This window comes from Stenotrophomonas sp. STEN023, assembly GCF_056760135.1.
The window spans coordinates 1-57,671 of the sequence record NZ_JBRREF010000023.1 but is presented as its reverse complement, the minus strand read 5'-3'; the positions used below and the strand labels follow the sequence as shown (position 1 = coordinate 57,671).

Here is a 57,671-nt window from a genome sequence, read left to right as displayed (position 1 = left end):
AGCTGCAGCGCCAGTGGCAGGCCGGTGACTTGGTCACGGTGCAGCTGCCGATGCAGCCGCAGCTGCACCGCGCCGCCAACATCAATGTGCAGGAATCGCGTGCACCCGACGGTTCACCGGTGGCGCAGGAAGTGCTGCGCTGGGAATACGTTGGCTTGAGCTACGGCCCGCTGGTCTATGCGACCACGCTGATCGATGGCTTCAAGACCGATGAAACCGTGAAGTTGCCGGAAGGTGATCCTTCGCGCTGGCTGCAGGTAGGCCAGGACAACGGTGAAGGCGCGCCGGTGACGATGCAGCTGCAAAGCCGCGCGCCGCTGGTGTTCGAGCCTTACTACCGCTGCGGTGGCCGCGAGCATGACGTCTGGCGCCTGAGCTGGCTGTCACTGGCCCCGCAATAAGCCAGTCGCCGCTGCCTGCCACCCATAAGTGTGAAGGCAGCGGCGGTTTTGCAGGCGATGACACCGCGATACCTGCTTTTTGTCCTCGCTGAAAATACCCGCACGATATGTTTCTTCCCATCCACCGGGAGGAAACTGCAATCAAGGATTCGAGTGCAGCCCATGTCAGCAAGCAACAACCCATCTCCGTTCGACATCGCCCAGCGCGATGGTGCCCGTGGCCCGCTCAGCGGCGTGCGCGTGCTGGACCTGAGCGCCTATATCGCCGGGCCGTACGGCTGCACCCTGCTGGCCGACCAGGGCGCGGAAGTGATCAAGGTGGAACCGCCGGTTGGCGACAACCTGCGCAAATACCCGTCCACGCTGGAAGCCGAGAGCCGCGCCTTCCTCGGCGTGAACCGCTCCAAGCGCGGCGTGGTACTGGACCTGAAGGAAGCCGACCAGCGCGCGGTGCTGATGCGCCTGGTGCGCGAGGCCGACGTACTGGTGCACAACTTCCGCCCCAGCGTGCCGGCCCGCCTGGGCATCGATTTCGACAGCCTGAACAAGATCAACCCGCGCCTGGTGTATTGCGCGGTCACCGGTTACGGCGAGGACGGTCCACTCAAGGACAAGGCCGGCTACGACCAGGTGCTGCAGACCATGACCGGCATGTGCGCGATGCAGGGCAAGCCCGGTGGCGCGCCGGAAATCCTGTACGGCTCGGTGGTCGACTACTACGCCGCCGCGCTGGTCGCTGCCGGTGTGTCCTCGGCATTGTTCGAACGTGAACGCAGTGGCGAAGGCCAGTACGTGGGCGTGTCGCTGCTGCGCAGCGCGCTGACCATGCAGTCGGCACGGATGATCTGGGCCGAAGGCGAGCCGGAAGGCGTGGGCCGCGACATGCGTTCGGGCGGTGTCACCGGCATCCATCCGACCGCGCACGGTCATCTGTACATCTCGGCCAATACGCCGCGCTTCTGGCAGGCGCTGTGCGACAAGATTGGCTTGCCGGCAATGGGCAGCGATCCGCGCTACGACACCGTGCGCAAGCGCGCCGAGCATTCCGACGAACTGCTGGCCAAGCTGCATGCCGCGCTGGCTGCACGCAGCGCGCTGGAGTGGGAAGCCCTGTTCGGCGAAGAAGTGCCGTGCGCCGCTGCGCGCAAGGTCGAGGACATGTTCGAGCACCCGCAGGTGCTGGCCGAGGAAATGATCACCACCCTGCAGCACCCCTTGCTGGGCAGCTACCGCGGCATCACCCGTCCCATTGTGTTTGGTCGCACCCCCGGCCCGCAGCCATTCGCCGCGCCGACCTTCAACCAGGACACCGCCGCTGTCATCGCCGCCGCCGATGCTGGCGACACCACCGCCTGATCCGGAGCACATCATGAGCACTGCATCCAAGCTCGCGCAGCTGCGCGAACTGTCCGTCGTCGTCGCCGATACCGGCGATTACGACGCCATCAAGCGCCTGCGCCCGGTCGACTGCACCACCAACCCGACGCTGGTGAAGAAAGCCCTCGACCTGCCGGTCTACGCCGGCCTGATCGAGCGCGAGCTGCAGTGGGGCCGTGCCCAAAGCGGTGACAAGCAGGCCATCGCCAATGCCGTGGTCGATCGTCTGACCGTCGGCGTCGGCACCATGCTGGCCGAGCTGGTGCCGGGCCGCGTCTCCACCGAGGTGGATGCCGACCAGGCACACAACACCGAGGCCACGATTGCCAAGGCGCGCGAGTTCATCGCCATGTACGAAGCGGCCGGCGTGCCGCGCAGCAAGGTGCTGATCAAGATCGCAGCCACCTGGGCCGGCGTGGAAGCCGCGCGCGTGCTGCAGGCCGAAGGCATCGACTGCAACCTGACCCTGATCTTCAACCCGACCCAGGCCCTGGCCTGCTCGGAAGCCGCCTCCTTCCTGATCTCGCCGTTCGTCGGCCGCATCCTGGACTGGTACGTGGCCAACGGCCAGACCCCGGCCAACATTGATGAAGACCCGGGCGTGGTGTTCGTGCGCGGCGTGTTCGCCGAGTTCAAGCGCCGCGGCTCCAGCACCGTGGTGATGGGCGCCTCGTTCCGTTCGACCGCGCAGATTGAAGCGCTGGCTGGCTGTGATCGTTTGACGATCTCGCCGGACCTGCTGGAGAAGCTGGATGCTGATTTCGGTGAGCTGCCGCGCAAGTTGATTGCTGGTGCTGCTGAAGCAGTGAGCGTCGCTGCGATCGACGAGGCCAAGTTCGATGCGGATATGGCGGCTGATCCGATGGCTACGGAGAAGCTGGCTACTGGTATTGAGGCGTTTGCGAAGGATCTGCAGACCTTGCGTCAGCGGATTGCGGATGAGTTGGGCGGCTGAGGCTGGCCCAGCAGACTGCATGACGCTTGATGTCTCCCTTCTCCCGCCTGCGGGAGAAGGTGGCCGAAGGCCGGATGAGGGGAGCTTTTAAAGCTTCAAAGCTTTTGCTCCACGTGCTTCAAGAGCGCCCTCACCCCAACCCCTCTCCCGCGCGCGGGAGAGGGGCTTTCAGATCGCATGCTTCTTGCGCGATTTATCAACCCCCCGCTTTTCGACACCCGGCTCCCTCTCCCTCGTGCCGGGGTCACCGCAGCCGGCCCCCTGTGCCTGGTTGCGGCTTTTCTAGCTCAGCGCGAAATCATCTCGATGAAACGCGCGACCCGTGTGTACGGCGGCCGCAGCAGATCACTGCCGGCCCGGCGGGTCTGCCACAGCACCGGCAGACGCTTGCTCATCGCATCGAAGCCGGCCTTGCCGTGGTACGCGCCCATGCCGCTTGCGCCAACGCCGCCAAACGGCAAACCGTTGATCGCGAAATGCAGCAAGGTGTCGTTGACGGTGACGCCACCGGCAATGGTCTGGCCAACGATCTTCTCCACCGTCGCCTTGTCATGGCTGAAGGGATACAGGGCCAACGGCCGATCACGGCCGTTGATGGTGGCGATGGCCTCATCCAGTGAGCGATAGCTGCGGATCGGCAGGATCGGCCCGAAGATCTCGTCCTGCATCACCGTCGCGTCATCGCCCGGTTGCAGGATCAAGGTCGGCGGAAACAAGCGCTCGCGACGCGAACGCTCGCCATCGATATCGGCCAGCGGCAATACCTGCAAGCCACGCGCACGCGCGTCATCCACATAGCCCTGCAGACGCTGGTACTGGCCTTCATTGATGATGCGGCTGTAATCGGATGCATCGCTGAAATCGCCGTAGCGCAGCCGCACCTGTGCACGCAGCGCGGCAACCAAGGCATCAATACGCGCTTCATCGATCAACACGTAGTCCGGTGCGATGCAGGTCTGGCCGGCGTTGAACCACTTGCCGGTCGCCAAGCGTGCCGCCGCACCTTCCACCGGATAGTCCGCTGCCACCAAGGCCGGCGATTTACCGCCCAACTCCAGGGTCAACGGGGTCAGATGCTGCGCGGCGGCCGCCATCACCTTGCGACCAATCGCAGTGGAGCCGGTGAACACCAGATGGTCGAACGGCAGCCCCGAGAACGCCGAAGCCACACTGGCATCGCCCTGCACCACCGCTACCCGATCAGCAGGAAACACCTCGGCCAACAAGCACTGGAGGAAGGCCGAACTGTTCGGCGTGTGCTCGGACGGCTTGAGCATCACATGGTTGCCAGCGGCGATCGCGGTCGCCAACGGCACCAGCGCCAGATTGACCGGGTAGTTCCATGGCGAGATCACCCCGACCACACCCACCGGCACCGGTCGCACCTGCGCCCGTGCCGGCCAGAAGCGCCAGCCAACACCAATCCGTTCCGGCTTCATCCAGCCACGCAGGTGCGAGAGCAGGTGATCGATCTCGCCAGTGACGGTCATGCCGTCGGCGATCACCGATTCGTGTTTCGAGCGATGGCCGAAGTCGGCAGCAATCGCTTCGGTCATTTCCGGAATGCGCGCCTTGAATGCGGCGCGCAGGCGGCGCAGGTCGTCACGGCGCTGCGTGTAGTCTGGCTTGTGCTGCTGCCAAGCGGCGCGCAGCTGCGTCAGCCGCTGCTGCAGATTATTTGAACCATCGGTCTGTGGATCCATGGTGCCTCCCCAAGATCAGCGGCCACTGTAAACCTGTGGGTGTTGAGGAGTGAAGGATTGTTTGCGAGGCGGGCGTGATGTGCTGCGCAAAGCCGGGAGCAAAGACGATGGAGCTCTACCCCTCCCCGGCCCTCCCCTGCGCGTTGCGCAAGGGAGGGAGCAGGGCGCGTGACCTGTAAGCCCCCCGTGCACGCCGCTTTTGCCCCCTCCCTTTCGCGCAGCGAAGCGGAGGGTTGGAGAGGGGTGCTCTTCGCGGGCAGTTGCTCAGCGGGCATCATCCGGAAGCCACACCTGCGCTTGCCTGCTCCGCGCCGTGGGTGCTAGAAGAGATCATGCAGGTTCGGCCGGTCATCGCGCCGCAGATGAGCGCTGCGATCCACCACGAGGGCATGCCGCACCATGCTGGGACGCGAACACGACATAGCAGTGAACCCCGATGCCTGTCCTGTGCAGGCCAAGCGTGGCCTGCTGCAGGCGCTGGATCTGCATTCGCTGTGGCGCGCCTGCGTGGACTTGATCAATCAGTACCTGCCCTGCCACTCATGCACCTTGATGTACGACATCAACGGCAGCTATCAACCACAGCGCAGCCTGCATTTCCTCGGCGCCAGCGCCGCCGGCGAGGAGCGACCATTGCGCAGCCTGGAGGTTGCCGCTCCTTATCTGCAGCGCAATCCCCGCATCGACTGGTACACGCTGTCGCAGATCGCCTCGACCGACGCGCATGCGCGGCAGCGGCTGCGTGCGCAGAATCCCGCGCCTGGATGGAACGAGTTCATCCACATGGCGTTCTGGCGCGAGCAAGGGCTGGATGCGGTGCTCAGCATCCGCATGCATGCCGGTCAGGAGCTGATCACCGCGGCCCACCAGCAGTTCCTCGACGAGCTCCACCAGCTTGTGGGTGCAGGCCTGCAGCGCTTGCGCTTGCTGCGGCACGAACGGCGCAGCATCTATCAGGCCCTGCTTGATCGGCAGAGCCAGGCCGACATCATCCTCGACCATGAGTTGCACCTGATCAGCCTGTCGCCTACGGCGCAACTGTTATGTGCGGACTGGCTGGGAGATTGCAGCAGGCATGCCGGCTTTCCCGACGCCATCAATTCGGTACTACGCGGCTGGTTGCGGCGCGCAGACCAGACCAGCGATAGCATTCTTGCAGAGCAGGCACTGCATCTGCCTGGCACGCAGCTACAGATCAACCTGCAAGGTCGGCTCCAGGCAGACGGCCTGTATCCCATGTATCTGCTGCGATTGACGCCACTGCTGCCGGCTGAGTCCACCGTGCCAGCTACTGTCCCGCCGATATGGTCAAGGCTCTCACCGACCGAGACCCGTGTCGCCGAACTGGTACTCAACGGCATGCGCAATGACGAGATCGCCAATCACCTGCGACGCTCGCGCAAGACCATCGAGAGCCAGATCAGCGCAATCTACCGCAAGCTCGACGTTGGCCACCGCGCGCAGTTGGTGCGCCTGCTCAGCGTCACCGGCTGAGCAGGCTGGATCCCTCAAGGCACGAACAGAAAGTAATCGTGCGCAGCGCGGGCCAGCTGTGCGATTGCCGCATCGCGTTCCTCGTTGCTGGCGCGTGACTGCACGAATACAGTGACGATGGCATGGCCACGTCCACCCGGCAGCGTGATCACGCCAACATCGTTGATCACGTCACCGACCGTGCCGGTCTTGTGCGCCACCGGGGTGTCCTTCGGCAACATGCCACGCAGACGTGCGGCACCGGTGCGGGTGTCCAGCATGATGTCCTGCAGCAGCTTGGTCGAGCTTGGCTGCAGGACCTCGCCACGCCAGACTTTCTGCAACAGGGTGGCCATCGCACGAGCGCTGCTGGTGTCGCGCGGATCTTCATTCCAGGCATTGGTGTGGCCGCGCCGCAGCTCCTCGCTGCGCTCGCTGCGCGACAGCTCGGCATAGGCCGCCGGCCCCATTGGTTTGGCCTGCGAGGCGTCATTGCCGCGGTAGTTGGCCAGCAGTTCCCATATGTAGCGATCCACGCGCATACCACTGATGCCCAGTGCCTGCATGCGTGCATTCACCGCCGTGGTGCCACCGCCAAGACGAATCAGGATGTCGGTGGCGTTGTTGTCGCTGACCGTGATCATCATGTGCAGCAGGTCACGCACGGTGATGGCTGAGCCGGCGCTCAGGTGCAGGTCCATCGGACCGCCCATTTCTGGATAGACATCGTCCGTGCCCAGCGTCACCTGCTGCTGCAGCGTGAGCTTGCCTTCGTCCACCAGTTTGAGGATGTGCACGGCCACTGGCACTTTCATCGTGCTGGCCATCGGGAAGGCGCGATCGGCATCGAGGTAGACGCTGCGGCCGCTTTCCAGATGGACGATGGCCGCGCCGAGCTGACCAGGTAACAGTGCCGCCAGGCGTTGCGCTTCGGTCTGCAGGCCCTGGCTGGGTGCAGGCTTGGTGGCAGCCATCGCTGGCAGCAACATGCAGGCCAGCAGTGGTGCCACGAACAGCGCGCGCAGGCGTGGACGCGATGGGGAGCGACGGCGATGGTGCTGGAGCTGGTACATATGGAGTCCTCTGCAAACGGAACACTGCCGCCCATCACTGGGCGGCAGTCATCATCCCTAGAAACGCATGCGCGCGCCAAGCGTGAAGTAACGGCCAACCACGTCGTAGTACGGCGAGCCGACCGCACCCAAGGGGGACTTCTTGTCGAACAGGTTGCTGATATCGGCGTAGACCTCGACTTCGTTGTCGCCCGCCAGCGCGAAGCGCGCCTTGCCACCTACATCCCAGTACACATAGGACGGGATGTTGCCGTTGGTCAGCACCAGCTGGTTGTTGTACACACCAGCCGAGATGTAGCGTGCCCGCGCCTGTGCACCATAGCGATCACCGCGCCAGCCGAAGGTCGCGTTGGCCCGCCAGCGTGGCACGCCGGAGCCGCCGGTCAGGCCCTGCGAGGTCACATACTCGAAGGTGTTCTTGCCGTCGTAGGTGGTGAGATTATCGGTCCAGGTCGCCAGCACGCGGGTGTGGAAATTGCCCGACATCGCCGGGAACAACTTCGCCGCCGGCAGGTTGTAGAGCAGGTCCAGGTCGACACCGTTGGTGCGGTATTCGGCCAGGTTGACGTAGTTGGAGTTGATCCGCTCGATCTCGCCGTTGCCATCGCGCTGGATGCGCCCGCACATGGCCTGGTTGCCGGCGATACAGCGCAGCACGGTTTCCTGCGCCGACACCTGGGTGATCACGTCCTTGATCTCGATGTCGAAGTAATCCACCGACATGATCAGCCCCGGCACGCTGGCCGGCGCCCAGGTGAAGCCGGCGGTCAGCGTGTCGGCCTTCTCCGGGTCCAGCAGCGGGTTGCCGCCGCCGATCACCAGCGCGCTGATCGAGGTGCCGGTCAGCGGATCGCTGATGGTCGACCAGCCGGTGGTGCTGGTGGTGTACATCTCCGACAGGTTGGCCGAACGGATATCGCGCGAGCGGGTGAAGCGGCCACGGAAACCATCGAAGAACTCATTGGTCATGCCGTACTTCCACGACCAGATCGCACCGGAGCTGTTGTAGTCGCTGAAACGCGCCGCTGCGTTGACCTGCAGATCACGCAGCACCGGCATGTCACGCAGCAGCGGTGCCGCCACTTCGGCGAAGGCTTCGCGCACCTGGAAGCTGCCGGCCATCGGCGAGGAGCTCCAGGTACTGAATGACTTGGTCAGATCCTGCGCGCCCACTTTCTGATCGATCTGCTCCTTGCGCGCCTCCAGCCCCATCGCCACCGACACCTCACCTGCCGGCAGCGAGAACGGCTCGCCACGCAGGTCCAGGCCGGCGGCATCGAGCTTGGTATTGGTCATGCGCCTGGGCGTGCCGGTGACATAGGCAGCCGCCTCCGCCGAGGGTGCGCCATTGCCGATCAGGTTGATCGGCACGCAACCGGAGTTGGGATTCGTCAGGGTCACCCTGCACACCGGTTTGCCGCTGACCGGATCGATCACCGCATCCACTGCGTCGCGGTAGTTGCTGGTCAGCAGGAAGCCCGGCGCGGCCAGATCGGACTGGTTGTCACCGTGGCTGTAATAGCCGCTCCAGCGCCAGTTGTCGCCGACCACGCCATCCAGCGCCACGGTGAACTGGGTGGTGCGACGGTCGTAATCAATATCGGGAAAGGCAAAGTCGCTGTTGAAGCGGCCAAGGCCAAAGCTGGTCTCGCCGGCCGCCACCAGCGCATCGCGCACGGCGGTCGGCAGGAAGGCGTTGTCCACGCCGATCTTCAGGCCGGTGCCACGGTTGTGGTCGCCGAACCACGGGAAGCGGTTCCAGCTGCGCGAGTGGCGCACGTCCATGGTCAGGCTGGTGTTGTCGGTGAGGTTCCACGACAACCTGCCCAGCACGTTGTAGCGGCGCTGCGGCGTCATCAGTGAACTGATGTCGTCATTGCTCGGGCTCTCGCCGCCCTGGATCAGCGACGCACCGGTATAGCCTGGGAACGCACGCAGGCTGCCATCCGGATTGAAGGCCTGCCCAGCCAGCACGCCGGTGGTGATCAAACCACCGATGGCGGCATTGCCGTAGCCAACATTGTCTTTCATCGTGAACGTGCCGTCGCCATTGGACAGCTGCGCGGTGCGGCCCAGCCAAGACCGCGATGATTTGGGCAGGATGCCGTCGTTGTTCAGCGCCTCGCCGCCGATGACGACATGGCCGCGGCCCTGTGCGATCTCGAAACCGGTAGCAGCCGAGACGTACTGCTTCTGGTTGTCCGAGCGCGAGGACATGCCGCCCTGCACGTCGATTTTGGTGCCGACCAGCTGGCTGTCCAGCTGCACGTTGACCACACCAGCAACCGCGCCCGAGCCCCAGGCGGCAGAGGCACCGCCGGTAACCACGTCCACGCCACTGATCAGGATCGACGGAATGCTGGCCAGATCGTTGTCGCTGGAGAAGCGTCGCCCATCCAGCAGCACCAGGGTACGGCTGACACCCAGGCCGCGCAGGTCGACCGGCGCCCGTGCCGCATCCACCCCGGTGGTATGGGTCTGTGGCGACACCGTGCCACGGAACTGCGGCAGGTCATTGAGTGCTGCGGCGATGTTGGTGTGGGTTGAAAGCTGCAGGTCCTCCGGCGTCACCTTCACCGTCGGCGTTGGCGCGTTGAAGCCCGGCCGGTCGATACGCGAGCCGGATGCGGTGACGTTGACGCTGCCGATATCCACCACCTTGTCGGTGGCTTGCTCAGTTTTGGCATCGGTCGATTGGGCAAAGGCGCTGGGCAGGCTGCCGGCGATGATCAGGGCGATGCCCGTGGACAACGTGGTTCTGGCGATACGGCACGGCATACGGCTCCTCGCAGAAAGCTGGAAGTGGAACTGCTGACCTGACAATGCGGATTTCCCCTCCTCGCATCTTAGGAAGCCAGCTTCCCGCCCCGCATCAGGGAAAACCCCGATACCGACCGCTCAAACGACAACGGCCAGCACAAGGCTGGCCGTTGTTTCAAACGTTACCAATGCTTAGTGCGACGAAGCCTTGCTCGCACCAATGCCGGTCTCGGCACGCACTTCCTGTGCCGGGTAGGCGGCACGCTCGGCCTGTGCGTTCTTGCTCTTGTCGGTGATCGAGAAGAACCAGATGCTGACGAAGGCAATCGTCATCGAGAACAGTGCCGGGCTGGTATACGGGAACGGCGCACTGCCGGCCGCATTGCCCAGCGTGTCCACCCATACCGACGGTGACAGCAGGGTCAGGATCAGCGACGAGGCCAAGCCCAACGAGCCACCAATCACCGCACCACGGGTGGTGCAGTCCTTCCACAGCAGCGACAGGATCAGCACCGGGAAGTTGGCCGAAGCGGCGATGGCGAAGGCCAGCGACACCATGAAGGCCACGTTCTGCTTCTCGAACACGATACCCAGCAGCACTGCGATCACGCCCAGTGCCAAGGTGGTGACGCGCGATACACGCAGCTCCGAGCCCGGCTCCGGGTTGCCCTTCTTGAACACGGTGGCGTACAGGTCATGCGACACCGCCGATGCACCGGACAGCGTCAGGCCAGCAACCACGGCCAGGATGGTGGCGAAGGCCACGGCCGAGATGAAGCCCATGAACAGGTTGCCGCCAACGGCCTTGCCGACCAGCACGGCTGCCATGTTCGGGCCGCCCTGGATGGTGCCGGTGACCGGATCCGCGTACTCCGGATTGGTCAGCACCAGTGCGATCGCACCGAAGCCGATGATGAAGATCAGGATGTAGAAGTAGCCGATCCAGGTGGTTGCCCACAGCACCGACTTGCGTGCCTGCTTTGCATCGGGAACGGTGAAGAAGCGCATCAGGATGTGCGGCAGGCCGGCGGTACCGAACATCAGTGCCATGCCGAACGAGATTGCCGAGATCGGATCCTTGACGAAGCCACCAGGCCCCATTATCGCCAGGCCGGTACTGGCCGCTTCCTCCGCACTCTTGCCGCCGTTGGCTGCGATCTGGGTCTTGACCCGCACCGCCTCGCTGAACAACGCCTCGAAGCTGAAGTTGAAGTGCCACATCACCATCACGGCCATGAAGGTCACGCCGGACAGCAACAGGCAGGCCTTGATGATCTGCACCCAGGTGGTTGCAGTCATGCCGCCGAACAGCACGTAGACCATCATCAACACGCCGACCAGCGCCACTGCGATCCAGTAGTCCAGGCCGAACAGCAGCTTGATCAGCGCACCGGCACCGACCATCTGCGCGATCAGGTAGAACAGCACCACCACCAGCGTGCCCGATGCCGCGAACATGCGAATGGGTTTGGCCTGGAAGCGGTAGCCAGCAACGTCGGCGAAGGTGAAGCGACCGAGGTTGCGCAGGCGTTCTGCCATCAGGAAGGTCAGGATCGGCCAACCGACCAGGAAGCCCAATGCGTAGATCAAACCGTCATAGCCGTTGGTCATCACCGCAGCGGTGATGCCGAGGAACGAGGCTGCCGACATGTAGTCACCGGCGATGGCCAGACCGTTCTGGAAACCGGTGATGCCGCCACCGGCGGTGTAGAAGTCGGACGCCGACTTGGTGCGGCCAGCGGCCCACTTGGTGATGCCAAGCGTGAACACCACGAAGGTGGCGAACATGATGATCGCGGTCCAGTTGGTCGGCTGGCGCACGGTCTGCCCGATGTCGCCACCGGCGGCCATGGCCGCACCGCTGGCGATCAGCAGACCGAGCAGCGCGCCGGTTCGCAGGAAGGAGTGGTTCATTGCGCTTCCTCCACGATCTCTTCGGTCAACTTGTCGAATTCCTTGTTGGCACGGCGCACGTAGAAGCCAGTGATGACGATGGTGAACACCATCAAGCCCAAGGCGATCGGAATGCCGACGGTGGTGATCTTGCCGGCACCGATCGGCGTGGCCAGGAAGGCCTTGTCGAAGGCGATCAGGCCGATATAGCCGTAATACCCCAGCAGCATCAGGATGGTCAGGAACCAACCCAGCTTGTTGCGCGTGCTGCGCAACCGTTGGTATTTCGGGTTGGAGGCGATCCGCTCTACACGGGGATCGACGGAAGCATTCATCGGAATTCTCCAGGCGTTGGGAATACGAACGCCACGGCATGCGGAGATGCCTTGACGGTCACATGAGTGCTCCCCGTGGGGGTAGGGAGATGGGGCGTACTACTTTTTCAGACGCGGTAGCGGCGCTACTGCAGCGCCGCTACCGGATGGGTCAGAAGCTGTACTTGGTGGTGAACTGCACGCGGCTGATATCGCCCTTCTTGCCGTTCTCGATCTCGCGCACGCCGTACATCAGCTCGGCACCGACATCGACCTTGGGCATCGGCGTGTAGAAGATGTTGCCGCGGATCGACTGCACGCTCTTGGTCACCAGGTCACCGGTGATGGAGGCATTGTTGTCGTAGTCGCTGCGTGCGTAGATCAGGTTGGTGCGCAGCTTCGGGGTGAAGGCATGGCGCCAGCCGACATAGCCGGCAACCACACCGGTCGGATCGATCTCGTCGCGGATCGCGTCATAGCCGCTGTCGGCGGTGATCCCCAGGCCGATGTAGCGCGAAATGCCTTCGCCACCGGTCAGCTGGTAATGCAGGGTGTCAGCGTCGCCCATCAGCCACTTGCCGCCAAGGGTGATGCCGCCGGCCACCTTGCTGGCATCGGCACCGGTGGCCTGGTTGTCGAGCTTGAGCTGGCGCACCAGGCCGGCCACGCCGAAGGTACCCCAGTCACCCTTCCAGCCGTAACGCACGGTCAGGTCGGGCAGCGCGCCACGGTCGGAGTTGGCAACCGCCGGCACGTTCCACTTGTTGGTGATCGGGTTGAAGGTGCCGGTGAGCGAGGTGGTTTCCGGGTTTTCCAGGGCAACGCTCAGGCCGCCGTTGGTGTAACGGATCTGCGCCTGGCGCACGAACACCACGCCATCGGTGGGGCCGACGAAGTCAGCCGCTTCGGGGATGGAGGCGGCGTCCATGAAGTTGGACCAGGTCTGGCCGGCCAACCACTTGTTCCAGTACATGTAGGCGTGGCGGACGGTGACACCGTAGGTGTTGGTCGCGGTCTGGTTGCCCAGCGAGTTGCCGAAGAAATCCATCTCCAGGAACGCACCAGCCTTGTCGCCGTTCTCGGCCACATTGTCCACGCCCAGGTTGAAGCGCGAGAACTTGGCATGAGCGTTGTAATCCACGTCCGAGGCCTTGCCCGAGCCACCAGCGCCATGCACCGGCGTCTGCCCCGGCAGGTACAGCGCGCGGCCGGTGGCGTCGTCGGCCAGCTGACCATCGCCGGTACGGGTGGCCAGGAAATCGGCCTTGATGAAGCCGCCCACCTTGAAGGTGGTGCCCGGTGCGGCGCCCGGGGTGATGGTGGTCAGCTGAATCGGCTGCTTGCCAGCCGGCACGGCGGGCGCGGCGGTGCGCTCGGCCTGTGCGCTGCGCACCTGCACCACTTCACTCTGGGTCTGGGCGATGGCGCCCTGCTGTTGCTGCTGGGTGGACAACAGCAACTGCACCTGCCGCTCAAGGTCGGCGACGCGTGCTTCCAGCGCCTTCTCTTTCGCGGTCTCGGCGAAGGCCATGCCCGGCGCGACCAGCGCGACGAACAGGGCTGCGGCGAGTGGCCGGCGGGCCGTTTTCAGGATGTTTCGATTCATTGGGACTGCCTCTCTCCAGGCTGATGAACGGTCCGCGCCGGTTGCACGGTCGCAGCCAGCGTGCGCGGGCATGGCGTCGGCCCGCTATTCGCCATTAGTCGTAAGCAAGCGTCTGTTCGACCATCGTCTAACAGAAGATCCAGCGCGAGGTGGGGTGGATGCGGCACACTTGGGGTGTCCGGCCCTGTCCCACGACATGGCTCATTCATTGGTTACAAGTGCAAAGGTGAGGGTTGCCATGACTGATGTATATCCCGTTGATTCCGCGTTCGCCGAGAAGGCACGGATCGACAAGAACACGTACCAGCAGCTGTACCGCGAATCGGTCGAAAACCCCGATGCGTTCTGGGCCAAGGCGGCCGAGCGACTGGACTGGTACAAGAAGCCGACCAAGATCAAGAACGTCAGCTATCAGCTCGACGATTTCCGCATCAAGTGGTTCGAGGACGGCGAACTCAACGTCAGCGTCAACTGCCTGGACCGGCAGCTGGCCACGCGCGGTGACAAGACCGCCATCCTGTTCGAGGCCGATGGCCCGGACAGCCCGGCACAGAAGGTCACCTACCGCGAGCTGCACCAGCGCGTCTGCCGCCTCGGCAATGCGCTGCGCAGCCTCGGCATCAAGAAGGGTGACCGCGTCACCATCTACCTGCCGATGATCGTCGACGCCGCGGTGGCGATGCTGGCCTGCGCCCGCGTCGGTGCCATCCACTCGGTGGTATTCGGCGGCTTTGCCGCCAACTCCATCGCCGACCGCGTCGGCGACTGCGCCAGCAAGCTGATCATCACCGCCGACGAAGGCCTGCGTGGTGGCAAGAAGGTGCCGCTGAAGGCCAACGTCGATGCCGCGCTAAAGCTGCCCGGCACCAACACCGTTGAAACCGTGCTGGTCGTGCGCCACACCGGTGGTGCGGTCGACATGCAGGCGCCGCGTGACCGCTGGTTCCACGATGTGGTGGACACCCAGCCGGCCGAGTGCGAACCCGAGCGCATGAACGCCGAAGATCCGCTGTTCATCCTCTACACCTCCGGTTCCACCGGCAAGCCCAAGGGCGTGCTGCACACCACCGGCGGTTACCTGCTGTACGCGGCCTATACCCACGAAGCGGTGTTCGACCTGCGCGAGGACGACATCTACTGGTGCACCGCCGACGTCGGCTGGGTCACCGGTCACAGCTACATCGTCTACGGCCCGTTGGCCAACGGCGCCACCTCGGTGATGTTCGAAGGCGTGCCGAATTACCCGAACACCTCGCGTTTCTGGGAAGTGATCGACAAGCACCAGGTCACCATCTTCTACACCGCGCCCACCGCCATCCGTGCGCTGATGCGCGACGGCGAGGAACCGGTCAAGCGCACCTCGCGCAAGAGCCTGCGCCTGCTCGGCAGCGTTGGCGAGCCGATCAATCCGGAAGCCTGGCGCTGGTATTACGACGTGGTTGGCGATGCCCGCTGCCCGATCGTCGACACCTGGTGGCAGACCGAAACCGGCGGCATCCTGATTTCGCCGCTGCCGGGTGCAACCGACCTCAAGCCGGGCTCGGCAACCCTGCCGTTCTTCGGCGTGCAGCCGGCCCTGGTCAGCGCCGACGGCGAGCCGCTGGAGGGCGCCACCGAAGGCAATCTGATCATCCGCGACTCCTGGCCGGGCCAGATGCGCACCGTCTACGGTGACCACCAGCGTTTCATCGACACCTACTTCCGTACCTACCCGGGCAGCTACTTCACCGGTGACGGCTGCCGTCGCGATGAAGACGGCTATTACTGGATCACCGGTCGCGTTGATGACGTGATGAACGTCTCCGGTCACCGCATCGGCACGGCCGAAGTGGAAAGCGCGCTGGTCTCGCACCCGAAGGTGGCCGAAGCGGCCGTGGTCGGCTTCCCGCATGAGATCAAGGGCCAGGGCATCTATGCCTACGTCACCCTGATTGCCGGCGAAGCGCAGACCGACGAGCTGCTCAAGGAACTGGTGGCATGGGTGCGCAAGGAAATCGGCCCGATCGCCGCACCGGATCACCTGCAGTGGGCACCGGGCCTGCCCAAGACCCGCTCGGGCAAGATCATGCGCCGCATCCTGCGCAAGATCGCCGAGAACGCGCCGGACCAGCTCGGTGATACCTCCACGCTGGCCGATCCATCGGTGGTCGCATCGCTGGTGGAAGAGCGCAAGGTTCGCTAAGCGTTACCAGCCCGGGGCACCACGGTGCCCCGGCTGTTGGTCCATGTGGAGGGCGTGGATCAGCATCGGTACCGGTATCCTGTTTCACCGGAAGGGCGTCACGCCCCTTACTTCAGCATTGGATCGCATATGCCTACCCTCCTCATTGCCGATGACCACCCGCTGTTCCGCGAAGCCCTCAAGGGCGCGGTGCAACGCGTCATCCCCGGCGTGCAGCTGATGGAGGCCGACAGCGTGGAAGCGCTGTACGCACTGGCCGAACAACACCCCGATGCCGACCTGGTGCTGATGGACCTCAACATGCCCGGCGCGCAGGGCTTCAACGCGCTGGTGCATCTGCGTTCGCTGCATCCGCAATTGCCCATCGTGGTGGTCTCCGCACGCGAAGAAGCCACGGTGATGCGGCGCGCACTGGACCATGGCGCATTTGGCTTCATTCCCAAATCCGCCGATTCGGACACCATCGGCCATGCGCTGGGCACCATCCTCGATGGCGAGCGCTGGGCCCCGGCCGAGGCGCACAACGTGCCGCCGACCCCAAACGAAGAACGCGAAGTCGGCCAGCGCCTGCGCGAGCTGACCCCGCAGCAGTTCCGCGTGCTGCAGATGCTCGGCGTAGGCCGCCTGAACAAGCAGATCGCCTATGACCTGGGCGTGTCCGAAGCCACCATCAAGGCCCACGTCACCGCCATCCTGCGCAAGCTCGGCGTCACCAACCGCACCCAGGCGGTGCTGATGGCCGGCAAGCTGGCCATCGACGACGACGCCATCGTGCTACCGCCGGAAGAAGACTGAGCGGTAGCGGAAAATCCTGCTTTTGTTTGTGGGCGTGGGGGCGGCCCCCCCAAATCACCGGCCGGCGCGGCGGAGGCCGCCCCAACAAACAGGCCAAGCAGCCGCTTTCGCCGCTTGCTGCTACAATCCGCGCTCCCTTGGGGAGTAGCCTGCTTCCGCTATTGGAAGCGCCCACATCAACATACTCGGCCGTTGCGCCGTGGTGTGGGCAGCCAGACCCGGTTGGCGAGACCAGCGGCATGCGTGCGCAACTACGGTTGGGCGCGACGCATGCCGTTTGTGTCCGCCCGACCCGGTAATCCTGATGTCCCCCATCTCCATTGTTCTGATTGGCTTCGCCATGTCCACCGACGCCTTCGCCGCAGCGGTTGGCAAGGGTGCGGCAATGCGCAAGCCGCGCCTGCTTGATGCACTACGCGCAGGTCTGATCTTCGGCGTCATCGAGGCCATCACCCCGATCATCGGCTGGCTGCTGGGCCGCGCCGCGTCGCAGTACGTGCAGGCCTTCGATCATTGGATCGCATTCGGCCTGCTTGGCGTGCTCGGTGCGCACATGATCATCGCCGGCCTGAAGCCTGATGATGAAACCGAAGCCGACAACGATGACGAAGCCGGCGAACAGCACAAGAGTTTCTGGACCCTCGCCGTCACCGGCTTCGCAACCAGCATCGATGCAATGGCGATTGGTGTCGGCCTGGCCTTCCTTGACGTGCATATCGGCGTGGTGGCGCTGGTGATCGGCCTGTGCACGATGATCATGGTGACCATCGGCATCATGCTCGGCCGCGCCTTGGGGGCGGTGGTTGGCAAGCGCGCGGAAATCGTTGGCGGCGTGATCCTGATCATCATCGGCTGCGCGATCCTGTACGAGCACCTGACGGCTGCAAACGTTGTTGTGGGAGCGGGGTAAGCTGCGAAGCCGGAGCTACCACCCGTAGAGCGCAGCCGTGCTGCGCTGGAGGCATTGCCGGTAAAGCCCCTGCCGAGCATGGCTCGGCACTACAGATCCCGCCCTTGCTCAAAGCCCCTCTCCCGCTTGCGGGAGAGGGGTTGGGGTGAGGGCAGCTTTTGCCGGTAAAGCCCCCGCCGAGCATGGCTCGGCACTACAGAAACCTGGCCCCTCTCCCGTCTACGGGAGAGGGGTTGGGGTGAGGGCAGCTTTTGCTGGTAAAGCCCCTGCCGAGCATGGCTCGGCACTACAGTTCTGGCTGCTAGCGTCGGCGCGGGTCGTGCAATGCAGTCAGGAAGGCGCGTAGCGATGCCGGCTTCACCGGCTTGGTCAGTACGCGGTAGCCGCGTTCGCGAGCCATGCGCTTCAATTCATCGCGACCATCAGCGGTCAGCAAGGCACCCGGCAAGGGACGGCGCGCAGCTTCACGCAGGGCGAGCAACGTATCAAGACCGTCGAGCCTGTCGTGCAGGTGGTAATCCACCAGCATCACATCGGGCTTCTCGCTCAACTTCTCCAGCGCCATGTCCACCGTGCTGGCGGCGATGACCTCCACCTTCCAACGACCCAGCAAGGCGCGCATGCCATCGAGGATTTCCTGGTCGTTGTCCACGCACAACACGCGCATGCCGGCCAGTGAATCATCACCACCAAAAGCCGTCTGCTGGCGCGGCGACGGCAACGGTGCTGCCGGTGTTTCAACCCGCGGCAAGCTGATCGAGAACATGCTGCCGTGGCCCGGCTGGCTGCGCGCATTCAAGCCATGATCAAGCAGGCGCGAGATGCGTTGGCAGATCGACAGGCCCAGACCCAAGCCCTGCTCACCCCAGTCGAATGGCTGCTGGTAGCGATGGAACTCATTGAAGATCTGCTGCATGTGGTGCTCGGGAATCCCCGGGCCGGTATCCCACACCTGCAGCTCGACCTGGTCACCACGCACCCGCAGCGCCAACACGATGCGGCCGCTGCGGGTGTAACGCAGCGCATTGGCCATGAAATTCTGCAGCACGCGGCGCAGCAGGCGCCGATCGCTGCGCACCCATGCATTGCGTGCGAACACATGCAGGCGCAGGCCACGACCGGCGGCTACCGGCGTGTACTGCGCAGCAAGCTCGCGCACCAGCACGCTGGCGTCGAACTCGCTGATGGTCGGGCGCAGTCCACCTGCATCCAGTCGCGACACGTCCAACAATCCATCCAGCAACTCTTCGGCGGCACGCAATGAGGCGTCAACACGCTCGGCCAGATGCCGCTGTTCATCGGTCTCATGCAGGCTGTCGCGCAGCGCAGACGCAAACAGCCGTGCCGCGTTCAAAGGCTGCAGCACGTCATGACTGATCGCGGCGAGAAAGCGCGTCTTGGACTGCTGCGCCGCTTCGGCAGCCTGCGAGCGCTCGGCCACGCGCTGTTCCAGGTTCTCGTTGGCTTCCAGCAGCGCCTGTTCGGCATTCTTGAAGTCGGTGATGTCGTTGTAACTGGTGACATAACCGCCACCCGGCAATGCCTGGCCACGCAGTTCGATCACCTTGCCGTCGGCACCGGTACGCTCGAACACGTGCGGTGAACCGGCACGCATATAACCGATACGACGGTTGATCTGCACTTCGGTATCGCCGGAACCCAGCTCGCCGCGTTCGGCGTTGTAACGGATCAGGTCAGCGACCGGGCGACCGACGTAGAGCATGCCGTCCGGATAGCCGAACATCAGCTGGTAACGCCTGTTCCAAGCAGTCAAGCGCATTTCTGGATCAACCACGCTGACCCCGGCGCTGATGTTCTCCAGCGTGGTGGAAAGGATCTCGCGGTTGAAGCGCAGCTCCTGCCCTGCTTCGTCCAGCACCGCCACCACTTCGCCCAGGTCCATGCCCGAGCCGCGCAGCAGGCTGGTCAACAGCAGACGCGCGGAAGCAGCACCGATGGAAGCAGCGAGCAGGCGTTCGGTGAACTGCACCCAGATGCGGTCGGCGGCGGCGGCGGGTTGGAATTCACGGTCCAGCAGCTGCGCCTGTTCCCCGAAGGAGCGGCGTGCGCGGTTGTCACCAATGACGCGTGTGGCCAGGGCCAGCAGGTCACGCACCTTGACGTGCGCCGGCCAGTCGCCGGTCACAACCGGCCGCTTGGCATAGGGATCCAGGAAAGGCGCGGCGCGCAGGCGCTCGGCAACATCGGGGCGCCAGCGCATCGACACCAGCATCATCGTCACCGTATTGATCAACAGCGACCAGAAAGTGCCGTGGGTAAGCGGATCCCAGCCGGTCAGGCCGAACAACTGCTGTGGTCGGAGCCAAGCGATACCGAACGGTCCCTGCGTGAGCAGGCTCTCGTCCAACCAGCCACCATGGCTCAATGCCGGCACCAGCAAGGTGTAGGCCCAGACCAGGAAGCCGACCAACATGCCGGTTTCCACGCCGCGGCGGCTGGCGCCACGCCAGTACAGGCCACCGAGCAGGCCGGGCGCGAACTGCGCCACCGCCGCGAACGCCATCAGGCCGTAGGCAGCGAGCATGGTGTCGTCGTTGCTGCCGCGGTAATAACCGTAGGCCACCAGGGCCAGCAGCACGATCGCCATGCGCCGTATCCACAGCACGCGCGAGGCGACGTTGGCAGCCTCACGGTGATCGCCACTACGGCGCAGCAGCAGCGGCATGACCAGGTCGTTGCTGATCATCGTCGCCAGCGCGATGGATGAAACGATGACCATGCCGGTGGCGGCGGAGAAGCCACCGATATAGGCGATCAGGGCCAGCGTGGTGCTGCCGGCAGACATCGGCAAGGCCAGGACCAGGGTGTCGTCCGAGGCCAGGCCGGTGCCGAACATCGCCGCACCGGCAGTAGCAATTGGCACGATCATCAGCGAGATCAGCACCAGATAGCCGCCGAACATCCAGCGTGCGCTGCGCACATCGCCGGCATTGCCGCATTCAACCACGGCCACATGGAACTGCCGTGGCAGGCAGATCAGCGCTAGGAAACTGAGCAGCGTCTGCGAGACGAAACCGACCGGCGGCATGCCTTCAAACAAGGCACGCGCGGACTGCACCACCGACTCGCCGCGGTCGGTCAGCCACACGTAGGCAAATACGCCAACCGCGACAATCGCCAACAGCTTGATCATCGATTCCACGGCGATGGCCAGCATCATGCCGTAATGGTGCTCGGTGGCATCCACCTGGCGGGTGCCGAACAGGATGGCGAACAAGGCCATCAGCAGTGCCACATACAGTGCCGGATCGGTCAGCAAGCCCTTGCCGGCGGCATCGCCGGTCAGCACCTGCAGGCTCATCGCCACGGCCTTGTACTGCAGGGCCAGGTACGGCACCACACCGATCAGCGCGATCAGCGCTACCAACGCCGCCAAGCGCCGCGAGCGGCCGAAGCGCGAGGAGATGAAGTCGGCGATGGACACGACATTCTCGCTGCGGGCAATCAGCGCCAGCCGCTCGATGATGCGCCAGCCGAACATCAGCATCAGCAGCGGGCCTAGATAAATAGGCAGGTAGCCGATGCCGTAGCGCACCGCCGAGCCGACCGCACCGTAGAAGGTCCAGGACGAGCAATAGACCGCCAGCGCCAGGCTGTAGACCACCGGCCGCAGCCAGGGGCGGTCCGGATACAGCGGGCGACGGTCACCCCACCACGCCACGCCGAACAGCAGGGCGGCATAGCAGAGTGAGACCAGGAGCAGGATCCAGCTGGAGACCAAGGGTAGTTCCCGTGTGACTTAGCCGGTCCAGTGTAGCCATTCCGCCGGGTTGGAGTTTTGGGATTGCGGGAGCTGCGGCTTGGCTCCCTCCCTTGTGCGCAGCACAGGGGAGGGTTGGGGAGGGGTGCTGTTGGCGATGAAAGTTGGTTGCGCCTTCCGCATGGCGTGCCCGTGCTGTCTGAAGAAAAAAGCGTCGAGCTGCGCTCGCCTACCCCTCCCCAGCCCTCCCCTGCACCTGCGGTGCAAGGGAGGGAGCAGATCGCCTGCGCACGGAGACTATGTGGAACCAGACTTGGCTCCCAAAACGAACAACGCCCCGGCATTGCCGGGGCGTTGTTGATCAACTCTTCGCGCTGAACTTACTGCGCCAGTTCAAACCGCACTTCAACCCGGCGGTTCGGCAACAGGCATTCCAGCAAGGCCGCACGCGGCTTGACGCCGTCGCACTGCTGCACCTGCTGGGTGTCACCGCGGTACTCGTAGCGGATCTTGTCCGCCGCCACGCCACGGCCGATCAGCAACTCGCGCACGGTCTTGGCACGACGCTCGGACAGGGCCTGGTTGTAGTCGAAGCCGTTACCCTGCATGCGGTCGGCATGGCCAACCAGGGTCACCCCGGCCAGTTCGCGCTTCTCGCTGCTGATGGTGGCCAGCGCTCGGTCCACACTCTCCAATGAGTAGGTGCGGATGTCCTTGTAGCCGTTACGGTCGAACTCGAACAACACATTGGCAATCAACGGGCCTGTCACGACCGGTGCGACCACCGGGCCAGCCGGGTCGACGCCGCACAGGCGCGCTGCGGTCTCGGCTTCGTTGACCAGGTCTTCGGCGATCTGGATGTAGGGCTTGGAGTGACGCCACTGCTGCTGGTTGAACTCGTTGCCGGCGTGCACCAGCTCCACCTCACCACAGGCCACCTTCTGCGAGGCGCAGGCGAAGCCCGGCGTGCCGTGGATGACCTTCAGGCGTTCCCACAGATCGGCACGCAGGTACTTGGCGCCGTTGACCAGGGCGGTGTCGGTGGGGATCGGCGAGACGCCGTTCTCCATGTCCACGATCAGCTTCTCCGACTCGGTCAGCGCTTCCTGCGGGAAGGCGCTGCGGTCGTTGCGGGTGTACTCGTGGAAGGAAACGTCCAGCCAGCACTGCGCCTTGGACAGGTGGTAGTCGCGGATCGGGCGACCACCATCGTTGAGCGCCTGGATGCGGCCCTGGGTCGCTTCGTACGACTGCAGGTCGGCGTGGATGGCTTCATCGCTGATGCGCTTGGCCTGCGGGTTGAGCTGGGTCTGCTGGGCGCCGGCGGTGCCGGCGACAGCGAAGACGGCAACAGCCAGCAAGCTGCGCAGCGGACGGTTCTTGGTTTGCATAACGGTCATGGTGTCGTCCTCAGCGGGCCGGGTCGCGGTAGCGGACCGGGTCCCGACGGAAAAGGTCTTCGTCGAACTTGAAGCGCAGGCGCAGGAAGAAGCCCTGCTGCGTGTACTCGTAGCCATTGAGATCACTGTCGCCTTCGAAGCCGGTCCAGTTGTAACCGGCCGACAGCCACAGGTTCTGCCGCAGCAGGCGGCCAACTTCCATGCCGTAGGCAAACTGGTTGGCGCCGTACTGGCCACGGAAGGTGGAGCCGAGCACGCCGATGTCCCAGTTCTCGGTGATGTCATACACGACACGACCGGAGACCAGTACGGCGTTGAAGCTGCTGTTTACACGGCTGCCATCGCCATAGGCGAACTGGTCACGCTGCCACTTGCCGGCAATACGGCCGGTCAGCCACCACGGCCGCGACGGATGCCAGTCGGCATGGGTGGAGACAATATGCGCACGGGTGCGCACATCCTGGCTGGTGCCACTCACCACGTCGCCGTTGAGCAGGGTCAGGCCGCTTTCGTCACGCTCGAGCTTGTACTCGTAGCGCATCAAGGCATTGATCCGGTTGCGGTCGGTGTCGCGGTAGGCCAGGCCGATCTGGAAGCGGTCCTGCAATACGTCGCCACGTTCTTCGTAGTTGGTGGCCAGCAGGTAGTTGCGGCCCAACAAGGTCCAATCGCGGCTCAGCTTGCGTGCAACCATGAACTGCAGCAGCGTGGTCTTGAAGGCCTCGTTGCTGTCGGTGGTGCCCGGCACGTCTTCGGAGATGCGGTGCTCGGCACGGATCGCGCCGCGCCACAACGGGTTGGCACTGTAATCCAGGGCCAGCGCCAGGCCGGTGCTGTCACCGGTATCGCCGGCGACCACGTTGACGCGTTCGATCGAGCTGCTCAGGCGCAGGCCCTTGGCGATATCCCAGTTGTTGCGGATACCCGAGGCAGCCTGCACATCACGGCCGCTGACCGCATCACGCAGGCGGTATTCGGAGAACGCCTGGGTGTCGCGGATGTAGCTGCTGTCGATACCGAACACCAGCGCATCGGCCTCGCGGTCGGTGGTGGTGATGCCGTAGGCACTGGTCAGGCCGGTCTGCTTCTCGTAGCGGCCATACAGGCGGCTGCGCTCGAAGACCTGGTAGTCCACGCCGGCGGCAACGCGGTTGCGGTCTTCACCGCTGACGCTCTGTTCGTATTCGGCACCGCCGCTGAACTTGTCGTTGAAGCGGTAACCGACGCCGACACGGGCGCTGTCCGATTCCAGCTTGGTGCCAACCGGCAGGTCGCTGGTCATGGTGTCGCCGTTGCTGCCGCTGTTGATCACCATCAGGCCGGTGGCCGGGTCCAGCGCCTGCTGGCCGTAGCCCAGTGCGCCGCCGCCCGAACCGGTGGCGAAGCCACCGGTCAGGCCGGACAACTGGCCGTAGCCGGTGCTAGACCACGGCGAGGTGATGCCGATGGTTTCGCGGATGCTGCGCAGGCCGAAGTCCAGGGTCAGGCGCTCGGTGGCAGCGACGCGCACACCGGCACCGCCGGCATCACGCTTGCCGCCATCCGGGTTGCGGTCTTCGCTGCGCAGGGCTTCAACGTACAGCTCCAGGCGCGGGCCAACGGCATAGGACATGCGGCCGCTGTATTCGCCACGGCCGCCGTACAGCGGCGAAGCCTGGTTGTTGAACTCCGGATCGGTGCGCGCACCGAACAGACGTGCGTCGAACTTGTCACCGTCGTGGGCGAATTCAACGCGCCAAGCGTCGCCTTCGACCTGACCGGTGACGTCCTTCAAGCCCTGCGAGGTCACCTGGTTCAACGAGTTGGTGTTGACCTCGCTCTGGGTGCGCGCGAACTCGGCCACCAGCATGGTGTTCTGGCCGAAGCGGTAGCCCGCGTTGACGCTGCCCATCTTGAACTCGGCATACGGGTTCTGGTCTTCGACCGCCGATGCACCGACTTCCAGCTTGTCGGTCAGCTTGTACTGGCCATCTGCACCCACCACCCAGAACTTCTCGGTCTGCTGATCGAGTTCATAGGTGATGCGCAGCGAGACCGGATTCAGGTCGCTGTCGAACGAGGGCAGGAACTGGTTGAGCAGGATGCGGCCGGAGAACGGCTCGAAGCTGTAATCCACCAGCCGTGCCAGCGGCTTGACCGTGACGATGCGCGAAGGCTGGTTGCGGTCACGCACGATCATCTCGACGCGCTCGCTGCCTTCCAGCACGGCGTTGTTGCGCAGTGCGTACGGGCCGCTGCCCTGGCTGCGGAACTCCTCGATGATCTGCCGCAGCGAATCCTCGATGGCGAACACATTGGTACGCACGCGCTCACTTTCAAAGTGCCAGCCCAGGCCGGTCGCGGTGCGGTTATAGGTACTCAGGCTGCGCTGCGGGATCGGACCACTGCCACCAACGCCACTGCTGGTTGCCAGGTTGTCGCCGGTCTGGAAATCACCGTACAGCAGGTAGCTGCGCTTGTTGTCCACGCGCACGTACAGGCGTTCGGCCGAGCGTGCATCGAAGCCACGCAGCGAGGAATCGCCGTACACCGGGTAGAACTCTTCCGGCTGGATGTCACGCAGCAGGCGGCCACGCACATCCTTGTCCGAGTCATAGGCGGCGGTGAGCAGGTACTCACCCTTGATGCGGCCCTTGACGAAGAACGCGGTGCGCGCCGAGGCGCTGGCCTTGCCGTTGTTGAACTGCTTCTCCCAACGACGGATGTCGCGGTCGAAGGCATCGTGGTGCTGCACCGGCGAGATCAGGCTGGCGTTGGACTTGTTGCGGAAGTTCAGCACGCCTTCGATCAAGCCGGTGGCGAGCAGCTCACGCATTTCCGGCAGGAAGCCGATCGTGCCTTCGGCAGTCTCACCGCCAGCGGTTATCCGCAGCAACACATCCTGCGGATCATGCGGGGCGATCAGGTCGAACTCGGCGACGCCGTTCTCCACTTCCACCTGCACGCCTGGCATCACCTTGTCAGCGTCGCTGGCACCCGGACCAAACTCATCGGTGCGCGAGCCCGGCAAGCGGATGCGACCGCCGCTGTTCTCGATGGTGACGAAGGACTTGCCGGCCAGCGGCTTGCCGTCGGCGCCGAGCAGATGCACGGTGATGTGCACCGGCGTCTGGCCATCGGCGGGCACGCCATCGCGGTCCACTTCCACCGAGACACGATCGACACCGGCATTGCGGCTGTAATCCGCCTCACCCGAACGTGCAGCCACCACTTCCGGCGGCGTATCGGTGGTGGTCAGCGAACGCGGATACAGCGTGCTGCTGTCGCCGATCACCGGGGTGAAGCGGGTGCTGCTGCCCACGTTCTGGGCCAGCACCGGCAGCGAGGCGGTTGCCAGCGCGCAGGCCAACAGGCTCACGCGCGGCATCTTGCGCAGGGCGGCGCGGCTCATGGCTGCACCTCCTGCTGGGCCGCCGCGGTGGGCGGGTTGGGTCGGGGTTGCACGATCGGTCCCTGGTTGGACGAGTCCGTGGCCTGCTGCGGCGCACGGACCGGCTTGCTGTCAAAGCGCAGCTGCGACTGCCCGGTCTCGGTTTCCGGTGCACGCACCTCACCCTGGGTACGACGTGCCTTCACCTGCTCCAGCAGCGGGTTGGAGCAGCTGCCCTCGACGAAGTCGGCGCGGTGCAGCTCACCGTTCTTCAGGTCCAGGAACAGGCTGTCGGCATCACCCAGGTTGCGGTTGCTGCTGGTGGTCAGGCGCGAGCCAACCGGCAGGGTGGACGGGTCCACCTTCAGGGTGTGGCTCTGCGGGGTCAGGCCGCAGTAGCTGTACTTGCCTTCGGAATCGGAAATCATCCAGGTGCCGTTGGAGAAGTACATGCGTACGCCCGGGATGCCCAGCTCTTCCTCGTCCTGCACGTGGTTGTTGTTGCAGTCCACGAAGATCTTGCCCAGTACACAGGCTTCCTCGGTGAACACGCCACCGGTGACACGCACGCGGTACTCGGCACGGTTGGACGGCACCGAACCCGGTACCGGCGTCAGCGTGCCCGGATCGATGCAGCCACCGGTGATCGAGCAGCCATGTGCCTGCGCACGGTTGATGCCATCGCCCTGCTGCGCACCGACGCCGACACGCACGCGGTAGGTCAGCACCAGCTGGCCACCGACGGTGATCGGGCCGAGGTTGAAGCCAAGGCGCGGGCCCGGCTTGCCGAACGGATCTTCGACGGCGCGCCCACCGACACGGCCAGTGCCGTCGATGTAGGTGAAGCCACGCGGCAGCGTATCGACGATGTTGACCGTCGCCATCGCGCTGCCGGCGGTCTGCCGCACGGTGATGGTGTACTGCACGGTGTCACCGATTTCAGCGGTCTGGCGATCACCGGTCTTGGTGATGACCAGGCCGGTGGCCTGCGCGGTGTCCAGCGGGATGTGGTTATGCACGATGCCGGCGGTAGCCGAACCTGCGAACAGGGTCAGCCAGTACTGGGTCGGCGTGCCCACTGCACCGGTCGGTGCACCGGTCTGCGGCTGCACAAGATGACTGCTGCCCGCTGCACCCAGCGGCGACAACGAACCCGTCTCCGCCGGGATCAGCGAGGACACGAACTGGTAACCACCCGGCGGCGTGACCGTCAGCTGGAACTCGCAACGTGCCGGCGCGGCCGGACCAAACATGAACTGGTAATAGCCATTGTTGCCAACCGTCATCGACACCGCATTGCCTTCCACGCGGTAACCGCCTGCGCCGGCATTGAGGATGGCCGTCTTCGGGTCATAGCCGGTGCACACGCCAACCGGTGCGATGGTGACGATGGAGCCCGGCACCGGATCACGCGTAACCGCGTCATACACCACACCGGACGGATCGACCGGCAGGCTCTGCTGCGGCAGATGCTGGCCGGCTTCGAGCACGACCTGCAGCTGGCTGGTGCCGTTCTCACTGACACGGCAGGCGCTGGCGCCGTCGTTGTTGATGGCGCGCGGTGCGTCGCACGCAATGCCCATGCCTCCGGTGGTTTCCTGGTTCACCGGCCACGCCCACAGCACACCGGAAGCCGGGTCGCGGAACTGGATGTTCCACTTCACGCCAGGGATCACGTCGGCGAAGCGATAGCTGCCATCCACCGCGGTAACGGTGGACTGCGACACAGCGCCGGTGACCGAATCCAGCAGTTCGACGATCCACGACTGCAGACGTTCATCGCCGCCGTCGAGGAACGTGTCCTCGCTGCCGACATCGAACCACACGGTGCCGCCGACCGAAGCCGACAGCTGCACCTGGTTGGGCACGCGGCAGACGTTCTGGGTGATCGCGGTATCGCACACGGGCAGCGTGCTGACGTCACCTTCGAAGTTGTTGCGCTCGGTGGTGGTCGGGGTACGGAACTCGTTTTCGCCGCCGCCTTCGATCAGCACCGCGTTGTTGACGGTGCCGGCCTTGGCCGCTTCGGCCGACACATTGGCCTTGACGGTAATGTCGGACAACGAGGTAGCACCAGCATTGATCACTTCCGAGCTGCGGCATTCAAAGCGCGCATCACCAACGGCACCGGAACAGGTCCAGCCGTTGCCGGCCGGAACCTCGGCCAGGCTCAGGCCCACCGGCAGGCGATCCTTGACGATGTACTCACCGAACGACGGCTTCTGTCCGCCATTGCGTACACGGATGGTGTAGCTGGCCACGTTGTTGACGGTGAACTTCACCGTGTTGGACGACTTGCTCACCAGCATGTCCGGCGAATCGCCGATCTCGCCGAAGTTGTTGTCGACCGACTGGGTACCCGGCGTCAGCACGATGTTGCTGATGAGCGAGGTCGTCGGCGTCGGATTGCTGCCCACGCCACCGCCCACCGTGCCAGCAGTGGTCTTGCCGTTGAGCGTTTCCGGCGGCGGCGGGCCTTCGGCCACCTCATAGGTGCCCGGACGCAGATCCGGGAAGCTGTAGCTGCCGTCCGGATTGGTGGTCACCGTCGTGGTAACCGGGTTACCCAGGTCATCGGTGCCGGTCAGGGTAATGGTGATGCCAGCGTAACCGCCCTCATCACTGTCCTTGATGCCGTCATCGTTGCCGTCGTTGTAGACGAAACCGGAAATAAGGCCCGCCGGGATTTCACCGAAATTGTTCTGCACGGAGAACTCGCCCACATCCACCTTGATGACATCGATGTTGGACGGATTCGAAGCAGTCGCCGTGCCATCGGGCTGACCCTGCATACCCATCGGCGTGCCGCCGACGTTGCCGATCCTGGTCTTGCCATCCAGCGTACCCACGGCCTGGTTCTTCTCCTCCACCTTGTAAGTACCCGGCGGCAGATTCAGGAACGCGTACTCACCATCGGCCAAGGTGGTGAAAGTCCTTGAGACGGGGTTGTTGTTTACATCGATGCCGGACAGCTCCAACACGACACCGGCAAGGCCGGTTTCGCCCGGATCGATGACGCCGTCATTGTTGGTGTCCAGCCAAACCTTGCCGGAGATTCCGCTATTGGTCGGAATCTCGCCGAACAGGTTCTCGTTTGAGGCATCGCCAGGCGTGAGCAGGTTGATGCCGGCGATCTTGCTCGATTCCGGCGACGCATTGTTGCTGGCGGTACCGCTGCTTGCACTGGTGCTGGCCAGCTTGCCGGGCGTGGTAATGCCCTGCGCGGTGCCGGCCGGCTGTTCCGGTTCCACCAACGTATAGGTGCCCGGACGCAGGCCTTCAAACTTGAATGCGCCGTTATCCGCAGCAACCGTGGTGTACGTCTGGTCGACCGGCTGGCCAAGGTCGTCAGTACCCACCAGCTTGATTTCGACGCCGGCGATACCGGGTTCACCCGAGCTTGCCTTCACGCCGTCGTTGTTGACGTCGTAGAACACGGTGCCACTCACCGAGACCCCAACGGTCTCACCGAAATTGAAGTTCGCACCATCACCAGTGAGCTGGATGCCTTCGATGCGGTCAGTGAACGCCGGGTCACCCGAGGTGCTGGCTGTCACCGGCCGGCAAACCGTCGTTGCACACGCAACACCTTCAATCGTCCCAGGCTTGACGGCCGATTCCAGATTGAAATAGGTCACCGTCGAAGTCGCTGCGGGCAGCGGCTGGCGCAGGGCATAGGTCTTGGTCGCACTCAGCCCAGTGAACGAGTAGCTGCCATTGGCCAGCGTGGTCGCCGGGGCACCGGTGGGCTTGTACGCCGAGGTCAACGGGTCCCATTCCAACAGTTCGACGGTGGCACCGGCGATCGGCATGTCTTTGCTTGCACCGCCAGCAACGTAGACGTCGTTGCGGGTGTAATCGGCAAAGACGAAGCCGCTGAGGACGTACTGCTTGATCTCCGGGAAATCGAATTCCACGCCAGCAGCGTCATGTGCCAACACCAGCCCTGCGATCACACTGGTAGTGCCACCTGTCGGGTTCTCCACCACGAAGCCCGCTGCATGGGTGACACCCGTGCTCAGGCCATTGCGATTTGCACGCGGCTCATTGGCGCGCGGCAGACCATTCTGGTAGCTCGAAGCGACCGTGGTCTGGTCCTGGGTCAGGGTGTAACCGGCAGGGCCCGACGGAGGCAGGTTCTCGAACTTGTAGTTGCCATTGCTGTCGGTGGTGGTCGTCACGCTGACGGCTGCACCCCATTGGTCATTGCCCGACAAGGTGATCTTTGACCCCGAGAGTCCGATATCGCCGGCACCGTCGACGTCGCCGTTGTCATTGCGGTCGAAGAAAACGCGCCCAGCCAGACTGGCGCCCGAGGCAACCTGCGTCTCCGAAGGATCGCTGTCGTTGCTCGGATCAGTGTCCAGTGCCACCGGCGTACTGCCATCGCTGCCCATGCCCGGCGTCACTGAGCCGGTGTTGGTGCGATCGCTGTTGAACGGGAAGTTCGCCGTACCGTTGTAAACACCCGGCTTGGCACGCGCCCACAACTTGACCGTCACCGAAGCGCCCAGGGCATAGCTGCCGTCCAGGTCACAGGTGACTTCCTGCCCGACCGACGTCGCATTGACTGTGGTTACACCGTTGGAGATGTAACAGACGTTGTATACGCCGTTCCCAGGCACGGTATTACTGACTGTCAGCGGCGTTCCGCCCGCTGTCGGCACGTAGGCACTGGTGTTCAGCCATTCAAAGCCCCTGGGCAGCAGGTCCTTGACGCGGATCTTGGTCACACTGGAAGGACCGTTGTTGGTCACCACCAGCGAGTACTCCACCGGCTGGCCAATCTTCACCGGGCCAGCGGTGATCGTGGTCTTGTCGATCGCCAGGTCCACCGGAGGGAATACGGTGGTTGGAATCGACACAAGGTTGTTACCGGCCTTGGCGATGTCGAACGACTTGTTCTCGAAGTTGGTCCTGTTGAAACCGGCCGCGTCGCACGCGCCCTGGAGTTCATAGGCATTTTCATTGGCACAGGCAAGTGCTGCGTCACCAAAGGTGAGCGGGCCATTTGCCGAAACCGGGCCAACCATTGCGAACTCAAGTACAAAGCTCACCGATTGCCCACGATCCAACCAGTTGTCAGCGGCACTGCCGCCAAGCTCGCACTCAACACGCTCGTTGGCGCCAGATTGAGTACATTGCACTACACGCGATACCGCACCGCCCGCAAACTCGGGGTTTGCGACCACGCCCGGCGACAGCAGCTGGATCGTGTAACCGGCCGGGATCGGCGAAAGCACGTCATACATCATGACTTCTTCCGCGCGCGACGTACCATCATTGCTGACGGTGAACTTGTACTTCAGGTTGTCGCCCAGTCGGAACCTGGTGCCACTTGGCCACGGCACCTTCTTCTGTACAAGGTCCACCACCGGTGCCTTGATGTCGAAGGTAGCGCTTGCGGTGTTGTTGGAGGTCGCTGCGGCGTCACCACAACTGCCGGAAACCTGGGGATTGGTGCTTGTCTCGGTCTTGAACTCACACAGCGAAGGATCCAGCGTCAGTACGGCACTGTTGCTGGCCTGCAGATAGACCGTTCCGTCCTTTGCGGGCAGACCAGAGGCAGGCTTTTTGATGCGTGCGGTAAGGGTGATGGTCCGCACCTCATACGCCGGGACCGGCGTGGTGTTGGTACAGGTGATCCTCTCCTTTTGGCCGGCGATCGCCACTGGAGCGGAGCAGCTCATGCCGGTTCCGGTACCGCTGATGTTTTCGTAGGCAACAGTGCCGTCGCCGGCTGTCGTGCCATTGCCGGCAATCGGGGTGCCGACGAAAAACTCGTCGGATATGCTGAACATGCCAGCGGGAATTGCGCCAGGGCCAAGGTTCTGCGCGCTGAGCGCAAAGGTGATCAAGCCACCCACTTTGGGCTCGGCGGTCTGGACCTTCTTCTCCTTCATCGCGACATCCAGTCGCGGCTCGACGTAGATCGCAGCGGTGTCGGTGATCTGTCCGGACAGAATCGCGTCCGGGGAGGTCATCGTTGCGGAGTTGGTGAGTACGGAATCACCATTGATGCCGGCAAGCGGCCGCCTGACAGTTGCCATCACCACGATTACATCGGTGGGCAATACGTTCAGGAATTCGCAGGTAAGTGAGCGTTCGCCCGCGACCAGCGTCGCTGGGCACTCCGTACTGCTGGAAACACCGTTGCGCGTCACCGTCACCGCGATCGCTGGCGTCTTGAAATCCTCGGCCGGGGCTCCCGGCGACGTCATATTGAGGATGCCAGGCAGATCGTCGGTCAAATGCAGGGTGGGAATGGTCTCCTGCCCTGCCGTCGGGCGGGTGACGGTCATGCGCCAGACCAGATCCTGGTCGGTCACCGACAAACTGGGTGTCTTGGTTGCTGCGTCATACGTCGGGTACCAGTCATTGCTGGCCACCGGCCGGAAGGACACATCCTTGACCAGATTTATTTCCGCCTTGCCGTTGTCTACGGGCGTAGCTACCAAGGTGCCGCCGGCAGACTCGCAGTCATTGGCCGGGAATGGATCGGCCGGCAATGGCCCGGCATTGTTCGAAACACCCGTCGCTGTCAGTGCGCTCGCCCCCGTACAGGCATAGTTGACGAGCTTGATCGGCGAAGTAACCGAATCAATCGTAGTCGTGAATTCAACCCATTTGGATGCACCTGGCGCCAGCGTGCCTGCCGGCGCCGTGCAGGTTACCTCGGTGCTGCGCCCGTCATTGGTATAGGGCGCATTGCTCAGCCCAGTGCGGGTCACCGCACAGGTCCAGCCCGCCGGATTGCTTGCTTTCACTGTTACCACGCCGCCAGCGATTTCTTCCGGGCGCATGTAATCCACCACTTTCAGTGGATTGGTGGTGTGATCGGCTGGAGAAAGGCTGTATTGATCGTTGGTGACGGTCAACCTGGTGGTGACAACCGTGCCGGGTGCCTGTGGGCCACCGGGGCTCTTTGTCTTGGTCAGACCAAGGTCTGCGAACGGCTCTGCCACCTGGTATGGAAGCAGGATGCTGTTGTTGGACGGGTTGGTTTCCGCACTGTCAGCCGGCGGCGTCACCACCACCGGGAACTGGCCGTCGGTTGGCGCGCCCGGCAGGGTCAGGATGAGGTCGAAGCTCTGGGAGCCCTTGGCCGCCACGGTTCCTGGCGTGCAGGTAACCAGCGTACCGCTGTAGGTACTGCCATTTACCTGCAGGCTGTTGCCGGGGGCCGACGTGCAGTTGGCCGGCAACGTCTTGATCACGAAACCAGCGGGAATGATGGTCTGGATCGTGCCACCCGTAGTGCCGGACGGGCCGTCGTTGTAATACTCCAGCTTCAACGGCTGATCGCTGCCGATCAGCTTGTAATGCTCGTCGTAACTGCCCTTGGCCACCAGGTCGGTGCCTGCTGCCGTGGTATAGGGCAAATTGACATCATTGTTGTTGTCGTTGGTATCCAGATACTCGACGCTGCCGGACTTGATCGTCGCTATGTTGACGAAGGTGCCCTGGCTGTTCTGTTTGCCGGTGACCGTGATGACCCCGGCGGCGAGCGCCGCCGGACTGATCGGCGCTGATGTAGCGCTATAGGTACAGACCAGTGTCCGCGAGGAGTTCGCGTCGCTTACGGAATTACAGACTGCACCCGACGGGGCATTCACCGCAGTCAGCTGGAAATCCGTGGGCAACTTGTCGGTTACGACAATCGATCCACCGACAGGCACATCCATGCCATTGCCATCAATCTGCGGTGTGATCTCAAAGACAATCGGCATTCCCGCAACAGCGTTGCCGGCGGGCGAAGTCTTCTGTTTCTCAACCTTCAGGTCACCGCTGCTGCGGATCACCACCGGCTTGACCGCGGTGGTCTTGCCAGGATCACTACCGATGACCGAGATGTTGGGTCCGCCAGTGCTGGTTGCTATGAAGCCAATCGAGAGCTTGCCAATGGCACCGACTGCGCCATTAGCCACCGTGCAAATCAGGTGCGCGGCATTCATCGGATCAAAACTGCATCCGGCAGGCAGCGGTGTCGTCGCCTCCAGTTGCGCCGGGATCACCACCGTCAACGTGTCGTCCACACCCGCGGAAGTTCGTTGCCAATCAATGCTGGCCGTGAACGGCACACCCTGGGGAACGTCTGTTACGTCTGTCTGGGTTCCAAAACTGAGCTTGATATCGCTATCCGGCGCGACACCTGCCCATGCAGGGGCCACTCCCAATGCAGCGACCGCGGCCAGCAACAATGCGGATGTAGCACGTTTCCATCTGCGCAGACGGGCACCAACGCCCCCCAATAGCGGCAAACGCCCGTTACCGGAACCGTGGATGACCGTGTCCTGCTCGAATTGCTTGTTCACCGTGCAAACCTCTTGCAAACGCTGCGCGCACGGACCGCCAGATATGGCAGCCCGGGAAAAATTCATGTGGATGCACGACCCGCCCCAAAACGGGTCGCCAATTCAGCACCGTGGGGTGCTTTTGAATGGCGGCGATTCTTACGGCGCGTCTGCGGCTATTCAGTTCCGTTCTCTGACGGAAACTCTCACTTGCTTGCTTTGCGGACCTGCGCGATTGCGCCTCACGGCGCTATCACATTGATTTCACGGGGCATTTACTTCAGCCAGCGCTCACGAATGTGAAACGAGCGCCTTCAGGTCGATGAACCCTTGGTAAACGCAAAAGTGTGACCTACACCGTCAAACGGTAGCCAGCACCCCGAACTGCGCGAACCGGGAGGGTACAGCCGGTGGCCGACTGCACCCGATTGCGCAGCCGGTGTACCAGCACCTCAATCCGGTGCGGATCAAAGCTCCAGGGCTGGTCGGTAAGGGCAGCGATCAGGCGTTCGCGGGCCACTGTTTCGGCCGGCGAAGCGAACAGCAAAGTGAGAAATGCGCGTTCGGCCTCGGTCAGGGCCAGCACCTGTGCATTGGGCCCACGCAGGTCCCAGCCGTCGGATTCCAGCCCCCAGCAGGCCTCATTGGTGCCGCCACCGTTCTCCAGCAGCTGCGCCGCTTCACCGGGCAGGCGCCGGCGCAGGCTGTACAGCTTGGCGGCCAGGAACTCCGGCTCCGGCCGGTGCGGCAGACAGGCATCGGCGCCGGCCCAGAGGCCTTCGGCGATCAGATGGGGGGTGAGTGGATCGACCAGCAGGACCACGCCCAGGTCGTCACGGCGGCGCAGGTGCTCGACCGTCTCGACCATGCCGGCGCGGACCCGGGTGGTGTCGATCACAACGATGTCGCAGGGCACGATCACCAGCTCGCGGTACAGCGCCTCGACGCTGTCCAGGGCCTGGATCTGCGCGCCATACGGCAACAGCGGTTGCAGCAGCTCCAGGTTTCCAACAATCCAGATACGCAGTGGCGCCAAGGCCGTGGGATTGGCTGCGCCCATGGGCGCAATGTTCAGATCCGATGCCACACACTCTCCCTGTCGGGCGTCAGTAGACAGCCCACCTATTCTCGGGATTTTAGCCTAGCGTAATGTCAGTTATCGCTGAAACAGGGTACACAGCGTTTTGTGTATGGAATGAGCGGCACTTGCGTGCCGCCCATTCAGTACCGTTTATTCGGCAGGCACGCCCATTTCCTGCAGCAATGCGGGGGCCGGGTACACCTTGGCCAACAGCCAACGCAGATAACGCATATCGACGTGCACGGCACGCTTGTAGCGCGGGTCGAACCACCAGCTGGCGCTGACCGATTCCCAGTTGGAGTCGAAGTTCAGGCCGATCAGCTCGCCCTTGGCGTTGAGCACCGGCGAGCCGGAGTTGCCGCCGGTGGTATCCAGGTTGGTCAGGAAGTTGACCGTCTGCGTCTTCAACGCCGGATCGGCCGTGCTGCCGAAGTCACCCTTGGCAATTGCCGCCAGCAGCGGCTTGGGCGCGTCGAACGGCACTGTGTTGGTGTTTTTCTCGACGATGCCAGCCACCGTGGTCACCGGCGAATAGCTGACCGCATCACGCGGATGCAGCGCCTCGACCTTGCCGTAGCTGATGCGCAGGGTGCTGTTGGCATCCGGATACACCGCCCTGCCCTGGCTTGCGCGCCAGGCAAACAGTGCCTGCATGTAGGACGGGCGCAGGCGCAGCTGCTCGCCTGCGCGTTCCTTGCTGTCGCGCTCGGCATTGAGCTGTGCCATCACCAGCGCCGAGGCCACCGACACCAGCGGATCGGCTTCGATGAAACCACCCTTGCGTGCGGCTTCGAAACGCGACAGACGCTGCGCTTCATCGCCGAGCCTGGTCTGCGCATACATCGCATCCAGGTTCCGGGTCAGCGCGGCCGGCGTGCGCCCGAACAGATTGTCGTAGTGCGGATCGCGCTGCGCATCCGGCAACTGCTGGTAGCGGGTCAGCAATGCGCTGAGCAGTGCTTTTTCAACGGCCGGGTCGTAGCGGCGCTGTACCTGCTTGAGCACACCTTCGATCAAGGCCTGGTCGCGTTGCTGATAGCCGGCTTCGCGCTCGACATCGGGCTTGAGTGATTCCACCCGCAGGCGTTCCAGCAACAGCGCTGAGCGCAGCAGCTGGGTCTGGCTGGACATCAAGGTGACCAGGAACTCGCTGCTGCCAACTGCGCTGTCTTCGGCCAGCGATGCAAACAGTGCATCGATATCGGCCTTGTACTTGCCATCGGCACTGGCCAGCATGGCCTGCTCGTCCTGCGCACGTTGGGTCTTGGCATCGCTGCGCAGCAGGCCTTCCAGCTCACCGGCGGCGCGCTTGCGGTTGTTCTTCAGCGACTGCAGCTGCGAGGCGTAGCGCGTGCGCGCATCGGCGTTGCTCTTGCCCTGCGCTTCGATGACGTCGATCAGCTGCTGGAACACCTCGACACGACGCGGCAGCACGGTATCGATCTGGTTGGCGAACTCAGCGGCGGTGCGCAGGCGATAGGTAGTGCCCGGGTAACCGGCCAGCATCGCGTAGTCACCTTCCTTCGGGCCATCCAGCGCCATCTTCAGATGTGCCGGCGGCTGGTAGGGCACGTTGTCCTTGCTATAAGGCGCCGGCTTGCCGTCCTTGCCCACGTAGGCACGCAGCAGGGTGAAATCACCGGTGTGGCGCGGCCACATGAAGTTGTCGATCTCGTCGCCATAATTGCCGATCGCGCGAGGTGGTGCGTAGACCAGACGGATGTCGGTCAGCTCCAGCTGGCGGATGCAATAGAAGTCGCTGCCGTAATACATATTGGCTACAGAGCAGCGCACGCGGCCCTCGACCTCGCAGTCGGCAACGATGCGCTTGCGCGCGCTTTCCACCGCGTCGAAGTAGGCGCGGCCAGTCTTGCCGCGGGCGTCCTTGAGCACCTCGTCGGTGACCTTGTCGAAGCCCACCGTCACCAGCACCCGGTAGTCCGGGTTGGCCGCACGCTCGTCGTCGCGGCCCTGGGCGATGAAGCCCTCATCGATGATGTTGTGTTCCTTGCTGGCGTTGTACTGGATGACGCCATAGGCCACGTGGTGATTGGTCAGCAACAGGCCTTCGTCGGAGACGAACGCGCCGGTACCGCCGCCGACCCGCACCACCGCGCTCAACGGCGGCGCGGTGACATCAGCCAACTGCTTCGGATCGCCCTTGAAGCCGGCCTCCTTCAGCGTCCTGGCCAATTCCGGCAGCTGCGTCGGCATCCACATGCCTTCGTTGGCGTGGGCCGCGGCAGCGGCCAGGCTCATGCCCAGCGCCAGCGCGGCGGTAAGTGGTTTACGCGTCATCGGATCTCCAGCGGATTACAGAACAGCCGCCGACAGTAGCGGTGCCGGCGCATGCCAGCAACCCTGACACGTCTGAATGTGGTCCCCGCAACGGCGCTTGCCTACAATCCTCCAACTAACCAGGACAGGGCATTCAAGGATGATCGTTGGTATTGATCTGGGCACCACACATTCGTCGATCGGCATGCACAAGGCCGATGGGCCGGTGCTTTTCCCCAATCCGCATGGGCAGCTGTTGACACCGTCGGTGGTCAGCGTCGCCGATGGCGCCGTGCTGGTCGGCCAGGCGGCACGCGACCGCCTGGTCAGCCACCCCGGCGAAAGCGTGGCCCATTTCAAACGTTGGATGGGCACCGAACGCGAAACGCGACTGGGCGCGCACCGCTTCCGGCCAGAGGAGCTCTCGGCATTGGTGCTGCGCTCGCTGCTGGCCGATGCCGAAGCCGCGCTCGGCCACAAGGTCGAAGAAGCCGTCATCAGCGTCCCCGCCTACTTTTCCGATGCACAGCGCAAGGCGACCCGCGCCGCCGGCCAGCTGGCCGGCATCCGCGTCGAGCGCCTGATCAACGAACCCACCGCCGCCGCGCTGGCCTATGGCCTGCAGCAGCGCGACGAGGAAGGCCGCATCCTGGTGCTGGACCTGGGCGGCGGCACCTTCGACGTCTCGGTGCTGGAACTGTTCGACGGCATCGTGGAAGTGCATGCCAGCGCCGGGGACAACTTCCTTGGTGGTGAGGACTTCCTGGAAGTGTTGGCGCGGGCATTCAAACAGGACACCAAGCTGGATGCTTCCGCGACAAGCGCCGCCGAATCGGCGCAGCTCATGCAACGACTGGAACAGCTAAAGCGTGACCTGAGCGGCGCCGCGCAGGGCAGTCTGCAGATCACCCTGGGCGAACGCGAACTGCAGTGGAACATCGAGGAACCGCGCTACGCGCAACTGTGCGAGCCACTGCTGCAGCGGATGCGTGCGCCGATCGAACGCGCGATCCGCGATGCCCGGCTCAAACCCGAGGCACTGGACGACATCGTCCTGGTCGGCGGCGCCGCGCGCATGCCGATGGTTACCCGCTTGGCGACGCGCATGTTCGGGCGCCTGCCCTTGCGCCACATCAATCCCGATCAGGCTATCGCGTTGGGGGCCACCGTCGCGGCCGGCATGAAAGCACGCGATAGCGCGCTGCGCGAGATCGTACTGACCGATGTCTGCCCCTACACGCTGGGAACGCAGGTATCGCGAATAGGTCCGGACGGCAAGGAGCGCACCGGCTACTTCCATCCCATCATCCAACGCAACAGCGTGGTGCCGGTAAGCCGCGAAGATGTTTTCCATCCGATCCGCGACGAGCAGAAAGTTCTACGCATCGATGTCTACCAAGGCGAAAGCCCCACCGTAGACAAGAACATCAAGCTCGGCGAGCTGCAGGTGCCAATCACCACACGCGTGGATGGCGACCGTTCGGTCACTACCCGCTTCACGTACGACATGGACGGCATCCTGCAGGTGGAGGTCACCGAAAATGCCACCGGCAAGCGTCACGAGCTGGTGTTGGAGCAGAACCCTGGCGTACTTGCACAGGAGCAGATCCGCGAACGACTGAAGGCGCTGGACACCTTGAAGGTGCACCCGCGCGAGCAGCAACCGAACCTTGCTCTGATCGCACGTACCGAACGCATGTACTCGGAGTTCGTCGAACACCGCGAACAGTTGCAGGGCTGGTTGCTGCTGTTCCGCGAAGCGCTGGAAAGCCAGGACGCACAACGCGTCGAGCGCAATCGTCGTGAGCTTGCTCAAGCATTGGACCAGTTGGAGGGTCTGCAGTGAACTGGGCGCTGGAAGCGTTGGAACTGGAGTCCGAGGCCGATGAGCGCGCGATCAAGCGCGCTTATGCAAAGTTGTTGCGTGACAACCGACCCGACGAGAACCCCGAGGGCTTTCAGCGCCTGCATGAGGCCTACCAGACTGCGCTGCAGTGGCAGCGCTATCGGCAGGAAGTTGCTGAGGAACAGGAGCGCAGCCAAGACCAGGATGAAGCATCATGGTCGCTACAGGCAGCATCAGAGTCCGGCGCGGACATCGCATCATCGGTGTTGCAGGCGAGCTCGACCGAAGCGCAAGCCACGCATCAGCATCAGCATCAGCATCAGGACGCTATCGCGCCAACACCGTTTGAGCAGTCGCATAGTCTCGAATCACCGCATACCGCTTCACTGCAGCTTCCTGATACGGCACAACTCGGTGCGCCCGCGCAACCCAACGACATTGATGGATTGGTGGAGCGTATCGTCAATGCTGCACAGACGCTCACGCCCTCCGCTTTCAACGACTGGCTACTGGCCTGCCCCGAGCTATGGTCGCTCACGACCAAGAGCGATGCAGGTGGTGCTTTGCTCGGGCGGCTATGGACTGCCTCCAACTCCATCAATGGCAACAACTTCGACCTGATTGCAGCCACCTTCGGCTGGGACGAAGTTGGGACGCACGTCGACCCGGATTCACTGCGAGTCATGGCTTCGACCATGCACCAGCGGTGGCTATGGCAGGAGGGCAACGAACCGGCATTGGCATGGCAGCTGCGAACCGACGAAGATGCACCGGCCACGTTGCCGGAGGCAACGCTATGCCGCAATCTGTTGAGCCGCCCATGGCGCCATATGCAGGCATTGCTCAGCGCGACCAATCCGTCACGCCTGCATATGATTCGCAGCGCATTGCGGCACGTTGGCGGCGATAGCGCGGATCTACCCTGCCCGCCCTTATGTCAGGAACAGGTTCGCTTCTGGCGCGATGTCACTGCCGAGAGCCAGCTGACCCGTGATCGTTTCTTGCTCGGCTTGGTCCGCGGAACCGCGCTGGCAATGTTGTGGTTGCTGCTGCCATTGGCGGCCTATTTGATGAAAGCGTCAGACGATCTCAAGGCTGGTTATGGCTGGCCATCACCCGGCGATCTGCTTCCGCTGGCTGTTACCGGAACGCTGTTCATGCTGCTGCTAGGCATGGGGCTTCTACCTTGGAAGGTATTGCTGCGCTGGCTGGTCTCGCCAAACTCGGTACATATAATGCTGCCGATCTTGGCGGTAGCAACCCTTGTGCTCGGGCGCGTCAAAGGCGATTTCGCAGGCGGCATGCTGGGCGTCGTCACCTTGTGGCTTGCCTGGCGACAAGCGATACCGCACTTCGCCAAAGCGCTGGATATAACCGAGCCACGCAATTTTTCTATTGTATTCACGCTGGCCGCGTTCATTATCACCGCCTTGCGCGGCGACAAAATGCCACTGACCTACAGCGAGGTGAGCGCGGGTCTTGCAGCCTTGTTATGCGCTTTTGACCTGATCGCAGTACATCGCAGGCGCGTGCGTGCAACAGCCTGAGGCAGTCCCTTAGCCGCACATCATGTAGTGCCGAGCCATGCTCGGCACGGGCATTACCGGACAAGCCCCAGCGCAGCATGGCTGCGCGCTGCAAAACGCGATGCTACCGCGAGCAAAGCTGCATATCTTCGAGTGAGCGGCAAGGCATGTGCAGGAGCGGCGTGAGCCACGAAACCGGCAAGGTTTGGTGTCGCGGCATAGCGGCAGCTTCGGTGTTGGCAATGCGTCAATGGCTGCGGTGGGTGTGGTGGCTTCGCGGCTTATGCCGCTCCCACAACACCCACAGCACTCCGTTCCTCAGCGCTCCTTGCGCCAGTTCACCGAGCCGCGGTTTTCCACCGTGGACGATTCCACTTCGATGTCGAAGCCGCGCCGCAGCAGGTACTTCAGGGTCAGCACCGAGCCGCTGCCGATCAGCGAGACGCCGTAGCCGATGTAGAGCTTGGGCGTGATGTACTTGCCCACGCCGATCACCGAGCCACCCAGCGCGCGTGATTGGCTGACGCCTGCGTCGTCGAGGCCGAGCTTGGCACCCACCTGCGCGGCAAGCAGGCCGGTACCGGCCGACAATGCCGCCGATGCCGCGTTGACCTGCTGCGCCTGGTCGCTACTGGCCATGCTCAAGCTGCGGCCCAGCACCAGATACGCCAGCGACTCGGATTGCGACATCGCCGGTTCCGACCACACATCCACCCTGGGCTGCTGCGCACGGCCGGTGACGTGGATGCCAGCGGTGACATCACCAATCGCACGCTGCGCCTTGATGTTGATGCGCGGGTCGGAGACCACGCCGTAGTTCCACAGCAACTGGCCGTCGGTGATGGTCAGGTCCTGGCCATAGGCCTTGTAGCGGCCACTGACCTCCAGCCCACCATTTGCGGTCATCTCGCGGCCAGGACGCGCACGTACCTGCATCCTGCCGGTCAGCGCACCCTTCAGGCCGAAGCCGCTCATCTTGACCTTGTCACCCAGGCTGACGGTCAGGTCCATGTCCAGTGGCGAAGAGGGGCCTTCTTCCGGGTCGACCGGGTCCAGCACCACGATGTCTTCCGACACCGACGTGCCGCGATCCAGGCGCTCCAGGTCCAGGTCGGCCTCGGGCACATGCACGCTGCCGCGCAACTCCATCGCGGTACCGGCCAGGGTGAAGTCCAGGTCCGGGTTGGCCACCACGCGCAGTTCGCTGGTGTTGGCCAGCAGCACCTTGTCGCCGTGGATGTGCAGTTGCAAGGGCTGCGCGTCACCGAACCAGGACAGGCCGCCATCCACCTGCAACGTGCCTTCGCCACCGGTCTTGGTCGAGGCGCTGATGCGCGCCGAGCCATCGGGCTGGGCGACGAAGCTGCCCTTGCCTTCGCTCAGGATCAGGCCCAGCGCCGGGAACTCACCGGTGAAGTTGCTGAGCTTGGCGTCGCCGCCCAGGGTCGGCTGCGAGCGCGTACCGCGCAGGCTGACGTGGCCTTCGATCAGGCCTTGCGGCCGCACCAGATCCGGCGAGAACAATTCCAGCCAGTACAGCCGTGCGATGTTCATGTACAGCTCGCCGGTCAGCGCCGCATTGGGCTCCCAACCGGTCTGCACCTTGGCATCGATGAAGCCGTCGCCCTTGAAGCCGACGCCGAGATAGCCCTTGATGCTGTTGGGCAGCATGTCGACATTGAGCGAGAAGTTGTCGTAACGCACCAGCTCGCCACGAGCGTTGTCGCCGAGGCGAATGCCGCCTTCGGCCGAGGCCACCTTGAAGGCACCTTCCCAGGCATTGCCACGCGGGCGGATGTTGCCGTCCAGGGTGAGCTCGCCGCGCAGGTACATGCGGCGGCCTTCGTTGGGCGGCAGCCATGGCTGCACCAACGCCAGCGGCAAGGCATCACCACGCAGCTGCAGGCCTTCGCGTGGCCAGTTGGCGGCAAGGCACAGGGCGCCGCCGGTTTCCGAGCCCAGGCAGGCATCGGACAGGGTGAAGTTGCTGCCCTGCACATTGAAGGCCGCGGCTTGCCGCAGCTGCCATGGCGCGCCCTTGACCGGCGCGATACGCAGCGAGGCCAGCTCACCGCGCCATGCCTGTCCCTGCTGTCGCACGCTGCCGCTCAACGCCAGCGCGCCCATCTCATTGCGGGTGTCGGCGTCCAGCTGCAGGTTCTGCACGCTGCCGCGCGCTTTGATGTTGACTTGATCCAGCAGCATGCCGACTTCAACGGCGCTGCCGTGGATCTCCAGCGCACCATTGCTGCCCTGCCACGGCAGGCGGCCATTGATGCTGATCTGCTGCGCCTTCCAGTCGTCCCATTGCAGGCCATTGCCGCGCAGGTCGGCGCTGATGTCCGGCTGGCTCGGGGTGCCGCGCAGCTGCAGGGTACCGGCCAGGCTGCCGGTGCCACCGGGCAGCAGGTCGGACAGGTGCAGCGGCTGCAGCCGCGCATCCACATCCAAGCGGTCACCTACCTTGCCCTTGGCCTCGATCTGGCTGTCGCCCATCACCAGCCGTACATTGCCTTCGCCCTGGGTGCCCTGCAGCGCGACCTTGGCGCGAGCATCGACGCGACGCCCGCGCAGCATGCCGTTGATCTGTGGCACATCCAGGGTGGCCTCGAAGCGCATGTCGCTGCTACCGGCTACCGCCGGCAACTGCTTGCCCTTGGAGGCCAGCGAGCCGGACAGATTGCCTTCCCAACCCGGGGCGAAGTAGCCGGGATCAAACTTGGACAGGTTTGAATCCACATCCCAGGCCAGCGTTGGTGCCCATGCTGCCGACCCCTTCAGTTCCAGCGCACCGCCGGGCGTGGTCGCCTTGAGTCGTTCGATATGCGCCTGCTGGTCATTGCCGCGCACATCGAAATCGAGATTGGCATCCTGCGCTTCGCGCGCCACATCGGCCTTGCCTACCGCCGCCCAGTTCTTCAGGTTGCCGGCCACGCCCAGCCGCGCTTCCTTCAGGTGCAGCGGTACCGGCGTGGTGTCGGGCGAACTCGGGTCCGGCTCGGGCACATAGGTGAGCTGGTTGGCGACCACTGCGAAGCGGAAGCCCGGGTTCTGCGTATCGGTGAAATCAGCCGTGCCCTGCAGGCGCACGCTGCCACCGAAGGCTTCGGCAACCAGCGGCGAAACCGTCAGCACCTGCTTTTCGATGGCGATGTTGGAGGGTGCCAGCACCAGCTCGTTCTCGCCCTGGCGCACGCGGCCCTGCAACTGCGCCTGGCCACCTCGGCCACGCGCGGCGAAATCCAATGCCAGCGGTGCCGGGGCCTCGGCCAGGAACTGCGCCGGCACCAATTGGCCGAGTTCGAGCTGCTCGCTGCGCGCGGCCACGTTCCAGACCGGATCGGTGCGACCATCCAGAATGAAGCTGACATGCAGCGGCTTGGGCGCGTAGCCGGCCACTGCAACTTCCATATGGGCCAGATTGCCGCGTGCGACCAGGCCCAGACGCGCAGCCGGTTGACCCGGCCGCGGCGGCATCAGCGCGCGCACGGTCAGGTCGGTGGCGTAGTCCTTGCGTGGCAGGTAATGGCCATCGATGCGGAAGTCACCGAGATTGCTGTTGACCTTGATCTGGGTGGCGGTGAATTCGCCATCAGCGGCTTCAAGCCCGCCGCGGACTTTGCTGATGTCGATGATCGGCTGCTGCAGCTGGGTGATGCGCAGGCCATCGATGACGATGGTGTCGGCCTGCAAGGCCAGCGGCAATTCGATGGCCGGCAGGACATCCGGCCAGTTGGGCAGCTCGAACGGCGTGTCCTCCGACGGCCCCAGCTCCAGCGTTGCATCGGTGATGCGCAAGGCATCCAGGCGCAGCTTGCGGCCGAGCAAGGGGCGGATATCCGGATCCAGATAGGCCTGGCCGGCGGTGAAATGCAGCTCGTTGTAGCGGAAATCCAGGTCGTGCAGGACCAGGGGCCCGGCCAACGGGCCGTCGGCCTTGCTCCAGGTCAACGATGAACCAGCGGGCAGGCGCGCGACCACCTGCGCCAGCAATACCTCGCGCCCGGCCACGGTCTGCAGCAGCCAATACAGCGCGAACAGGCCCAGCAACACCAGCACGCTGATGGTGATGCCACTGCGCACCGCCAGCTTGCGCAGCCGCGCCTTGCGCTTGGCGCGCAGCTCGGCGATGCGGGCTTCGCGTTCTTCCGGGGTCACGTCATCGGGGCGCGTACTCACAGGTCAGCTCCGATGTTCAGATACAACTGGAACTGTGAATCCGGATTGTTCAAGCCGTGCGCGATGTCGATGCGCACCGGGCCCACCGGTGATTTCCAGCGCACGCCAAAGCCCACGCCGGTATGCAGGTCGATGTTGTTGTCGAAGGCACTGCCGGTATCCACGAACACCGCACCGCCCCACGGGCCGCCACCGAAGTAATGCTCATATTCGGCCGAACCAACCACCAGGTTCTTGGCGCCCAGCGCGTATTTGTCCGGCGCAGGCGTGCGCGGGCCGACTTCGCGGAAGGCATAGCCGCGGATGGAGCGGTCACCGCCAGCGAAGTAACGCAGGCTGGGTGGCATCGCGACCAGATCGCTGGTCCAGGTGGTGCCGGCCTGCCCGCGCAGGATCAGGCGATCGGCATCGCCCACCGGGATATACCAACGCACGGTGGCATCGGCCTGGATGAAGCTGGTGTCCGAGCCGGCACCTTCGATGCCGCCGCGCATGGTGGCATTGCCGCTCAGGCCACGGCGCGGGAAGCTCTTGTCATCGACATCGACGTAGTCGGCGGTGAGCTGCGGGTACACCAGCGTCGAGTAGTTGTAGACCGCGGCATTGAACTCGTCGCCGGAGCTGTAGCGCCAGCGCTCGCGCAAGGCGTTCATCGAGACGATCGCAGTCCAGTGCTCGTTGATCTCGCCGCTGCGGCTGGCGATCAGCTTGACGTTGCGCAGGTCGATGTAATCGGTCTGCTCGTCATAGGCACTGACCGCGTAGCTGTACCAGCCATCCAGCCAGCGGAAGCCCGGCACCCGGTAGCTGGTGATGAAACTCTTGCGCTTCTGCGCGTAGTCCAGCTGGGTGGTGAGCTTGTGGCCACGCCGGTTGACGTAGCGACGCTCGACGCCGCCACGCACACCGGGACCGCTCTCGCTGCCGTAGCTCAGACCGGCGGTATAGATGGTGCGCTTGGCGCGGGTCAGCTTGACGTTGACCGGCACCTCACCGTTCTCATCGGCATCTTCCGGGTGCGGCTGGATGTCGATGACACTGAAGTAATCGAGCTTGGTCAGCGACTCGCGCAGGCGATCGAGCTTGCCTTCGTGCCAGTAGCTGCCCTGCTCCCAGTACACCAGCGGCTCGAACAGGCCCGGGCGGAAGTAATCCTGCTCGAAGGTGATCGGCCCCATGTTGTAGCGGCGGCCGCTGTCCCAGGTGAGGAAGATGTCGGCGGCGTTCTCGGCGCGGGTCACTTCGACCTTGCGCTGGGTGAAATCGGCATCGAAGTAACCACGCTCGGCCAGGCGCCGGGTGATGGTGATCTTGCTGGCCTCGTAGCTGACCGAATCGAAGACTTCGCCGGTCTTGGGATGGAAGGCCTCGATGTCGTCCTGCAGGTATTTGTCACGCGAGGCCGGGCCGGTGATGGCCAGTTCCTCGGTGCGGACCTTGATCTGCTCGCCCTTGTCGACCTGGATCGTCACCTGCAAGGTGTCGCCGCTACGCGGTGCTTCCACGGTGATCTTCGGGTTGTAGAAGCCGAACGGCTCCAGCGCCGTACGCGTCTGCCGTTCGGCCTGTGACAGCAGGTATTCCAGCCGTGACTCGCCCTGCACCTTGCCGACCGCGTCGTAGACCGACAGCGAGGACTCGATGTTTTCGATGATTTCGGCGTCATCACCCTTGTCCAGACCCTTGATCTGGACCTTTTCGATGGTGCCGCGGGCATGGGCAAGGGGAACTGCTGCCAGCGACGCCAGGAACAGAAGGAGCGGGGTGATTCGAGATAGCTGCATGCGCGTCAGCATACCGGTCCGAACATGACCAGCAAAATCACAGCGTCATCATGCCGCCACCTGCCGTAGTACCGCGCAGGCCCGGAAAGCAGCACCCGTAGTGCCGAGCCATGCTCGGCAGCGGCATCACCAGCAACCCAATGTAGTGCCGGGCCATGCTCGGCATGTGGCCGTCACCGGGAGAGCCCTTGCCGAGCATGGCTCGGCACTGCAACGCGTTGTGCGCAGCCCGGCCGCACAGCCCGACCGTCACCTTGCTGTCCGAATCATCACGCCGTGTTGACGGGTACAGTTAAATTATCGTGAAACGCCCAGCCGCTCCGGTTCCTAGAACACGTGGTGATGCTGTCCCGGGTTAGTGCGCTGCCAGTACGGAGCGGCCGGTTGACTGGGTCCAGGAACTTCCACAAGTCCAGGTACCCACGATGAAACGACAACTCCTCAGCGCGGCGGTCTGCACGGTGATTGCCGCTTATTCCCCCCTTTCCTTCGCCCAATCGCAGAGCGAGGCAGACAAGAGAAACGTCGAAACCCTCGACAAGATCACCGTCACCGGCTCCCTGATCCCGCAGGTGCAGGTCGAAACAGCCACCCCGATCACCTCGATCACCGCCCAGGACATCCAGAAGCAGGGCTTCAAGGATGTCTACGAAGTCCTGCGCTCGCAGCCACTGGCGACCGGCGCGGTACAGGACAGCCAGTTCTCCGGCGGCTTCACCTCGGCGGCCAAACCCATCAGCCTGCTCGGCCTGGACCCGGGCTTCACCCTGGTGTTGATCGACGGCAGGCCGATGGCCGACTACCCGCTGCTCTACAACGGCCAGAGCAACTTCGTCGACCTGGCCAGCATCCCCACCTCGATGGTCGAGCGCATCGACATCGCACCGGGCAACCAGTCCTCGATCTATGGTTCCAGCGCGATCGCCGGCGTGGTCAACATCATCCTCAAGAAGCAGCTGGACGGCACCGAGATGAGCTTCCGCATCGGTGGCTACGACGGCGGCGGTGGCCAGAACCAGCGCTTCCAGCTGACCAGTGGCCACAGCTGGGGCAACCTCGACCTGACCGCCGGCCTGCAGCTGAGCAACCAGGATCCGATTTACGGCTTCAACCGCAAGGATTTCGATTCGACCAACGACAACCCCGATGTCGCCGCGCGTTACGGCAGCCGCACCTTCGTGCACAACAGCAGCAGCGGCGCCTACATCGACCCGGGTGCAGCGGCCTGCGCACCGCTGGCCGGCCTGTTCGGCGGCACCACCTTCTACGACACCCGTCCGGGCCGCGGCAACTACTGCGGCAGCCGTTACGAGCCGGGTTACTCGACCATCCTCAACAAGGAACGCAGCGCCTCGGGCTATGCCAACCTGAATTACGCGGTCAACGAGACCACCGACCTCTACGCCACCTTGCTGATGAACCGCACCAAGAACGAGAGCAACTCCGGCTCCCGCTTCTGGCAGCCATCGCTGGACACCAGTGGCTACATCTTCAACGGCCTCACCGGCGACCTGGAGAGTTACCAGCGCATCTTCTCGCCGGAGGAAACCGGTGACCTCAACTTCAACAACGAGCGCCAGACCGCCGACTCCTACAACGTCGCGCTTGGCATCAAGGGCGCGGTGGGCCAGTCGAACTGGGACTACAACGCTTATTACGCCCGCTCCGAGTACCACATCGACAGCCGCCAGTGGTGGCCGTTGAAGGACAAGATGGAAGACTTCTTCCGCGAGCACTTCCTCGGCCCGCAGCTGGGTGATTACTACGGCTATCCGATCTACGAGCCCAACGATGCCGGCTTCTACCAGGCGCTGACCCCGGAGCAGTACCGCAGCTTCCAGGGCGAGATCCGCACCAAGTCCAAGACCTGGACGCAGAACGTCAACCTGCAGTTCACCAACACCTCGCTGTTCACCCTGCCCGCCGGTGATGTCGGCTTCGCCGGCGTGCTGCAGGCCGGCCAGCAATCCTGGAGCAACCCCACCGACTCGCGCGTGGTCAGCGATCAGTTCTGGGGCCTGAGCGGCACCCAGGGCAAGGGCAAGCGTGACAACTGGGCGGCCGCCGTGGAACTGCGTGTGCCGATCTTCAGCAAGCTCACCGCCAGCCTGTCCGGGCGCTACGACGACTACAAGAACGATGGCGGCGGCAGTGATTCACGCGCCACCTGGAAAGCCGCGTTGGAGTTCCGGCCGATCGACTCGCTGCTGTTCCGCGGCAACTACGCCACCGCGTTCAAGTCACCGGACATGGCTTACGTCTTTGCCGGCGACAGTGGCTTCTACACCTTCGTGCCGGACTATTACCGCTGCGCCACCGAGCAACCCGGCGTTCCCATCAGCCAGTGCACGCTCAACGACGAACAGGTGCGCGGCTCCCGCTCCGGCAATGGTGACCTGAAGTCGATCACCGCCAAGTCCTGGGGTGGTGGCGTGGTCTGGTCGCCCAACAGCAGCTTCACGGTCAGCGCCGACTACTACCGGATCAAGATCGACAACAAGGTCGCCGACCTCGACCTGGACCTGCTGCTGCGCAATGAATCGGCATGCCGCCAGGGCCAGCTGGATGCCAGCTCGCCGACCTGCGTCGATGCCCTGCAGCGCATCGGACGTGCCGGCCCGAACGCACCGCAACCGAACCAGATCAACACGGTGGCGGTGAACCCGATCAACGTCGCCAAGGAGGATGTCAGCGGCGTCACCGCCAACCTGGATTACCGTTGGGCCACCGACAGCTGGGGCAGCTTCATGCTGGGTGCGCGCTACAACGTCACCCTCAAGCATGAGAGCCAGCAGTATCCGGAGGATCCGGTGATCGACCTGCTGCGCGATCCGTATTACTCCTCCGAGTTCAAGAACATCTTCAGCGGCACCCTGGGCTGGCAGATGGGCGACTGGACCACGACGCTGTATGGCATCCGCTACGGGCGCACACCCAACTTCGCCGCCCAGGACACCACCGAAGGGTATGCCGCCGATGATGCCGGCAAGGTCAAGGCCTGGACCACCTTCAACCTGACCGTGGACTACGCGGTAACCGATGATGTCTCGTTGAGCGTCACCGCCAACAACCTCACCGGCGAACGGCCGCCGCGTGACCGCACCTACACCAGCTACCCGTACTACAACGTCTTCAACTACAACGGCTACGGCCGCTCGTACATGCTGGAGATGAACTGGCGCTTCGGTCGCGCCCAGTAAACAGGATGCAAAGGCAATGAACGGGAGCGGCCAAGGCCGCTCCCGTTTTATCTGCTGCCCTGCAAGCGTTCACGCAGCGGTGCGAGTTCAGTGGCATAGCGCCGCCATTCGTCGACGTTGCGTGCGTGTACCGGCTCGCGGACCTGCACGCTGCTCAAGGTGGCAGTCGCGGCCGCATTGCGGGTCAGGTCACTGCCGCCACTTTCCGGCGCCAGTCCGCAGCGCTGCAGTACCTGCACCAGTGCCGCATCGGGGTCGCACACCATCGCTTCGTAGTCGATCTCCAGCACACGCCCGGGCAGATGCTGCTGCCAGGCCTGCATCAGCTGCGTATGCGCTGCGTGGTGCGCAGCCAGGGCATCAAGCGCATAGCTGTAACCATAGGAGTCGCCGAACATGGCGCGGTAGTTGGAGAAACACACCGCCATGGGATCGCGCCTGACGTAGACGATCACCGCCTTCGGCAACGCGCGCGCGATCGGACCTGCCAGCAGGTAGTTTGGCGGCAGCTTGTCAATGAAACGGCGTTGTCCGGCCAGGCGCCAGCGCGTCTGCCGCAGATAGCCTTCTCCGACGGCAGCGTAATCCAGCGTTGGCAGCGCCTGCAGCAAAGCAGGATCAAGCAGCGCGCGGCCGGCCTGGTCGGCGGCCAAGCGCAATTGCTGGGCAAAATCGCCAAGCTCGCCGGCAGACGCTACCTGCGAATGATTGCCGAGCATGCGTTCAAGCACCGTGGTGCCCGAACGCGGCATGCCGATGATGAAGATCGGCTGTGCGCCATCCTCTTCACCGGCCGCTTCGACGGGTGCGAAGGTTCCCGCTGCTGCCAGCCGGGCCATCGCCTCATGCTGTGCGTGATCGGCCAGGCGATCGTGGCGCAGGCGCCGCCACATCGTGGCATTGCCTTGCCGCAGCGCATCCCATGCTGCGGGGAAATCACCGAGGTCTTCCAGTTCCTTGTACAGCGCGAACCACAATGCGGCACCGTCCTCGCTGTCTGTTGCCGTGGCTTGCAGCTGCCTGCGCAGGCCATCGACATGATTGTCGTCCGCACGCCAACGGCGCAGGCGAGCACGCGTCAGCGCGGCGCGGCCATGGCCGGGGTTCAACAGCAGGCAATGCGTGAGCGCCTGCTCGGCCGCTTCCAGCTCACCGTTGAACTGTAGCTGCACGCCAAGGAAGTAATGGAAATCGGGACTGTCGAATCCCACCGCCGCCGCACGCTGCATCAACTGCAGGGCATCGGCATGCAACCCAAGTGATTGCAGCACGTGGGCCAGGGCCGCCAGCGTCGGGCTGTCGTTGCAGCGGGCCACGCAGGCATTGCGCATCAACCGCGCCACGCCCTCGCTGTCGCCAACGCGCAGCAAGGCCTGGGCGACACGCAACAGCAGCGCCGGGTCGCGGTAGTCCAGGCCGGCGGCCTGTTGCAGGTGTTGCACGGCCTCGCGCAGGCGGCCCTGCGCCAATACGGTGCCGGCCAGCATCACCCGCGCATAGGCGTGCGCGGGTTGCTGATCCACCACGGCACGCAGCTGCCGCTGCGCCTCCGGGATGTCACGCCGGGCCAGAGCGGCCTGTGCGGACTGCCAGGAGGCGTTGGTATCCATGCCTCAGCTGGACAGGTGTTCAATCGCGGCGACGCTGCCGAGGCGGTCACCCAACGTGCGCAGCAGCGCCAGCCGGTTGCCACGCAGGGCCAGGTCGTCGGCATTCACCATCACCGCGTCGAAGAACGCATCCACCTGCGGACGCAGACGGGCCAGGCGGCCGAGCACGGCCACATAGTCCTTGTGCGACAACGCGGTGCCGGTGTCGTCGATGGCAGCGGTGACGGCTTCGGCCAGTTCGCTCTCGGCCGGCTCGCGCAGCAGCGCCGGGTCGATCATGCCCGGGATCTCGCCGTCGGCCTTGCGCAGGATGTTGCGGATGCGCTTGTTGGCCGCGGCCAGGGCTTCGGCTTCCGGCAGCTGGGCAAAGGTGCCGATGGCATCGATGCGGCGGTCGAAATCGTACAGCGAGGCGACGCGCAGCTCGGCGACGGCGTTGAAGTGGGTGGCCGGCACGCCCTTATCGGCGTAATAGCCCTTCAGGCGGTCGATGATGAAGTCGTACAGCTCACCTGCATCGGCCTGCACCTTGCGCTCGGCAAGGCCCGCATTGGCCGAAGCCAGCAATGCCGGCAGATCCAGATCGAAGCCCGATTCGATGATGCTGCGGGCCAGACCCAGCGCATTGCGACGCAGCGCGAACGGGTCCTTGTTACCGGTCGGCTTCAGGCCAGCGGCAAAGCCACCGGCCAGCGTGTCCAGGCGCTCGGCAATCGCCAGCACCTTGCCCAGCGGCGACAGCGCGATGTCATCGGCGGCGAAGCGCGGCTGGTAGCTCTCGTCGATGGCCAGCGCCACCGACGGCGATTCGCCACCGGCAACCGCGTAGTGACGGCCGGCAATACCCTGCAGTTCCGGGAACTCGTTGACCATGCGCGACTGCAGGTCGTTCTTGGCCAGCTCGGCGGCACGCTTGGCCTGCACCGGATCGGCACCGACCTGCGGCGCGATGATCTGCGCCAGCGCGCTGACCCGCTGCACCTTGTCGGCGACGCTGCCCAGCTTGGCCTGGTAGGTGACGGTCTTCAGGCCGTCGCCCATGCCGACCAGACCCTGCTTGAGGTCTTCGTCGAAGAAGAACTTGGCGTCGGAGAAGCGCGGGCGGATCACCCGCTCGTAGCCCTTGGAAACCTCGGCCACGTCCCTGGATTCGATATTGGCTATACCGATGAACTTCTCGGTCAGCTTGCCGCCGCCGTCGAGCACCGGGAAGAACTTCTGGTTGATCTCCATGGTCTCGATCAACGCTTCCTGCGGCACGGCCAGGAATTCGCGCTCGAAACTGCACAGCACCGCCGCCGGCCACTCGACCAGGTTGACCACCTGCTCCAGGTTGTCGTCGGTGATGCGGGCCACGCCGCCAGCCTGTGCAGCTGCAGCATTGACCTCGGCGACGATGCGCTCGCGGCGCGCGTCGGCATCGACCAGCACGTTGGCGGCCTTCAGCGATTCAACATAGTCGGCCGGGTTGCTCAACCACACCTGCTTGTCGGCCATGAAACGGTGGCCACGGCTGAAGCGGTCGGAGCTCAGGCCCAGCAGCTCGGCCGGCACGATGTCATTGCCGTGCAGCAGTACCAGCCAATGCACCGGGCGGGCGAAGGCATATTCGTGGTTGCCCCAGCGCATCGGCTTGGGGATCGGCATGGCGGCGATGGCTTCGCGCAGGATCTCCGGCAGCAGGCTGGCGGTCTGCGCGCCCGGGGTCACCGAACGCAGCACGAAACGCTCGCCCTTGGCGTCGGTGGTGCGCTCCAACGCGGTCCAGTCGATGCCGGCCTTGGCGGCAAAGCCCTGCAGCGCCTTGGTCGGCGCGCCATTGGCGTCCAGCGCGATGTTCAGGTACGGGCCGAACACTTCCGAGTGCTGCTCGGGCTGTTCGGTTTCCACGCCCGGCAACAGCACGGCGAGGCGACGCGGGGTCGACAGCGGCTTGGCATCGCCACGCTCGAAGGCCACGCCACGCTTGGCCAGACCATCGATCACGCCATCGAAGAAGGCTTGTGCCAGGCCCGGCAGCGCCTTGACCGGCAGCTCTTCCACGCCCAGTTCGATCAGCAGCGGCTGCATGCTCATGCCTGCACCTCCTTGGCTGCGACCGCTTCGATGCGCTTGGCCTCGTACAACTTGGCCACCGCCTGGGCCAGCGCGCGCACGCGCAGGATGTAACGCTGGCGCTCGGTCACCGAGATGGCGCGACGCGCGTCGAGCAGGTTGAACGAATGCGACGCCTTGCAGACCTGTTCATAGGCCGGGAGCGGCAGGCCGGCTTCCACCAGCTTCTGCGCTTCCTTTTCGCAGGCGTCGAAGCGATGGAACATTTCTTCCACGTCGGCGTACTCGAAGTTGTAGGTGCTCTGCTCCACCTCGTTCTGCAGGTAGACATCGCCGTAAGTGACCGGGGTGCCGTCAGGGCCGTAGGTCCAGATCAGGTCGTAGACGTTGTCGCAGTTCTGCAGGTACATGCAGAGCCGCTCCAGGCCATAGGTGATTTCGCCCAGCACCGGCTTGCACTCCAGGCCGCCGGCCTGCTGGAAGTAGGTGAACTGGGTGACTTCCATGCCGTTGAGCCAGATTTCCCAGCCCAGGCCCCAGGCGCCCAGGGTCGGCGATTCCCAGTTGTCCTCGACGAAGCGCAGGTCGTGCACCAGCGGGTCGATGCCCAGCGCCTTGAGCGAATCCAGGTAGAGCTGCTGGATGTTGTCCGGGCTCGGCTTCATCGCCACCTGGTACTGGTAGTAGCGCTGCAGGCGGTTGGGGTTCTCGCCGTAGCGGCCATCGGTGGGACGGCGCGAGGGCTGCACGTAGGCGGCATTCCAGCTTTCCGGGCCGATCGAGCGCAGGAAGGTGGCCGGATGGAAGGTGCCGGCACCGACCTCCAGGTCCAGCGGCTGGATCAAGACACAGCCCTGTTTCGCCCAGAAATCATTGAGGGTCTGGATCAGTCCCTGGAAGGTAATCGAAACGGGGGGAGTCGCGGACATGCTGCCTGAGCCGTACGTAAGGGGTGCGTTAGTATAACGACCGACCGCGCGATGGCCGCGCCAGCAAGGGGTTTGGGGTGGAAAACGCTGCTGTGGAAGGGATTCAGGCACCGTCACCGCAGGTGGCTATCGCGCCGGGAAGGCTGCAGTTTTCCAACGTCGCCAGCGCCCTGCTGGCCGACGGGCTGGTGGCCGCGCACGACCAGGAGCGGATCCGTTTCTCCGCCCAGGGCGCGCGCAATGCCAGCGAAGTGCACCCGCTGGTGCTGCTGGCCAACCTGAAACTGGCTTCGGCCGCAGGCGCTGGCGAGCTTGGCCTGGAGCGCCTGACCGAATGGCTGGCCGCACGCACCCAGACCCGCTACCTGCGCATCGACCCGACCCGGGTGGACGTGGCCGGTGCCACCGCGGTGGTCTCGCATGCCTATGCGCGCCGTCACCGCATCCTGCCGCTGGGCGTGGACAGCGAGCGCGTGCTGGTGGCCACCAGCGAGCCGATGGCGCGTGAGTGGCTGCCCGACCTGCAGCACCTGACCCGCCGCCGCATCGACATGGTGCTGGTCAATCCGCTGGACCTGCACCGGTATTCGATGGAGTTCTTCGGCGTCACCCGCTCGGTGCGCGGCGCACGCAGCGACGCCCGCGACAACAGCAACGGCGTCACCCCGCCCAGTTTCGAGCAACTGGTTGAGCTGGGCAGCGCCGGTGACGTCAACGCCGACGACCACCATGTGGTCAGCATCGTCGACTGGTTGCTGCAGTACGCCTACGAGCAGCGCGCCAGCGACATCCACATGGAACCGCGCCGCGACAAGGGCCGCGTCCGCTTCCGCATCGATGGCGTGCTGCACAAGGTGTTCGAGCTGCCGCCGTCGGTGATGACGGCGGTGGTCAGCCGGGTCAAGGTGCTCGGCCGCATGGACCTGGCCGAGCGCCGGCGTCCGCAGGACGGCCGCATCAAGACCCGCTCGCCGGGCGGGCGCGAGGTGGAAATGCGTCTGTCGACCATGCCCACCGCCTTCGGCGAGAAGTGCGTGATGCGCATCTTCGATCCGGACTCCACCTTCAAGAGCATCGAGCAGCTGGGTTTCAGCCCGGAGGAAGCCGCCGGCTGGAACGAGCTGGTGGCGCGCCCACACGGCATCGTGCTGGTCACCGGCCCGACCGGCTCCGGCAAGACCACCACCCTGTACTCCACGCTCAAGCGCCTGGCCACGCCCGACGTGAACGTCTGCACGGTGGAAGACCCGATCGAAATGATCGCGCCCGAGTTCAACCAGATGCAGGTGCAGGTCAACATCGACCTGGACTTCGCCTCCGGCGTGCGCACCCTGCTGCGCCAGGACCCGGACATCATCATGATCGGCGAAATCCGCGACCTGGAAACCGCGCAGATGGCGGTACAGGCCTCGTTGACCGGCCACCTGGTGCTGTCCACCCTGCACACCAACGACGCGCCCTCGGCGATCACCCGCCTGCTCGACCTGGGCGTGCCGCATTACCTGATCGCCTCCACCGTCAACGGCGTGCTGGCGCAGCGACTGGTGCGTACCCTGTGCCCGCACTGCAAGACGCCAGACACCCTGAGTGACAGCGATTGGGCGCCGCTACGTCATGCCCATGAAGCATTACCAGATGTGGTCACGGCATATGCGCCGGTCGGTTGCCTGGAGTGCCGGCGCACCGGTTACATGGGCCGGATCGGCCTGTATGAGCTGCTACCACTGGGTTCGCGGCTGCGCGCCCTGATTACCCGCGACATGGATCTGGCCGGATTCAGCAAGGCCGCGGCGGCCGAGGGACTGCGTACCCTGCGCCGCACCGGGCTTGAAAAGGTGGCCGCAGGGCTGACTACAATCGAGGAAGTCCTGTCAGTACTGCCGCCGCCGGAATGAAGTCCCAGCCGTTCTTGATCGTTGAAACCGGGCAACCGTTCCCGACCCTGCGTCGTTATGGGCGTTTTCCGCACTGGATCCGCGTTGCCGCCGGGCTGGAAGAAGCCGACACCGTGGTGGTCAACGTCGAGCGCGGCGAGCAGTTACCCGAACGTACCGACTTCGCCGCCACCATCGTCACCGGCTCGGCCGCCTTCGTCACCGACCGCGCCGACTGGAGCGAGCGCAGCGCCGACTGGCTGCGCGACGCCGCCCACGCCGGCATGCCGCTGCTGGGCATCTGCTACGGCCACCAGCTGCTCGCCCATGCATTGGGCGGGGAAGTGGCCTACAACCCGGCCGGGCGCGAGTCCGGCACCATCCAGCTGGAACTGGAAGCCCCGGCCTCGGCCGATCCGCTGTTCGCCGGCCTGCCGGCCAGCTTCCCGGCCCACGCCACCCACCTGCAGACGGTATTGCGCGCGCCCGAAGGCGCCACCGTGCTGGCCCGCTCGGTGCAGGACAACTGCCACGCCTTCCGCTGGGGCGAGCAGGCCTGGGGCCTGCAGTTCCATCCGGAATTCGCCACCCACCATATGCGCGGCTATGTGCGCGCCCGCGCCGACTGCATCGCCCGCCACGGCGGCTGCGCCCGCAGCGTCGCCCGCGAGGTCACCGCCGCACCGCTGGCCCGGCAGCTGCTGCGCCGCTTCGTGCGCCACGTACGCCGCGAAACCCATTGAGCCTCTGTGCTGTTTTGTGGGAGCGGCGCAAGCCGCGAAGCCGGCAATGCTGCACTACGGGCATGTCCGCAATCTGACGGTTCATGGGTTTCGCGGCTGACGCCGCTCCCACAAAGGCCGAAGGGCCAGCCCCCTGTAGTGCCGAGCCATGCTCGGCAAGAGGCCTTCCCGGCAATCCAACCCGTAGTGCCGAGCCATGCTCGGCAAGAGGCCTTCCCGGCAATCCAACCCGTAGTGCCGAGCCATGCTCGGCAAGAGGCCTTTCCGGCAATCCAACCCGTAGTGCCGAGCCATGCTCGGCAAGGGGCCTTCCCGGTAAAGCCCCTGCCGAGCATGGCTC

At 64.2% G+C, this 57,671-nt stretch carries 29 protein-coding genes and 1 riboswitch (1 of these 30 running past the window's edge); of the genes, 12 read left to right on the top strand and 17 right to left on the bottom strand.

From position 1 onward, the window contains the following. From ACVOLV_RS09055 to ACVOLV_RS09045, 3 genes are all read left to right on the top strand, one after another. Positions 1 to 401 carry the 3' portion of a glycoside hydrolase family 127 protein gene (locus ACVOLV_RS09055; protein WP_481554095.1) on the top strand. Its footprint begins 1,456 nt before the window's first position, so the window shows 401 of its 1,857 coding nt (coding positions 1,457-1,857); its start codon lies beyond the left edge, outside the window; it ends in the stop codon at positions 399 to 401. A 162-nt stretch (positions 402 to 563) separates the two neighbouring features. Next, positions 564 to 1,757, top strand: a complete 1,194-nt coding sequence (locus ACVOLV_RS09050; RefSeq protein WP_481554094.1) for a CoA transferase — start codon at positions 564 to 566, stop codon at positions 1,755 to 1,757. A gap of 13 nt (positions 1,758 to 1,770) precedes the next feature. Continuing rightward, entirely contained in the window at positions 1,771 to 2,733 is a 963-nt protein-coding gene (locus ACVOLV_RS09045) for a transaldolase (protein ID WP_481554093.1), read from the top strand. Between the two features lie 287 nt (positions 2,734 to 3,020). Here the strand turns inward: ACVOLV_RS09045 and ACVOLV_RS09040 are convergent, their stop codons facing one another. After that, entirely contained in the window at positions 3,021 to 4,436 is a 1,416-nt protein-coding gene (locus tag ACVOLV_RS09040) for a coniferyl aldehyde dehydrogenase (protein WP_481554092.1), read from the bottom strand. Between the two features lie 399 nt (positions 4,437 to 4,835). On the opposite strand from ACVOLV_RS09040, the gene ACVOLV_RS09035 reads away from it, so the two are divergent. Then, on the top strand, positions 4,836 to 5,930 hold the full coding sequence (locus ACVOLV_RS09035) for a helix-turn-helix transcriptional regulator (protein ID WP_481554091.1): 1,095 nt from the start codon (positions 4,836 to 4,838) through the stop codon (positions 5,928 to 5,930). A 14-nt stretch (positions 5,931 to 5,944) separates the two neighbouring features. Here the strand turns inward: ACVOLV_RS09035 and bla are convergent, their stop codons facing one another. The 5 genes from bla to ACVOLV_RS09010 all read right to left on the bottom strand — a co-directional run bounded on the left by bla (position 5,945) and on the right by ACVOLV_RS09010 (position 13,555). Beyond that, complete coding sequence (bla, locus tag ACVOLV_RS09030) at positions 5,945 to 6,982, bottom strand: class A beta-lactamase (RefSeq protein ID WP_481554090.1); 1,038 nt, start codon at positions 6,980 to 6,982, stop codon at positions 5,945 to 5,947. A gap of 57 nt (positions 6,983 to 7,039) precedes the next feature. Further along, positions 7,040 to 9,760 (bottom strand): TonB-dependent receptor domain-containing protein, encoded by a 2,721-nt coding sequence (locus ACVOLV_RS09025; RefSeq protein WP_481554089.1) that lies wholly within the window; start codon positions 9,758 to 9,760, stop codon positions 7,040 to 7,042. Positions 9,761 to 9,934: 174 nt separating this feature from the next. Beyond that, entirely contained in the window at positions 9,935 to 11,656 is a 1,722-nt protein-coding gene (locus ACVOLV_RS09020; protein ID WP_481554088.1) for a cation acetate symporter, read from the bottom strand. After that, positions 11,653 to 11,970 (bottom strand): DUF485 domain-containing protein, encoded by a 318-nt coding sequence (locus tag ACVOLV_RS09015; RefSeq protein ID WP_481554087.1) that lies wholly within the window; start codon positions 11,968 to 11,970, stop codon positions 11,653 to 11,655. The genes ACVOLV_RS09020 and ACVOLV_RS09015 overlap by 4 nt, the downstream gene beginning before the upstream one ends. Positions 11,971 to 12,121: 151 nt before the next feature. After that, entirely contained in the window at positions 12,122 to 13,555 is a 1,434-nt protein-coding gene (locus ACVOLV_RS09010; RefSeq protein WP_481554086.1) for a DcaP family trimeric outer membrane transporter, read from the bottom strand. A gap of 238 nt (positions 13,556 to 13,793) precedes the next feature. Between ACVOLV_RS09010 and acs the strand changes: the two genes are divergently transcribed. The 3 genes from acs to ACVOLV_RS08995 all read left to right on the top strand — a co-directional run bounded on the left by acs (position 13,794) and on the right by ACVOLV_RS08995 (position 17,442). Then, on the top strand, positions 13,794 to 15,737 hold the full coding sequence (acs, locus tag ACVOLV_RS09005; protein ID WP_481545142.1) for an acetate--CoA ligase: 1,944 nt from the start codon (positions 13,794 to 13,796) through the stop codon (positions 15,735 to 15,737). 129 nt (positions 15,738 to 15,866) lie between these two features. Continuing rightward, a complete protein-coding gene (locus ACVOLV_RS09000) occupies positions 15,867 to 16,532 on the top strand; it encodes a response regulator transcription factor (RefSeq protein ID WP_057629262.1) in 666 nt (221 codons plus the stop codon). 132 nt (positions 16,533 to 16,664) lie between these two features. Then, positions 16,665 to 16,827: riboswitch (yybP-ykoY riboswitch) on the top strand. A 9-nt stretch (positions 16,828 to 16,836) separates the two neighbouring features. Continuing rightward, positions 16,837 to 17,442 carry a manganese efflux pump MntP gene (locus tag ACVOLV_RS08995; protein WP_481554085.1) on the top strand — a complete coding sequence of 202 codons (606 nt, stop codon included), beginning with the start codon at positions 16,837 to 16,839 and terminating at the stop codon, positions 17,440 to 17,442. Between the two features lie 301 nt (positions 17,443 to 17,743). Here the strand turns inward: ACVOLV_RS08995 and ACVOLV_RS08990 are convergent, their stop codons facing one another. The 6 genes from ACVOLV_RS08990 to ACVOLV_RS08965 form a co-directional block, all read right to left on the bottom strand. Then, positions 17,744 to 21,184 (bottom strand): hybrid sensor histidine kinase/response regulator, encoded by a 3,441-nt coding sequence (locus ACVOLV_RS08990; protein ID WP_481554084.1) that lies wholly within the window; start codon positions 21,182 to 21,184, stop codon positions 17,744 to 17,746. Positions 21,185 to 21,543: 359 nt separating this feature from the next. Beyond that, positions 21,544 to 22,563 carry an OmpA family protein gene (locus tag ACVOLV_RS08985; protein ID WP_481554083.1) on the bottom strand — a complete coding sequence of 340 codons (1,020 nt, stop codon included), beginning with the start codon at positions 22,561 to 22,563 and terminating at the stop codon, positions 21,544 to 21,546. A gap of 10 nt (positions 22,564 to 22,573) precedes the next feature. Next, positions 22,574 to 25,954: an Ig-like domain-containing protein gene (locus tag ACVOLV_RS08980; protein ID WP_481554082.1), complete on the bottom strand. Its 3,381-nt coding sequence runs from the start codon at positions 25,952 to 25,954 to the stop codon at positions 22,574 to 22,576. After that, positions 25,951 to 34,248, bottom strand: coding sequence for an SdrD B-like domain-containing protein (locus ACVOLV_RS08975; RefSeq protein ID WP_481554081.1), 8,298 nt, complete (start codon positions 34,246 to 34,248; stop codon positions 25,951 to 25,953). The genes ACVOLV_RS08980 and ACVOLV_RS08975 overlap by 4 nt, the downstream gene beginning before the upstream one ends. A 331-nt stretch (positions 34,249 to 34,579) precedes the next feature. Continuing rightward, positions 34,580 to 35,314 carry a winged helix-turn-helix domain-containing protein gene (locus ACVOLV_RS08970; protein ID WP_481554080.1) on the bottom strand — a complete coding sequence of 245 codons (735 nt, stop codon included), beginning with the start codon at positions 35,312 to 35,314 and terminating at the stop codon, positions 34,580 to 34,582. Positions 35,315 to 35,458: 144 nt separating this feature from the next. After that, on the bottom strand, positions 35,459 to 37,606 hold the full coding sequence (locus tag ACVOLV_RS08965) for a S46 family peptidase (protein ID WP_481554079.1): 2,148 nt from the start codon (positions 37,604 to 37,606) through the stop codon (positions 35,459 to 35,461). A gap of 139 nt (positions 37,607 to 37,745) precedes the next feature. On the opposite strand from ACVOLV_RS08965, the gene ACVOLV_RS08960 reads away from it, so the two are divergent. Together ACVOLV_RS08960 and ACVOLV_RS08955 are read left to right on the top strand one after the other, a co-directional pair. Further along, positions 37,746 to 39,431, top strand: a complete 1,686-nt coding sequence (locus tag ACVOLV_RS08960; RefSeq protein ID WP_481554078.1) for an Hsp70 family protein — start codon at positions 37,746 to 37,748, stop codon at positions 39,429 to 39,431. Further along, the gene (locus ACVOLV_RS08955) at positions 39,428 to 40,978 is read left to right on the top strand and encodes a J domain-containing protein (RefSeq protein WP_481554077.1); all 1,551 of its coding nucleotides are present in this window, start codon (positions 39,428 to 39,430) and stop codon (positions 40,976 to 40,978) included. The genes ACVOLV_RS08960 and ACVOLV_RS08955 overlap by 4 nt, the downstream gene beginning before the upstream one ends. A 297-nt stretch (positions 40,979 to 41,275) precedes the next feature. On the opposite strand, the gene ACVOLV_RS08950 is transcribed toward ACVOLV_RS08955, so the two are convergent. Then, complete coding sequence (locus ACVOLV_RS08950; protein WP_481554102.1) at positions 41,276 to 45,088, bottom strand: translocation/assembly module TamB domain-containing protein; 3,813 nt, start codon at positions 45,086 to 45,088, stop codon at positions 41,276 to 41,278. Between the two features lie 44 nt (positions 45,089 to 45,132). Further along, complete coding sequence (locus ACVOLV_RS08945) at positions 45,133 to 46,932, bottom strand: autotransporter assembly complex protein TamA (protein WP_481554076.1); 1,800 nt, start codon at positions 46,930 to 46,932, stop codon at positions 45,133 to 45,135. Positions 46,933 to 47,345: 413 nt separating this feature from the next. On the opposite strand from ACVOLV_RS08945, the gene ACVOLV_RS08940 reads away from it, so the two are divergent. Then, entirely contained in the window at positions 47,346 to 50,120 is a 2,775-nt protein-coding gene (locus tag ACVOLV_RS08940) for a TonB-dependent receptor (RefSeq protein WP_481554075.1), read from the top strand. 47 nt (positions 50,121 to 50,167) lie between these two features. Here the strand turns inward: ACVOLV_RS08940 and ACVOLV_RS08935 are convergent, their stop codons facing one another. The 3 genes from ACVOLV_RS08935 to glyQ are packed head-to-tail and all read right to left on the bottom strand — an operon-like array spanning position 50,168 to position 54,714. Then, positions 50,168 to 51,730: a sulfotransferase family protein gene (locus ACVOLV_RS08935; protein ID WP_481554074.1), complete on the bottom strand. Its 1,563-nt coding sequence runs from the start codon at positions 51,728 to 51,730 to the stop codon at positions 50,168 to 50,170. Positions 51,731 to 51,733: 3 nt separating this feature from the next. Beyond that, entirely contained in the window at positions 51,734 to 53,806 is a 2,073-nt protein-coding gene (gene glyS, locus ACVOLV_RS08930; protein ID WP_481554073.1) for a glycine--tRNA ligase subunit beta, read from the bottom strand. Beyond that, on the bottom strand, positions 53,803 to 54,714 hold the full coding sequence (gene glyQ, locus ACVOLV_RS08925) for a glycine--tRNA ligase subunit alpha (RefSeq protein WP_481554072.1): 912 nt from the start codon (positions 54,712 to 54,714) through the stop codon (positions 53,803 to 53,805). Before glyQ ends, glyS begins: the two co-directional genes overlap by 4 nt. A 92-nt stretch (positions 54,715 to 54,806) precedes the next feature. On the opposite strand from glyQ, the gene ACVOLV_RS08920 reads away from it, so the two are divergent. Together ACVOLV_RS08920 and ACVOLV_RS08915 are read left to right on the top strand one after the other, a co-directional pair. Beyond that, complete coding sequence (locus tag ACVOLV_RS08920) at positions 54,807 to 56,609, top strand: GspE/PulE family protein (RefSeq protein ID WP_481554101.1); 1,803 nt, start codon at positions 54,807 to 54,809, stop codon at positions 56,607 to 56,609. After that, positions 56,606 to 57,331 carry a glutamine amidotransferase gene (locus ACVOLV_RS08915; protein WP_303748218.1) on the top strand — a complete coding sequence of 242 codons (726 nt, stop codon included), beginning with the start codon at positions 56,606 to 56,608 and terminating at the stop codon, positions 57,329 to 57,331. The genes ACVOLV_RS08920 and ACVOLV_RS08915 overlap by 4 nt, the downstream gene beginning before the upstream one ends. Positions 57,332 to 57,671: the final 340 nt, after the last annotated feature.

What these genes read in the sequence shown, in the direction of transcription:
- ACVOLV_RS09050 (WP_481554094.1), top strand. Translation starts at nt 564, where the DNA reads ATGTCAGCAAGCAACAACCCATCTCCGTTCGACATCGCCCAGCGCGAT.
- ACVOLV_RS09045 (WP_481554093.1), top strand. Translation starts at nt 1,771, where the DNA reads ATGAGCACTGCATCCAAGCTCGCGCAGCTGCGCGAACTGTCCGTCGTC.
- ACVOLV_RS09040 (WP_481554092.1), bottom strand. Translation starts at nt 4,436, where the DNA reads ATGGATCCACAGACCGATGGTTCAAATAATCTGCAGCAGCGGCTGACG.
- ACVOLV_RS09035 (WP_481554091.1), top strand. Translation starts at nt 4,836, where the DNA reads ATGCTGGGACGCGAACACGACATAGCAGTGAACCCCGATGCCTGTCCT.
- bla (WP_481554090.1), bottom strand. Translation starts at nt 6,982, where the DNA reads ATGTACCAGCTCCAGCACCATCGCCGTCGCTCCCCATCGCGTCCACGC.
- ACVOLV_RS09025 (WP_481554089.1), bottom strand. Translation starts at nt 9,760, where the DNA reads ATGCCGTGCCGTATCGCCAGAACCACGTTGTCCACGGGCATCGCCCTG.
- ACVOLV_RS09020 (WP_481554088.1), bottom strand. Translation starts at nt 11,656, where the DNA reads ATGAACCACTCCTTCCTGCGAACCGGCGCGCTGCTCGGTCTGCTGATC.
- ACVOLV_RS09015 (WP_481554087.1), bottom strand. Translation starts at nt 11,970, where the DNA reads ATGAATGCTTCCGTCGATCCCCGTGTAGAGCGGATCGCCTCCAACCCG.
- ACVOLV_RS09010 (WP_481554086.1), bottom strand. Translation starts at nt 13,555, where the DNA reads ATGAATCGAAACATCCTGAAAACGGCCCGCCGGCCACTCGCCGCAGCC.
- acs (WP_481545142.1), top strand. Translation starts at nt 13,794, where the DNA reads ATGACTGATGTATATCCCGTTGATTCCGCGTTCGCCGAGAAGGCACGG.
- ACVOLV_RS09000 (WP_057629262.1), top strand. Translation starts at nt 15,867, where the DNA reads ATGCCTACCCTCCTCATTGCCGATGACCACCCGCTGTTCCGCGAAGCC.
- ACVOLV_RS08995 (WP_481554085.1), top strand. Translation starts at nt 16,837, where the DNA reads ATGTCCCCCATCTCCATTGTTCTGATTGGCTTCGCCATGTCCACCGAC.
- ACVOLV_RS08985 (WP_481554083.1), bottom strand. Translation starts at nt 22,563, where the DNA reads ATGACCGTTATGCAAACCAAGAACCGTCCGCTGCGCAGCTTGCTGGCT.
- ACVOLV_RS08980 (WP_481554082.1), bottom strand. Translation starts at nt 25,954, where the DNA reads ATGAGCCGCGCCGCCCTGCGCAAGATGCCGCGCGTGAGCCTGTTGGCC.
- ACVOLV_RS08965 (WP_481554079.1), bottom strand. Translation starts at nt 37,606, where the DNA reads ATGACGCGTAAACCACTTACCGCCGCGCTGGCGCTGGGCATGAGCCTG.
- ACVOLV_RS08960 (WP_481554078.1), top strand. Translation starts at nt 37,746, where the DNA reads ATGATCGTTGGTATTGATCTGGGCACCACACATTCGTCGATCGGCATG.
- ACVOLV_RS08945 (WP_481554076.1), bottom strand. Translation starts at nt 46,932, where the DNA reads ATGCTGACGCGCATGCAGCTATCTCGAATCACCCCGCTCCTTCTGTTC.
- ACVOLV_RS08940 (WP_481554075.1), top strand. Translation starts at nt 47,346, where the DNA reads ATGAAACGACAACTCCTCAGCGCGGCGGTCTGCACGGTGATTGCCGCT.
- ACVOLV_RS08935 (WP_481554074.1), bottom strand. Translation starts at nt 51,730, where the DNA reads ATGGATACCAACGCCTCCTGGCAGTCCGCACAGGCCGCTCTGGCCCGG.
- glyS (WP_481554073.1), bottom strand. Translation starts at nt 53,806, where the DNA reads ATGAGCATGCAGCCGCTGCTGATCGAACTGGGCGTGGAAGAGCTGCCG.
- glyQ (WP_481554072.1), bottom strand. Translation starts at nt 54,714, where the DNA reads ATGTCCGCGACTCCCCCCGTTTCGATTACCTTCCAGGGACTGATCCAG.
- ACVOLV_RS08915 (WP_303748218.1), top strand. Translation starts at nt 56,606, where the DNA reads ATGAAGTCCCAGCCGTTCTTGATCGTTGAAACCGGGCAACCGTTCCCG.